Origin of the sequence: Nocardia sp. NPDC057353 (assembly GCF_042667085.1) — a bacterium.
GTDB lineage: Bacteria > Actinomycetota > Actinomycetes > Mycobacteriales > Mycobacteriaceae > Nocardia.
The window spans coordinates 11,648-69,318 of sequence record NZ_JBHVAK010000035.1 but is presented as its reverse complement, the minus strand read 5'-3'; the positions used below and the strand labels follow the sequence as shown (position 1 = coordinate 69,318).

Below are 57,671 nucleotides of genomic sequence, written 5' to 3'. Positions count from 1 at the left end.
ACTTGTCGGAAATCACAATCCGGGCCCGGCGGACCGCTGTGATTCGGCACAAGCAGCGGCAATGCCGATCAGCGCTCCGTCCCGAATGGTTTGGGTGACCGCGGGTTCGGGAAACTCGGAAATACAGACCGGCTACCCGGTGCGCTGTCTCCGCCACAGGGCTACTGTGCCGTCCGTGGAAATTCTGATCGTGGTCGCGGTCGTCGCTGTCGTTCTGTTCATGGTCATCGGTGTCGTGCACATCGCCAGCCGACCCCCCTTGGATCGCAGTCGCTGGGAGAATGCCGAACCCAGGGCGCAGCGCATCGACACCGGCCCCCGGTAACCCTTCGCTCCGACCCGGCGTCCGATGCGTTCGCGCATCGGACGCGGATCACGCCTGCTTTCCCCGAGCGGGCGTCAGCACCACCACCGCGAGCGGCCGTGAGGTCCGCTTCTGATAGTCGGTGTACCGCCCCTGATTCACCGTGTCCACAATCGTCCACCTGCGCAGGTAATCCGGATCCCCCGGATACGTCGGCTTCGCCGTCACCCGCAGCCGCTCCCGCCCCACCTGGATCTCGCACTCCGGCCGCGCCTTCAGATTCGCCAGCCACCCCGGCGCCCGCGGCGAACCGCCATTCGACGCCGTCACCAGGAAATTGTCCCCGTCCCGCCCGTACGTCAACGCCGCAACCCGCGGCTCCCCGGTCTTCCGCCCCACGGTCCGCAGCAGCAGCACTGGATTTCCGAACAGCACCCGGTGCCCCAGCCGCCCGTCACTGCGCTCGTACACCCACTGGTGCGCCTGCAACAGCTTCACGAACACACTCGCCATCGCGGCCTCCGGAACCTCGTGGTACGTCCCTCGTCACCCTAGTGTGGGGGCCGAAACTGGTGTGGAGATCAGGTGAGCCGGTAGCATCCGGTGGCACTCGTGATCACGAGGTCTGGGGGCGGTAGCTCAGTCGGTTAGAGCCGTGGACTCATAATCCATTGGTCGCGGGTTCGAGCCCCGCCCGCCCCACAAATAGCTCTCACCTGCAAAGATAGCGGCGGCAGTCCAGAACAGCGCTTCTACACCACTGTATTGTGCGAGTGGAATTTCCTTGGTCATGGGGCCCGACCTGGATGACATCCGCGAGCTCGGCCAAGTACCACGGCGACGGCGATCCCCGCACCTCTGGCCCGGGTTCGGGGTGTCGACGCACCGGGAGCACTTGCGCAGCCCGGCAGCCCGCTGACCAGCCGGGTGGTCGTCGGATGCCGTCGATCAGTAGTGGTCATTCGCCACCGCCGCCACAATCACTGGTGGAACCGCCGCCGCTGTCTCCGCTCACGGAGTCCCCTCCCCCGCAGCGAGCACGATCGTCGCGCGTCGTCGGGCCTCCGCCCCCACCATCGCCTGCGAGCCACTGCTCGTCGGTGCCGCCGCGGGGCCTGGCGTGGGTCGCGTCCGCGGCCCGCCCCAGTCCCGCGACGCCGAACCACACCCCGGCCGCGAGGGCCAGAAAAGCCAGAAGGATGTTCGAATAGAAGGCCAGATAAATGCCGACCACCGACAGAACGATAGCGATCACTAGCATCGCGGATCCCCCGATCCGACTGGGTCCACAGCCCCGGTCGACTGTGCCGCACTTATTCTATCGGGCCGGAAATGCCGCGCCGCCACAGAACGATCTGATCCGATCCAGCTGCGGCTCAGCGAGATTCGACCTCCATCCGCGACCATTCGCCGGCCCCGCCGGTGCGGACGGCACCGCTGCATCGGCGACGCGTGTGCCGGCGCGGCCCGGCGGGCGTGGTTGTCCCGCTGCCGCTCGCTGTCTTAGGCGTCTCGTACTCGGCCGGGGTCAGGTAGTGCAGGCGGGCGTTGTTGTACCAGCCGGCTGCTCCAGGTCGAGACGTAGGTGAAATCCGCCACCCAGACCCGGTCCGGCGCCGGGGCGGTGCAGTCGCGGTTGCGCATGTCGGTGGCGCGGACACCCACATCGCCGCGATCAACCACTGGCTCCGGGACCAGTGACATCTGACCGAGACAGCGGGCTCACCTCCGACCTCGGAAATTGGAAGCTACGGTCGGCATCGACCCGTGTGTTGCCTGTTCAGTTTCGAGAGCCGTTCACCACGAGCCTACGTGAACGACGCTGTCCGGAGCGGTGGTGAGGTCAGCCTCGAATTGCTTCGGTCGAAGCTCTTCATCGGCCGGGAGGTAATTTCGGTAATGCGCAAGCCGGCCGCCGCTCGCGACATACCCTCCGTCATCCGAGCGAGCAAGCTCGATCCCGGAGACGACAACCAGGTCGATCGGCTGACCCGTTTCGTTTCCGCGCGCATGCTCGACCTCTTTCACTGTAAGAAAAATGGACGACCCAGCACCGGTCGTCCCTTTCACCTCCACCCGCTTCTCCGCCCCGTCGCGGGTGAACTTCAGGTCATACGGCTTCCCGACGCGCACAGCGTCGGTCCAACCCTCGACCCTTTCCAGGTAATCGATCGCCATGTCTTCAGCATGCAACTCCACGGCTTTCCGCTTACGCGGGTCACTGGTGAATCCCTGACCTCCACTGGCGCGCTGAGGAACAGACGGAATCGCGTCCTGACCCAGCGGGACCGAGGGAAGTTCGGTCGCGTCCCACCCTGCGTACTCCAGGAGTCGGAGCAAGTCGTCGTCGGCCAGCTCGAGGTAACGAGGCTTGGCGTGCGCGATGCTGACTGCTTGGAGCAGGTCCTCTGGCAGCTCCGCTGCCGCGATCTGCGCCACCTCGGCGAAGGAGGAAATCGCGAAGCGGTGGGTGTATCGGACTTCGCCGGACTCCAGCTCGTCCGGCCACAGCGGCAGAAGCCCCTCGGTGACGACGCCGGAGTCGCGGCGCGCGATGTGCAGGGTGAGCGACGCGCGGTCCCGCCACAGGTCGGCGTGGGCGCGGGGGCCGTGCGGCAGCCCGTTCACCTCGGAGCAGATCACGAGCCATTCGAAGGGTGCCTCCACGACCGGCCCGTGCCGCTCCGGGATGCCCCAGATCTGTTTGCGGAGTCCCCATTCGACGTTCGCCGTCGCCTTCTTCGGCACGAAGGTGACCACAACCCTGACAGTCATGCGGTGCACCCTATTTCAGAGTTCGAGCGGTGTACGAGGTCGGTGAGGTACGCGTTCGTCGCCGGGTCGGTGGCGTGGATGACGACGCCGCGCATCGGACGCGTCAGGAGGACCTTGTAGACGTTGCGGATGAGGGTGTCGATGGTGTGGTCGGCGAGGGGGGTCTTGCGGGAACTCCGCATGCTCGGGTCGAGGTTGTGGCCGCGTCGGGGGCGGAGGCGGTGGCCGTCGTAGGCGATGTCGGGACCGAGGATGACTCCGGCCCAGTCGTATTCGAACCCCTGGGCCGTGTACACGCAGCCGATCTGGCCGAATCCGCGCTGGTCGGTGGCCCAGACGGACGAGGGGGGTGTATCGCCCTTGAAGTTGTCGGCCTTCTTGTTCCAGGGGCGGTGCCAGCTGCCGATGCGGACATCGGGGACGAGGGTGCCGTCGGGGTTGGCGGGGCTCCACGGCCAGCAAAAGCCCGCGGTCATCCTGGCGGTCGCGCCTGCCTCGTTCTCGGCGCGCAGGAACTCCTCCATTTCGAGCGGATTCGCGGCGACGCGCACGTCGAAGTCGGTGCCCGTCCAGGGGGTAGGGCCGCCGACCCGGATGCCGAGCAGGCGCCGGACCCACTCGTCGTATTCGGCGCTGCCGCCGCAGCGGAACTGGCCGTCGAGGGTGATCTGGTGGACGAGGTAGCCGGCGCGGGCGGCGTGGTCGCGGATGTAGTCGACGCGTCCGACCTCGTCGGGGCGCACCACCTGGTCCTCGTCGAGCAGGAAGACCGGGACGCGGGCGGCGGCCATGAGCTCGTCGATCTGGGGGCCCTTCGTGCGATGTTCCGCACTGACCCAGCGGTTGTTCGAGGTCTGCCGGATGCGGTGCGCCTCGTCGCAGATGAGCACGTCGAGGTGGTTCTCCTCGACCCTGGCGAAGTCGCGGTAGTAGGTGAACAGCTTCTTCAGCTGGGGCGAGCGCCTGCCGGGGAAGCGGCGCATCGACTCGGTGACGGCGACCGAGCCGGTGGCGTAGTGGACCCGCTTGTCGCGGCGCTGCAGCGCGCTCAGCAGCGCGACCGCGATCTTGGTCTTGCCGCTGCCAGGGCCGCCGGTCACGAGCACGATGCTCTTGCGCGGATCGCGCGCGGCCGCCTCGACCCGGTGGAGCACGGTCTCGTAGGCGACCTGCTGGTTGTCGAGCAGCACGTAGTCGGTCGGGGCGCGGAGTTCGTCGTGGACGAAGTCGAGGAACGGTCTGCGGTCCAGGTTCGGGCTGTTCAGCAACCGGTCGGCGGCCGCGGCGCCGGACTTCGGCGCGAAGCGTTCCAGCAGGTACTGCACCAGGTCGGCGGAGCGGTCGCCGGTGAACATCCGGCCCAGGTCGGTGATCGGCGCGGAGAGCAGCGGCGCGACCGAGTCGCGGGTGGCGTTGTGCAGGTAGGCGACGCCGTGCACGGCTCCTGGCCGGTGGTGCAGGATCTCCACGAACTGCTGCAGGTACAGGCAGTAGCCGCGGACCTGCTCGACGGGGTGCAGGTGCTCGCCGGGCATGAACCGGGTGCGCACTATCCGCTCGCCGGTGCCGACGAGTTCGGCCTCGCTCCACTGCTTGAGTTCGACGGCCACATAGCTGTCGCCGCCCTGCGGGTCCACTCCGGCGAGGAGCACGTCGATCTTCTTGTTCGAGGACTTCGGAAGGGGATACTCGACCAGCATCTCGACCATGCCGAGCCCCGCGCCGACCAGCAGCCGGGCCAGGTGGGTGCCGCTCACCGTCCATGAGCGCGCCCGCGCTCCCTTCCCTTTCTCGTGCGTGGCCGCGGCGATCGCCGCGGCCAGCGCGTCCTGCGACTCGAAATCCAGCACTTCCTGCGCCGTCGCGCGAAATACCGGCAGCACCAGCATCTCCCCCTGCTCATCTTCGAAAACAACTGTGCCGACACGGTATCGGGAGCGACCGACATGGTCGGGACGGGCGAACGCGGTCAGCCGGAGGTACGCCGATCCCACAGCAGCGCGGCGAAGGTGAGCAGCCAGGCGCCGACCGCGACCGCTAGCAAACCGGCGCCGAGGGTTCGGAGGACGGTCGTGTCGATGGTGGTCCCGGCGGTCCAGCAGGCGACGGCGGTCATGCCGAGGGGGAAGACGGTCGCCCAGCGGCGGATGTCGTAGCCGGGGCGCGGGCGGGCGACCTCGGCGACCATCAGCACCACGTAACCGGCCAGCGCGAGGGCGAGCAGGGCCAGCACCGCAGGGCGCAGCCAGGAGAGGTGGACCAGCAGCTTGGCGCAGGCCAGGGCGGAGATGGAGAGCGCGCCGGTGGCGACCCACTGATCCCCGCGGCCCTCGAACACCTGGCCGAGGTCGAAATGCAGGAACGCCGCGACGTAGAGCACCAGCCCGCCGAGGAAGAACAGGAGAGCGGGCCAGACCAGCCGGCCGCCGAGGGTGGCGCCGAGGACGGCGATGCCCTGGGTGGCCACGCAGACCAGGAAGGCGGCGCCGGGCATGCGCGGGCCCCAGTGCCTGATCACGGTGGTCAGTAGCACCGGCCAGACCAGCACGGCCACCGCGATCAGCGCATACGCCACCCACGGCACCCCGCCGAGCGCGATCCGGGTGCCGAGCACGGTGGTGGCGGCGACGGCGGTCAGGGCGGGCGGGGTGTCGGCTTCGGTGCGCCAGCGATCGCGCTCCCATACGAACCGCAGCACGAAATCGACGGCGAGCACCGCCCAGATGAGCGCGCCGATGGCGAACCAGATCCAGGAGAGCACGGCGAACCCGGTCAGATGCAGCCCGGTGGAGACGATCTCGGTCGCCATGACGAACGACCCCGCCGCCGGCGGCAGCTCCCGCCACCATCGCTCACCCACCCGGCCATCACACCGGCAACTCGAGCGAAGGTCAAGCAAGCGAGTAGCTAACCGTGTTTTGATGGGGTGGCACAGGCTCCACCGGCACGAGGTGAGGGACCGATGAGCGAACCCGACGCACTGCTGCTGCGCACCGGCAAATTCTTCTCGCGTGCGCGGGTCTCGCCCGATCTGCACGACATCAGCCACACCGGCGGGCGCGACGGCGACACCTTCTACCGGGACCGCTGGAGCTACGACAAGGTCGTGCACACCACGCACGGGGTGAACTGCACGGGGTCCTGTCGCTGGAAGGTCTACGTCAAGGACGGGATCATCACCTGGGAGACCCAGGCCACCGACTACCCGTCGGTCGGGCCGGACCGGCCGGAGTACGAGCCGCGCGGGTGCCCGCGCGGGGCCGCCTTCTCCTGGTACACCTACTCGCCGACCCGGGTGCGGTACCCGTACGTGCGCGGCGTCCTGCTGGAGCAGTACCGGGAGGCGCGGCGCAGACTCGGCGACCCGGTGTTGGCCTGGGCCGAGATCCAACATGACGCTGACGGCCGAAGGCGGTATCAGCAAGCGCGCGGCAAAGGTGGGCTGGTGCGCGCGAGCTGGGACGAGGCGGTGGAGATCATCGCCGCCGCGCACGTGCACACCATCGCCGCGTACGGGCCGGACCGGGTGGCGGGGTTCTCGCCGATCCCGGCCATGTCCATGGTCTCGCACGCGGCGGGGGCCAGGTTCATGGCGCTGATCGGGGCGCCGATGCTCTCGTTCTACGACTGGTACGCGGATCTGCCGGTGGCCTCGCCGCAGGTCTTCGGGGACCAGACCGACGTGCCGGAGTCCGGTGACTGGTGGGACGCCGCCTACCTGATCATGTGGGGCTCGAACGTCCCGGTCACCAGGACGCCGGACGCGCACTGGATGGCGGAGGCGCGGTACCGGGGCCAGAAGGTCGTGGTGGTGGCCCCGGACTACGCCGACAATGCCAAGTTCGCGGACGAGTGGCTGCACCCGCACCCCGGCACCGACGGCGCGCTGGCGCTGGCCATGGGGCACGTGATCCTGCGCGAGTACTTCGTGGACCGGCAGACCCCGTTCTTCACCGACTACGTGCGCCGCTTCACCGACCTGCCCTTCCTGGTGACGCTCACCGAGCGGGGCGGCCGCTACCTGCCGGGCAAGTTCCTGCGCGCGGCCGACCTCGGCGACGACACCGAGGGCGCGGAGTGGAAGACGGTCGTCCTGGACGCCCGCTCCGGCGCGCCCGCGGTGCCCGGCGGCTCGCTCGGCTTCCGCTGGACCGAGTCGGGGAAGGGGCACTGGAACCTGGATCTGGACGGTGTTGAGCCGGTGCTCTCGCTGTCCGACGGCGGCGAGCCGGTGCCGATCGCGCTGCCGCGCTTCGACATCGAGGGCGAGATCCTGACCCGCGGTGTGCCCGCGCGCAGGCTCGGCGAGGACGGCCCGCTGGTCACGACGGTGTTCGACCTGGTGCTGGCGCAGTACGGGGTCGGCAGGCCGGGGCTGCCGGGTGACTGGCCGGAGTCCTACGACGACGCCGCGCAGCCGGGCACCCCGGCCTGGCAGCAGACGCACACCTCGGTGCCCGCCGCCGCCTGCGCGCGGCTGGCCCGCGAGTTCGCCGACACCGCGGAGCAGTCGCACGGGCGGTGCATGATCCTGATGGGCGCGGGCACCAATCACTGGTTCCACTCGGAAACGATTTACCGGACGTTCCTCGCGCTGCTGCAGCTCACCGGCTGCCAGGGGCGCAACGGCGGCGGGTGGGCGCACTACGTCGGGCAGGAGAAGGTGCGGCCGTTCACCGGCTGGTCGACGCTGGCGGGCGCGATCGACTGGGCGCGCCCGGCCAGGCAGATGATCGGCACCGGCTGGTTCTTCCTGCACACCGACCAGTGGCGCTACGACACCTTCCGCGCCGACGCGCTGGCCTCCCCGCTCGGCGACGGCCGCTTCGCGGACATGGCGGCGGTGGATTGCCTGGCGCAGTCGGTGCGCTCCGGCTGGATGCCGAGCTACCCGACCTTCGACCGCAACCCGCTCGACCTCGGCGAGGGCGAGGACCCGGTCGGCCGGGCGGTCGAGCAACTGCGCTCCGGCGAACTGAAATTCGCCTGCGAGGACCCGGACGCGCCGCGCAACTGGCCGCGGGTGCTCACGCTCTGGCGCTCCAATCTGCTCGGCTCCTCGGCCAAGGGCGCGGAGTACTTCACCAGGCACCTGCTCGGCACGCACTCCACACTCACCGCGGCCGAGGCGGCGCCGGACACCCGGCCGCGTGATGTCACCTGGCACGAAAACCCGCCGGAGGGGAAGCTGGACCTGCTGGTCTCGCTGGACTTTCGGATGACCTCGTCCACCCTGCTCTCCGACATCACGCTGCCCGCCGCCACCTGGTACGAGAAGCACGACCTCTCCTCCACCGACATGCACCCCTTCGTGCACTCGTTCAGCCCGGCCATCGACCCGCCCTGGCAGGCGCGCACCGACTTCGACGCCTTCCGCGCCATCGCGGAGCGCTTCTCCGAACTCGCCGAAAAGCACCTCGGGGTCCGGCGCGACCTGGTCGCCACCGCGCTGCAGCACGACACACCCGGTGAGATCGCGCAGCCCGGCGGCGTCGCGCTGGACTGGCGACAAAACGAGTGCCCGCCGATCCCGGGCAAGACCATGCCGACGCTCACCGTGGTCGAGCGCGACTACACCGCGGTCGGCGCGAAGTTCACCGCGCTCGGCCCGCTGGCCGAACAGCTGGGGCTGCCGGTGAAGGGGCTGGCGCTGCGCCCCGATGTCGAGGTGGCCGCGCTGAAGGCCGGTGGCGTGGTGCGGGACGGCCCCGCGGCGGGCAGGCCGCGGCTGGACACCGCGGTGCGCTGGGCCGACACCATCCTCGCGCTCTCCGGCACCACCAACGGCAGGCTCGCCACGCAGGGCTTCCGCACCCTGGAGGGGCGCACCGGGCAGCCGATGGCGCAGCTCGCCGCCGAGCACGAGGGGACGCGGGTCACCTACGCCGACACCCAGCACGCACCGGTGCCGGTGCTGACCTCGCCGGAGTGGTCGGGCAGCGAGACCGGCGGCCGCCGCTACACCGCCTTCACGCAGAACACCGAGCAGCTGCGGCCCTGGCACACGCTCACCGGCAGGCAGCAGTTCTTCCTCGACCACGACTGGATGCACGAGTTCGGCGAGGCGCTGCCGGTCTACCGGCCGCCGCTCGACCTGCACCGGCTCTTCGGCGAGCCGGAGCTCGGCCCGGACGGCACCGCCCAGGTGACGGTCCGCTACCTGACCCCGCACAACAAGTGGTCCATCCACAGCGAGTACCAGGACAACCTGCTCATGCTCTCGCTCTCCAGGGGCGGGCAGGTCATCTGGGTGTCGCCGCAGGACGCGGCGGCGATCGGGGTGCGGGACAACGACTGGATCGAGGCGGTGAACCGCAACGGGGTGGTGGTCGCCCGCGCGGTGGTCTCGCACCGGATGCCCGCGGGCACCGTCTACATGCACCACGCCCAGGAGCGCACGGTGAACGTGCCGCGCGTCGAGCGGTCCGGGAAGCGCGGCGGCATCCACAACTCGCTCACCAGGGTGCTGCTCAAACCCACCCACCTGATCGGCGGCTACGCCCAGCTGTGCTGGGGCTTCAACTATCTCGGCCCGACCGGCAACCAGCGCGACGAGGTCACCGTGCTCCGCCGCCGATCCCAGGAGGTGCGGTACTGATGCGCGTCATGGCCCAGCTCGCGATGGTGATGAACCTGGACAAGTGCATCGGGTGCCACACCTGCTCGGTGACCTGCAAGCAGACCTGGACCAACCGGGCGGGCGTCGAGTACGTCTGGTTCAACAATGTGGAGACCAGGCCCGGCCTCGGCTACCCGCGCGGCTACGAGGACCAGGAGCGGTGGCGGGGCGGCTGGACCCTCGACCGCCGCGGCAGGCTCGCGCTGAAGGGCGGCGGCAGGCTGCGCACGCTGCTGAACATCTTCTCGAATCCGGTACTCCCGCTGGTCCAGGACTACTACGAGCCGTGGACCTACGACTACCGCACCCTGCACGAGGCCCCGCTCGGCGACGACTACCCGGTGGCGCGGCCGCGCTCGCTGCTCTCCGGCAGGCACATGGCGATCGAGTGGAGCGCCAACTGGGACGACAACCTCGGCGGCATGACGCAGTTCGGCGCCGAGGACCCGATGGTCCGCAAGGTCCGCGAGCAGGCCGCGGAGAAGGTGCGCTTCGAGTTCGAGCAGAGCTTCATGTTCTACCTGCCGCGGATCTGCGAGCACTGCCTGAACCCGGCGTGCGTCGCCGCCTGCCCGTCCGGCGCCATGTACAAGCGCGCGGAGGACGGCATCGTGCTGGTGGACCAGGACAGCTGCCGCGGCTGGCGCAAGTGCGTCACCGGCTGCCCGTACAAGAAGGTGTACTTCAACCACCGCACCGGCAAGGCGGAGAAGTGCACGTTCTGCTACCCGCGGGTGGAGGTCGGGCTGTCGACGGTGTGTTCGGAGACCTGCGTCGGGCGGCTGCGCTACATCGGCGTGCTGCTCTACGACGCGGACAAGGTGGTCGCGGCGGCCTCGGTGCGCGACGAGCAGGCGCTGTACGAGGCGCAACTGGATCTCTTCCTGGACCCGGAGGACCCGCTGGTGCGCCGCGAGGCCGAGCGCGCGGGTATCGCGCCGGACTGGATCGAGGCGGCCCGCCGCTCCCCGGTGCGCAGGCTGATCTGCGACTACCGGGTGGCGCTCCCGCTGCACCCGGAGTTCAGGACCATGCCGATGGTCTGGTACATCCCGCCGCTCTCGCCGGTGGTCGATGCGCTCACCGCCACCGGGTTCGACGGCGAGGACGCGCACAACCTGTTCGGCGCCATCGACAGCCTGCGCATCCCGCTCGAGTACCTGGCCGAGCTCTTCACCGCCGGTGACCCGAAACCGGTGCGGGACAGCCTCGCCCGGCTCGCCGCCATGCGCTCCTACCTGCGCGACATCAACCTCGACGAGATGCCGGACGAGGGGATCGCGACCGCGGTCGGGATGTCCGGCGCCGACCTGTACGAGCTGCACCAGCTGCTCGCCGTCGCCAAATACGAGGAGCGGTACGTGATCCCGACCGCCGCCGCGGGCGATGCCGTGGCGCTGGAGGAGTCGATGCTGCCGGACGGGTGCAGCCTGGACTACGAGGACGGGCCGGGGATGGCGGAGCCGGGCCCGTTCGGCGACGAATCCGGGCGGACCTTCGTACCGCTGGCGACGGTGGAGAGCTTCCACGTGCTGCGCGCACGGCAGACCGGGGAGGAGGCGCAGGGATGAAGACCAGGCCCGCCTTCTACCAGGCCGCCGCGCACTGCCTCGACTACCCGGACCCGCTGCTCTACGAACGGCTTCCGCTGCTCGACGCGTGCGCGCCCGCGCTGCGGCCGTTTCTCGGGCACGTGGCCTCGGTACCGCTCGGCGCGCTCGCCGAGGAGTACGTGCGGGTCTTCGACTTCCACAACCGGCACTGCCTGCACCTCACCTGGTGGACCGAGGGGGACACCCGGCGGCGCGGGGAATCGCTGCTGCGGTTGCGGCAGCGGTATCGGTCCGCCGGGCTCGACCCGGCAGGCGCCGAGCTGCCCGACTACCTGCCGCTGGTGCTGGAGTACGTCGCCGCGACCGGCGACCGCGCCGTGCTGCTCGAGCACCGGCCCGCGCTGGAGCTGCTGCGCTTCGCGCTGGCCGAGGCCGGGACGGCGTACTCGGACGTGCTGACGGCGCTGTGCGCGGCGCTGCCGGGGCCGTCACCGCGGGACCGGGCGGCGGCGAGGGCGCTGGCGGCGGCCGGGCCGCGCGGCGAGGACGTCGGGCTGACGCCGTACGGGCAGCTGCCGCTGACTCCGGTGGGGCGGCCGTGAGCACCTTCCTCTGGGCGGGGCTGCCCTACATCACCATCGTCTCGCTGGTCGCGGGGCTGGTCTGGCGCTACCGCTACGACCGGTTCGGCTGGACCACCCGCTCCTCGCAGCCCTACGAATCGACGCTGCTGAACATCGCCTCGCCGATGTTCCACTACGGCATCCTGTTCGTCTTCGTCGGGCACGTCATGGGGCTGCTGATCCCGGAGAGCTGGACCGACGCCGTCGGCTTCACCGAGCACGCCTACCACCTGCTCTCGCTCTTCGGCGGCACCGCGGCCGGGGTGCTGACGGTCGCGGGCATCGCCGTGCTGATCTACCGCCGCCGCACCCGCGACCCGGTGCTGCGCGCCACCACCCGCAACGACAAGGCCATGTACCTGTTCCTGGTCGCCGCCATCGTGCTCGGCATGTGGGCCAAGCTCAGCGAGTCCAGGATCTCGTCCGGCTACGACTACCGGCAGACCATCGCGCCGTGGTCGCGCGGGATCCTCACGCTGCGGCCGGATCCCGCGCTCATGGAGGGGGTGCCGCTGACGTACCAGGTGCACGCGGTGGCCGGGATGGCGCTCATCGCGCTGGTTCCGTTCACTCGGCTGGTGCACATGTTCAGCGCGCCGGTCGGCTACCTGTTCCGGCCGTACGTCGTCTACCGCTCGCGCGATCCGAAGGTGCTGGGGGAGCGGCGGCCGCGGCGCGGCTGGGAGCCGATCGACCGGGCGTGAGAACCGCCCGGTCGATCGGGTTCGGGGTCACCGGCTCGGCACGGAATACGCGCCGGGTCGGCCCGCGTCCGCGGTGGGCCGGAGGTAGCGGTGGCGCAGCTGATCGAGGTACCGCTCGGGGGAGCCGAACGGGTGGTCCTGCGCTCCCTCGCGAGTGAGGGTGAGGGTGCGGTCGGCGGCGATGCGCAGGGTCGTCGTCGCCCGGCGTGGCACCGGCGAGTGCGTGCCGGGCAGCTCGAGCACCGGCGCGGCGGCGCCGAACGCGGCGCGGGCCGCGGCGGCGTCGGCGACCGGCGGCTGCCCGGTCCGGTTGGCGCTGCTGACATAGCGGATGCCGAGGTCGGGGAGCCGGTCGTGCAGCGGTGCCCAGCGCGCGCCGAAGAGCAGCGCGTGGCCCCGGTGCACGGCCGGGGCGAGCCAGCGCGGGTACCGGTCCGCGTCGACCGGGACCAGCAGCGTCACCAGCTCGTCGACGAGCAGCCGGTGGGCGAGCTCGGCCGCGGCGTGGTCGAGCGGGAGCGCGGCTGCCAGCTCGGACCACTGGGCGTCGGTGGTGATCCACACCGCGACCGGCTGCCCGGCGGGGCGGCCCTTCGCGGTGTTGACCGCGGCCGGGACGGTGCCGGTGACGACGTGGGTGAGCGGCGGCGGGTTCGGCACGATGACGGCCGCGCCCGCCCGCAGCGCGGCGATCGCGGCGGCGGTCACCGGGCCGAGGCCCGGCAGGTGGCGAGGAAGTCGCCGAGCTCGGCGTCTTGGATCACAGCGGTGTTCCGGTCGTACGCCTCGGCCTTGACCCAGCTGGGTTAACTCTCGGGCGTCAGGCCTGGAACTCGCCGGACTCCGGCCAGTCGCCGTTCGGCCTGCCCTGCGTCTCCGCCCAGGCGACGACGTGGTTGCAGGCCTCGTGCGTCTCCTCGCCGTCGGTGAAGAAGTAGAACTCCCGCTTGTCGATGGTCACCAGGTGCGTGCTCGGCGGCTCCGACGGCGGCACCCGCAGCGAGGCCACCTCGACCCGGTACTGCACCTGCTCGTCGGTGTTCGCGACGCGCTCCGCGCGGATGTCCCAGGTGGGCGGGTAGATCTGGGCGCCGCGGGGCGGCCGTCCCGCGCGCATGTCCTCGTCGTACTGCTCGCCGATGGTCAGCGGGTGCAGGCTGGCGTGCGCCGTGACCGCGCCGTTCTGCCTGCTCACCACGTAGTTGCCCTGGCCGAAGCCCATCCCGGCCTCCTGCTCCTCCCGGGTCAGCTCCTCGCGGCAGACCCAGCCGTACTCGCAGGGGTGGACGGCGAACGGCCGGTCGGTGTCGAAGAGCTCCGCGAGGTAGCGGCGCACATTCTGCTCGTCGGCGAGCTGCGCCGGGCTCGGGGTCGGGTAGGTCATGCCGGGTCTCCTTCGCTCGGCCGGGGTGTCACGGGCTGAGGGCGCACCCGGCTCTGTCCCACCGGGAACGATAGCCAACCGCCACGGCCGCTGAGCCACACCGGAAGGCTCAGATTCTCTCGCTCGGGTGAACCGGGGGTGTACGGGCAAGCGGCGCGGCGAAGAAGCGGCGGATGTCACAGTTCGGGGTGCCCGGCTCTGTTAACGGCAGTTGTAGCGTGCGTTAACTGCGTCCAATCATATTGTGTACCTAAGGATTTGGCTGGTGACGACCGGTGTGGTCCTGGGTGCCGGGTCCTAAGCTTTGGAGCGGCCGGCGGCGCGAAGCGTGCCCGGCCTGCGGGTCGGCGGAGCGTCAGGAGGTCAGCGGTGGCTCTGCCTTCGCGGGTCCGCGGCGGGCGGCGATGAACCTCTACCTCCCACCCGAGATGCACTGGATCGGCTGGGTCGCGGGTGCGCCGTGGCCGGACGGCCTGGAGGACAACGCCTTCGCCGTCCATGACATCTGGCGGGCCAAGTCCGAGGACACCAAGGCACTGATGTCCCTGGTGGAGACGGTCAAGCAGGCGACGCTGGCGGCCTACCCCGCGGGCACCGGCGTCGAGGAGATCACCGCGGCCTTCGACCAGCTGCTGAAGGGGGACAGCTCCTTCGAGAAACTGGCCGAGAGCATGGCGGCCGTCGCGGACATGGCGTTCGAGATGGGCAGCGAGATCAAAGGCCAGAAGATCACGATCATCGTGACGCTGTGCTGGCTGCTGATCGAGATCGCGATGGCGTGGTTCTCCTTCCCGCCCACCGCGCCCGTGGTCGAGGCCGGGCTGATCGCGACCACGCGGGCCTTCATGGCCGGGGTCGACCAGGCGATCGTCCGCGCCGTCGCCAACTTCCTGTCCAAGCTGCACTACCCGGCCACGAAGATGTACCTCTTCAACGGCGTGCGGGTGCTGCCGACGGCGAAGGGGGCCGCCCAGGGCCTCACCTCGGCGTTCAAGGGCGCCCTCGAGGAGCTGGCCTTCAACAGCCTGGTGCAGGTCAGCATGATCCTGGACGGCTCGTCGAAGGGGTACGACTTCATGGAGGCCGGGCTCTCCATGCTCGGCGGCGCCGTCGGCGAGCCCATCGGCGACGGGGTCATGAAGCTCGCCGACAAGTACCTCGACAAGTGGCTCGCCAACTCACCCGGCGCGGCGGCGCTGATGAACAACGCGTGGGGTGCGGGGGCTCGGGGCGGGTTCGTCGGCGCGCTGGGCGACGGCATCGGCGGCATCGGCGGCAGCATCGTGGCGACGCTCGCCGCCGGACAGAGCATTTCGGACGCGCTGACCCCCGAGTCGATCGTGGGCGGCTTCATCCAGGGCGGTTCCGTCGGTGCCGTCGGCGGGGTCAGCGGCTTCATGGCGGCGCCGCCGTCGTTCGGCGATCCCGCCGCCGGGGCCGGGGACGAGAAGGGGGACAAGGACGAGGTCGACGGCAAGGACGACTGGTCCGCGCCGCCGCCCTACGAGCCGGCCCCGCCGTACGACACCAACAGTCCGCCGAAATACGAGGACATCGTCAAGCCTGCGCCGGTGGCTGAGTCCGGGGGCAGCGGGCAGCCGGTGCCATCGCCCGCTGTCGATGACGACGCGCAGTCGGTGTCCTCGGTGGACAGCCGCGCCTCGCAGAACGAGAACGGGGGCCGGTTCGGGAACAGCAACCCCGGGCTCTCCGCTACTCCGCTCACCACCGCGTTCACCGACGGCGGTCGCAATCAGCCGGTCATCGACGGCTCGGGTTCCTTCGACGGCCGCGGGCAGGCCAACCCGAGCAGCGTCGCGAACGTGCAGAACCCCGGCATCGCGCAGGGGCGGCCGAGCGAGGTGAGTGCGTCGGCGCCGACCCAGCATCGGGCCGGAATCCCGTCGGCGCACGCCGTCCCGCTGCTGTCCGCGCTGGAGACCGGGGGGCGCGGCGGGGAGTTCGCGGGAGCCGCGTCTCCGCACGGCGGGGTCGAGAGTCCGGTGTCGCGGATGGAGACACCGCTGCAGCAGGGCGTCGACGAGCCCGGTCGGGGCGATGGGCAGTTCGGTGGGCGGAGCACCGAGTCGGTGCTCGGCCGGGACGTGAATGTGGAGTCCGGGCCGCGCCCGGTCGAGCAGCCGGTCGGCGACCAGCGGCAGTTCACCGCGGAGCAGCGGCCGGAGCCGCCCGTGGTCGAGGTGCGGACGGAGCACGGCGACGAAAGCGTGCCGCGGGAGCCGGGCGATCTCCGGGCCGAGCACCCGGTGGTGGAGGCGCCCGTCGAGCACGGTGGCGACCGGCAGCAGCCGCAGCCCGGGCTGCACGAGGCCGATCTCGAGTCCTCGTCGGTCGAGCGGCCCGTCGACGGTGAGTTCACCGGTGAGCAGGAGCGGCCCCTCGGCCAGGAGACACCGGGTGTGGAGCCGCAGGCCCACCCGATCGTCGAGGGCGAGCTCACCGAGGGCGATCCGCTGGTGACCGAGGGTGATCCGCTGGTGACCGAGGGTGATCCGCTGGTGACCCAGAGCGATCCGCTGGTGACCGAGTTCGATCCGTTGGTTACCGAGCAGCAGAGCGACGGCTTTGCACCGATCCTCGAGCGATCGAGACCGATCGAGCAACCGGTCGCGAACCTGGACGGCGACGACGCGCTCCGCACGGACGGTGTGCTACCGCCGCAGGCGGATCGCGTGCTTCCCCCGCCCGCCGCGAGCACCCGAACCGGTCTGGAGAACGGCGCCGCGCTGAACACCGGCCCCGCGCCCGGCTCGGAGCGTACGGGCAGCGAGAGCCGGGTCGGGCCGGAACGGTCCGCGGAGACCGGCAACTCGCGCCCCCAGCTGCGCCCGCTGCAGACCGCGGTGCCGCTCACCGGGACCGGCGACGGCACCGGGCTGCCGCGCACCAGGGACCTCGCCTCGCCGCTGCACGACGGCGTCGAACCCGAGCCGGAGCCGGATGCGTCGGAGCCGGACTCGCCTGCCGCGGACGTCACCGAGCTGGCTCCGGTGCCTGCGGTACTGCCCATGCAGGCGGGACCGGTCGAAGTTCGCCGCACGGGCAACGGCACGCGCGGGCAGACCGTGCCCGCGGTCCATCTCGACGGAGCCGCCGCGCGGCTCTCCGGCCCGATCGAAGCGGCCCCGGCGCTGCTGTCGCAACCCGACGAGGTGGCGGCGGGCCCGGCCCCGGAACAGATCCCGAGCCCGGCGCCCGCGGCGAGCACCCAGCGACCGGAGATCACCGCGGGCGGAACCCGACCGAACCTGGACGATTTCCCCGGCCGGTACGGCTCGGTCGCCGACGCGGACCGGCGGGCGCTGCTCGCGGCCTACGGCGGCAGCCGGGAGCACCGGCCGTTCCTGGATCCGCGCACCGAGGTCGACGGACACCCCGCGGTGGGCACCCTCGTCAACGGCGCCGGGCTCACGGTGCCGGGGCGGACCAGGAACTGCCAGGACACCACCGAGCGCGCGGTCGGGAACTTCTACGGCGCGGCCGATGTCGCCCGCCCGGTGATCGGGCCGTCCGCGAAGCTCTGGAGCAGGCGGAATCTGGCGCGCTTCGCGCGGGTGTTCGGCTCGAAGCACGTCGCGCTGCCCGCGCGGACGCCGGGGCCGCACGGTGCGGCGCTCTACGACACGGCGCGACAGGTCATCAGCGCGGCGGGCCCGCGCTCGGCGGGCGCCCTGATCAGCCACCGCGACGACGGCACGCACGCCATCGCGGTGGTGCACCCGACGGAGACCGCCGATCCGGGCGAGCCCCCGCGCCCCGTCTTCTGGGACGCGCAGAGCGGGGAGATGGGGGTCGAGGCGCTGTCCGACGCCCCCCACATCAACCACATGTACCTCGTCCCCACCACGCCGGAGATCTTCGAGGCGGCGCGCACGCACGGCCTGGCGCAGGAGGCGGCGATGCGCGCGCCGGACGGCACCGGCTTCGCCCGGTTCCAGGATCCCGGTACCTACTCCGCGTCGCCCGACGGTACGCCCTACGGGCACTACGTCCTCTTCGCCGGAACGACGCCGGACGAACAGTTCGACTCCTACGACATCGGCACGGCTTCGGTGGCGGCCTTCCTCGGGCACCCGCAGTTCGCGGTGCCGCACCGGGCCGAGCTGTCCGGCGGCATCGCCACCGACCCGGCGTTCGAGCGGTTGCGGGGTCAGGGCAATGTCGAGGACCTCTTCGGGCAGTCGCTGCAGCGCGTCTCGCTCCTGCACAGCGATGTCGCCACGGAGCTGGCCGGGATCGGGCAGTTCATGCCGCACCTCGGCACGGGTGGCGTCGCCTTCCTCGAGGTCACGATGGCCAACGGTGACGTCGAGCCGGTGCTCGCGATCAACCCGGAGCCCGGCCCCGACGGAGTGGTGCGCCCGAAGTGGTGGATGCCGAAGCGGGCGGGCGCGTCGACCTCGTCGGAGCTGCCCGCGTTCCCGGCGGATTCGGTGCGCTCGATCTCCTTCGTCGCCGCGACCGGCGACCAGTTGCTCGCCCGGTTCGATGCCCCCGACCCGCGGGTCGGGTACCCGCTGCCGGAGACCGACGGCGGCGGCTACCGGCAGTTCGCCGACGCCGCCGCGGCGCGGCGCTACGGCGAGACCCTGCGGCGCCCGCTCCCGCCGCGGCAGGAACAGGTGGCGGAGCTGTTCGTGGAGCAGCCGGGGCTGTTCGACGACATCGTCACGACCGACGACGACGATCTCGAGGTCGATCTGGCCCGGTTGCGCGGCGATGCCGCGAGCCGGGACCTGGTCACCCCCCTCGCCGACGCGATCGGCGCCGAGCCGACGCCGGACGGGCTCAGGGAGCTGGTCGACGAGCTGGACGAGGCGCTGGCCGAGCCGCTGCCGGATCCGGTGCGGGTGCTCGTCGGCATCGAGGACCCGGGCGCGCTGATCGCCGCGGACGGGCAGCCCCTCGGTGATCGGTATCCGCAGCTGCTCGTCGGCAGCGAGCAGCAGTACCCGGGGTACGCGTCGGGTTCGCTGGACCTGGGGTCGAAACCGCCGGGCCCGGTGCCGGTCGAGCTGGCGCTGCCGCCGGGCAGCACGGGGCTGCTGGTCGGTGCAGGCGACGATCAGCGGGTGGCGCTCCCGGTGGATCTGGGGTATCGCATCACCGGTATCCGGATGGTCGACCCGGACAGCTCGCCGACCGGGCACTCCTTCGTGATCGAGGCGGAGGCGGAGGTCTTCCCCGGCCCGGCGGAGTCCACCACGATCACGAACACCGCGGCGCTCGGCCCCCCCGCCGCGCTCTCCGTCGACGACTGGGCGGCCGGGTCCGACGGTCCTCGGTGGGAGTCGCCGGACGATGTGTTCGCGGCACCGGATCCGCCCGCGCCGGAGCACGCCCCCGCCGACCCGGAGCTCGCCGGGCCAGCCGACCCCTCGGCCGACGCGGAGATCCGGCCGCTGCCGCCACCGGCGGTCGAGCCGACCTTCGACCACTTCGAAGGCAGGTACGGCAGCGTCGACGTCAGGGACGTGGATCGCCAGCTGGCGGCGTACGGGCCGGACGGTTACCGCCTGCATCTCGATCCGCGCACCAGGATCGCCGGACACCCCGCGGTCGGCTCGACGATCAACGGGCCCGGAACGTTCTCCGTCGGACGGCAGTTCAACTGCGAGCTGTGCGTGGAGGCGAGCTTCACCTCGTTCTACCGGCAACCCACCGTCGCCGCGCCGGTGCTCAACCCGGGCGGGCACGCCCCGGGCCGGAGCGGCGGGGAGCGGCTGGCGCGGCAGCTCGGAGCACAGGAGCAGTTGCCGCCGAATCCGCGGGCGCCGATAGCGGAGCAGTTCGCGGCCGTCCGAGCCGCGGTGCAGGCCACGGGCCCCGGTGCCGCGGCGTCGATCTTCGTCGGGTACCCGGCGCGCGACGAGCGCGGCAGGCCGCAGCTCCACCCGGACGGACGGCCGCGGCTGGTCGACAGCCACGTCTTCACGCTGGTCTATCCGGAATACCGCGATGACCAGGTGGACGAGGGCCCGGTCTGGTGGGACGCGCAGGACGGGTGGCAGAGCACCGAGCTGCCGCCGCACGTCCTCGAGGCCGGTGGGGTGATGTTCATCCTGACTACTCACGAGCTCTACGTAGCGGCATCCGAGCACGCCGGGCGGCAGGAGGCCGCACTGCGCGGCCGGGACGGCTCCGGGTTCGCGCGGTTCGAGCATCCCGGCACGTACACGGCCGTGTCCGGCGGCCCGGCCTACGGGAGCTTCGTGCTGTTCGGCGGCCCACCCGGGCCCGACCGGATATTCCGGCCCATCGACGTCGGAATCGCCTCGGTGGCGGCCTTCCTCGGCCATCCCCAGTTCGCGGTGCCGCGCTGGGGACACCTCGGCTTCGGTACGGCGGGCTCGCCCGTCGGCAACGGTAACCCGCAGCGGATCACGGCCCTTTTCGGGCGGCCGCTGGAGCGGTTGTCCCTGCAGGATCGCACCATTCAGCAGCACCTGGATACCGTGCAGGCGGGCATGGCGCACCCCGCCACCGAGGCGGGCACGGTGACCTGGCTCGATCTGCGCCGCGGCTCGACCACCGAGCCGCTGCTGGTGCTCAGACCGGCGCGCGAGCCCGGTGCGGCAACCGATCCGCCGCCGGTCTGGTGGCGGCCGATGACCGGTGAGATCACCTCGGCGCCACCGGTGCTCGGGACCGGCGAATTCGACGGGATTTCGATGGTATCGGGGTCGGGCCGGGAGCTGGCCGACCGGATGGCCGCCATCGATGTCCAGTCCGATGTGGCGCGGCAGTTCTTCGCCGAGCAGCGGCGCGAGATCCTGGCGGAGAACGCGCCAATTCCGGTCTCGACCCTCGAGCCCCAGCCGGCGTTCGAGCACGCCGTCGATGCCGAGCACACCGGCGACGAGAACGTGCAGCCCACCGAGTCGGTGCCCGAGGTCGCCTCGGCGGCGGACGCGCGGGCCGATGCGGAGCTCGGGTTCCAGTACCGGAACCTGTCGCCGCAGCAGCGGGCGGCGGTCGACCGGTTCATCGCGAATCCCGAGCTGCTGAACGTGCTCGCGCAGACCCCCGATACCGCGCTGGACAGCGCGATCGACGAGACGCGCGGCGCCGACTCCGCATTGGAGACGCTCACCGATCTCAACGGCGGGGTGCTGCCGAGCACGCGGGCGGAGGTCGCCGCCCTGCGCGGGCTCCCCGGGCTGACACCGGAGCGGCGCGACCTGGTGGACCGGGTGCTCGCGCAGGACGACGTGGCGAACCACATCGACGAGCTGCGGGCGGATCGCCAGGAGTACCGGACGCTCATGCGGTACCTGGGCGGAGATCCGACGCGGGCCGCGTTCCGCAGCGATGCCGGACAGCTCGACAGTGCGGTCGCGCAGCCACTGCCGGTGCCGCTCGTCGCCGTGCACGGGGTGCTCGGCCCGGGCGAGCTCTTCACCGCGGACGGCCGGGAGTGGGACGGGGTCGACCCTGGGGAGCTGCTGGGCAGCGTGCAGGGCCGGGACGGCTTCTTCACCGCGGCCCTGGCGGGCGTGAACGCGCCGGTGCAGCTCGAGATCACCGTGCCCGCAGGCACTCCGGGGCTGTGGGTCGGCAGTGCGCAGACCGGGGCGGAGCACGGTGAGCTGGTGCTGCCGCGCGGGACGCAGTACCGGGTGACCGGGTTCCGCCAGGTGGAGCCGGACCCGAACAGCGGGGAGTTCCGGCCTGCCCTCGTGCTCGAGGCCGAGGTGATTCCCCCGGTGCAGGAGCTGCCCGCGGCCGAGAACGTCGCGCCCGCCGCCGGGAATCACTCGGCGCCGGGGCCTGCCACCCAGGTCGCCGTGGCGAATTCGGAATCGGGAGTCGCGGCGGCGCAGTCGCAGGATGCCGCCCCGGCCGCGCCCGCGCAGCAGGCCGGGGCAGCGCCGTCCACCGGAACGCAGCGCGCCCCCGGCCACGCGGTGCCGCTGACGCCGGAGCAGCGGCGGTTCGTCCGCCCGCCCGCGGCCGACAAGACGCCGGGCATGCACGGCAGCAAGGACGCGAAAGCGCTGCGCAGGCTCCGGGACAACCTGCGCATCCCCGGCACGGACGACGAATACGCGGCGTTCCTGCACCCGGGCACGATCCTGCCCGATGGTTCGCGGCTCATCGACCACATCAACGCCCCCGGGATGTTCGTTCTCGGCCGGAACTACAACTGCGCGCAGACCACCATGGCCTCGCTCGCCGTTTACATGGGCGTCATCGATGTCGCGGCGCCCCGGTACCGAGCGGGCCGCATGGACAAGGTCGCGGAGAACTCGGAGTTGGCGGCGGAGCGGTGGCTGAACTCGCTCGGCGTCCCCGCCTCGGAGACGGCGACCGGTGACCGGCGCTCCGCCGCGGAGCAGTTCGAGGCGATCGACGCCAAGATGGCGGAGCTCGGCGAAGGAGCCTTCGCGTACGTCGCGATCCGCGTCCAGGATGTCGACGACGACGGGAATCTCCTGACCAACGACGACGGGACGCCGAAGCTGGCGGTGGAGGGCCACGCCTTCTCGGTCGTCGTGCCGCCGAAGGGGGACGACGAGCCCGCCGACGCTCCGCCGAAGCCCGTCTGGTTCGATGCGCAGCCGGGCCTGATCTGGGGCGATGTCTCCGAGATTCCCACGGAACGGATCCTGGAGGTTGCCTTCATCCCCGCGACGGCGGCCAGGGTCGCGGCGGCGGCCGAGCGCCTGGCCGCGCTGGAGGAGGCGCTGACGCCTGCCGATGCGCCGGGCTCGTCGGCGGGGGGACGGCCCGACTTCCTCGTGGGGCAGCACCCCGGGAAACCGGCGCGGTCGGGAGTGCCCGCCTTCGCGTCCCTGGTGACGGTGCCGGGAGCGCGGCCGGTGGACGGGGCGCGGGCATTCCTGCTGAGCGCCGCCGGACTTCCGGAGATCGCGGTGCCGTGGTGGCCGGAGGCCAATCTCGGCGGGGCGCGGCTGGAGCAGGCGGCCAAGTACCCGCCCCCGCTCTACGACGCGCTGATCGCCCTGTTCCCCGCCTCCGGTCGGCGCAGCCTCCAGGACGACGGGACGACGCCGGTCCTGGACAAGCTGCACGACGTGCACCGCGAGGTGGGAAGCGCGGCGTTCGGACCAGGCTCGGCGGCCATCGTCCGGATCGCGGACGGCGGCGCGGGAACGCTGTGGGTGGTCAGCCAGGCGAAGGTCCCCGACGGCACCGAGCCGACGTGGTGGAACCCCGAGACCGGGGAGCTGCTCGAGGGCGGCCCCCCCGCCCTGCCCGGCACGCACGCCGTCACCTACGCGGTCGCGAGTCTGGAGGACATCAGGACGGCGGCGCTCGCGGTCGACTCGAACGCGCGGCCGATGGCACCGAAGGCGCCGCAGGACTGGGGTGGCAGCAACCTGGCCGACATGCTGAAGCTGCTGTCGTCCGCCCCGGCCAAGCCGGCGACCGCGGCGCCCGCTGCCCCTGCCCCCGCCCCCGCCCCCGCCCCGGCCCCGGCCCCTGTCTCCGCTCCCACCCCGCGCCCCGACCGCTCCGTGCCGCTGACACCCGACAAGCTGGCGGCGATCCACCGGCCGTCGTCCGACGGCACCAGGGGCATTCACGGCAGCATCGCCGCGAAGTCGCTGTCGGCGATGCGGAAGGCGTTGCTGCGGCCGGGGTCGGACCCGGCGAAGCCGGAGTACGTGGCGTTCCGGGACCCGATGACCTACCCGTCGCCGGACGACCCGTACGTGCAGCACGTGAACGCGCCGGGGCTGGGTGCGCGCGGCCGGAGCGTGAACTGCGCGCAGACCACGTTGTCGCTGCTGTCGGCGTTCATCGGAGTGCCCGACGTCGCCGGGCCGCGTTACCGGCCCACGAGCGACGACCCCGGGATGAGTCCCTACGCGATCGCGGAGCGCTTCCTGAACTCGCTGGCGATCGACGCCGCGCCGGACGGCAACGGGGGCAACCGTTCGCCCGCCGAGCAGTTCCAGGCGATCCACGACATGATCGACGACCAGGGGGAGGGCGCCTTCGCCTGGGTGGCGATCGACTACGGGGCCACCGACGAGGACGGCAACCCCCGCCTGAACGACGACGGGACCCTGTTCATCGCGCACTCCCACGCGCTGGCTCTCGTCTACCCGGCGGTCTCGCCGGAGGAGCTGGCGCGGGGCGTCCTGCCTGCCCCGAAGTGGATCGACGCCCAGTCCGGCCAGGAGTGGACCGGCCCATCGCCCGACTTCACCGACGATGCCGTTCGGGTGCACTACATCTCCTCGAACGCCGAGCGGGTGGCGGCAGGGGCGATGCAGCGCCGGGAGCTGGAAGCGGCACTGGCGGCGCGCGGCGCCGATGGCAGGCGGGCGAAGGGCTTCGTGCGGGGGCAGCATCCCGGCCGTCCGGTGGCGCCGGGGTTGCCCGCGTTCGGGAAGCTGGTGGCGGCGCCGGGCGCGCGGCAGCCGGACGCGGCGCGGGCGTTCATCATGAGCCACCTCGGGCAGCCGCGGATCGCGGGGGGCTGGTGGCCGGAGGCCAATATCGGCGGGGTCGCGGCGGAGAACGCCACCAGGTTCCCGGCTGACGGGTTCCAGCAGCTGCGTTCCTGGTTCCCCGGCAGGCTGACCTCGATCGGCAACGCGGTCCAGCCCGCCGAGCGGCAGTTCCGGACGGTGCACGACCGGATGGCCGCCACCACCGAGTTCGGCCGCGACCCGGTGGCGCTGGTGCGCGTCGGCTCCGGCCGGGACGAGCGGCTGTTCGTCGTCACCAGGCCGAACGGGAGCGAAGGCCCGGTGTGGTGGGATGCGTCGACCGGTGAGAGCACCGACGGCCCGCCTGCCTTCCCCACGCCGGGGCGGGTCGACTACGTCATCGGGAACGGCGACGGATTGCTGGCGGCGGTGCTGCGCACCAACCCGGAGGGGTTCCCGGACGCGCCGCGGCCGCCGTTCCGGCCCGGCTCCCTGCGGAGCTGGGCCGCGCTCGGCGCGAAGCTCGTGCCGTCGCGGTGGCGGGGGAGCCGATCGGCCGGTCCTGCCGGTCCCGCGGGTCCGGCGAGGGCAGGTGCCGACCCGTCGGCGCAGGCCGGGCCTGCCGTCGACGCGGCGGCTCCGGTTCCGGTGGCCGCCGCCGGGGAGCAGGGGGAGCCGAGTTCGGTCGATGCGGTGCGTCCGGCGGCGGGCGATCATGCCGTGCCGCTGACGGCGGAGGAGCTGGCGGCGATCCATCCGCCGTCGTCGGACGGTATCCCCGGGGTGCACGGCAGTGTCGACGGCCGGGCGCTGCTGGCGATGCGGACGGCGCTGCTGAAGCCGGGATCGGACCCGGCGCAGCCGGAGTACGTCGCGTTCCAGGACCCGATGACCTACCCGTCGCCGGACGACCCGTACGTGCAGCACGTCAACGCGCCGGGGCAGAGCGCTTGGGGCCGGGCGGTGAACTGCGCGCAGACCACGCTGTCGCTGCTCGCCGCGTTCTGCGGGCTCCCCGACGTGGCAGGGCCACGGTATCGGACGGCGCTCGCGGACCGGGGGATGGGGACAACGGCGATAGCGGAGCGGTTCCTGAATTCCCTGCAGATCGAGGCGAAGCCGAAGCCGGAGGGGGGCAGCCGGTCGGTTCCCGAGCAGTTCCAGGCGGTATACGACCAGGTCGCCGCGGCCGGGGAGGGCGCGTTCGCCTGGGTGTCGATCGAATACGGGAAACCGGACGGCGCCGGGGGGCTCGTGCTCGGTGACGACGGCAAGACGCCGGTCGCCGATCGTGCGCACGCGGTCGCCCTGGTCTGTCCGACGCTGACGCCCGAGCAGCGGCTGCTGGGGAAGAAGCCGACGCCGAAGTGGATCGATGCCCAGTCCGGGGAGGGCGGGGTCGAGCCGCCGCCCTCGCTGCTCGCGGATGCGTTGCGGGTGCGGTACATCCCGTCGACCGCCGAGCGGGTCGCGGCGGGGGCGAAGCAGCGCGCGGCGCTGGAGGCGGCGCTGGCGGTGCACGACGAGCAGGGGCGCCCGACCGGCGCCTTCGCCAGGGGGCGGCATCCCGGCCGGGCGCCGGGGCCGGGGCTGCTCGGCTTCGGGGCGCTGGTGGCCGCGCCGGGTGCCAGGGAGACGGACTCGGCGCGGGCCTTCATCATGAGCCATCTCGGGCGGCCGCGGACCGCGGCGGGGTGGTGGCCGGGCGGCAATATCGGCGGGTTCAGGGCGGAGGACGATGCCAGGGCGCCGCAGGGCTCGTTCGAGGAGCTGTCCTCGTGGTTCCCCGGCAGGCTGAGTTCGCTCGGCGACGGTAGTCAACCGATCGAGGGGCTGCTGCGGGAGGTGCACGACGAGCTGGCCGCCACCCCGTCGGCCAATCCGGACCCGGTGGCGCTGGTGCGGGTCTTCGTCGGCCCGGACGAGCGGCTTTTCGTGGTGACCAGGCCGGTCGGGAGCAAGGGCCCGGTGTGGTGGAGCGCGGAGACCGGCGAGGTCACCGAGGAACCGCCCGCGATCGCGCGGTACGGAATGATCGACTACGTCATCGGCAACGGTGACGCGTTGCTGGCCGCAGCGACGACGGTCGATCCGAACGGCTTCCCGATCGGTCCGCCGATTCCCTTCTCCTTCGACCGGGTGCAGACCTGGCTGGCCAGTACCGCGGGCTACCTGTCGTCCCAGTGGGCGCGGAGTTGGCCCGCCCGGTGGATCGGCACCACCGCCGATGCCACGGTGCAGGCCGGTGTCGATTCCCCGGCGCCGGTCGGGGCTGGTGTCGACGCACCAGCGCGGGTACCGGTCGCCGCCGGGGAACAGGCGGGGCCGAGTCCGACGGGGTCGGTGCAGCCCGCGGGGGCCGATTACTCGGTGCCGCTGACGGCCGACGAAGTGGCGGCCATCTATCCGCCGTCGTCGGACTACCTCCCCGGGATTCACGGCAGCATCGGCCGGCGGTCGCTCTCGGCGTTGCGGAAGATGCTGCTGAGACCGGGTTCGGATCCGGCGAAGCCGGAGTACCTCGCGTTCCAGGATCCGATGAACTACCCGTCGCCGAACGATCCGTACGTGCAGCACGTGAATGCGCCGGGGCAGGACGCACCCGGCCGCAACGTGAACTGCGCGCAGACCTCGCTGTCGACGCTGTCGACCTTCGCCGGGGTGCCGGATGTGGCCGGTCCGCGCTACCGCGCGAACCGGAGCGACCCGGGCATGCAGATTCCGCGGGTAGCGGAGCGGCTGCTGAATTCGCTGCTCATCGAGGCCGCGCCGAATCCGGACGGAGGTGAGCTGCCGGTCGCCGAGCAGTTCAAGGCGTTGTACGACAAGGTCGCCGCGCTCGGGGAGGGCGCATTCGCGTGGGTGAGCATCAACTACCACGAACCGGACGGCGACGGCGGTGTCGTCCGCGATCCGTCGGTGATCGATCGCGCACACGCCATCGCCCTGGTCTGCCCGGTCCTGACGCCGCAGCAGCGGGCCATGGGGGTGAAACCGACACCGAAGTGGGTGGATGCCCAGTCGGGGCGGGGCGGGCTCGAGGTGCCGCCCGATGTGCTGGAGAACGCGGTCGGGCTGCGGTACGTCGTGTCGAACGCCAAGCGGATGGCGGCGGGTGCGCAGCAGCGCAGGGCGCTGGAGGCGGCGCTGGCGGTGCGGGATTCGCGCGGCAGGCCGACCGGGCGCTTCCTGCGCGGACAGCACCCCGACCGCAGCGCGGGCCCCGGGCTGCCCGGGTTCGGGAAGCTGGTGGCGGCGCCGGGGGCGCGGAAAGCCGACGCGGCGCGGGGCTACATCATGAGCCATCTCGGGCAGCCGATGATCGCGCCGGGGTGGTGGCCGGAGGCCAATGCCGGTGGCATCCGGGCGGAGAACGGCGCCAGGGACACGGTCGCCGGGTTCGAGAAGCTGCGCTCCTGGTTCCCGGGCCGGATGCAGGCGCTCGGCGACGGAACCGGTCCGCTCGCCGGGCTGCTCGACACCGTGCAGGCCGCGGTGACCGCGGCCACGCCGTCGAATCCGGACCCGGTGGCGCTGGTGCGCGTGTACGAGGGCCTCGAGGAGCGGCTGTTCGTCGTGACGAAGCCGGTCGGCGACACGGGGCCGGTGTGGTGGAACACGGAGACCGGGGAGAGCACCGACGGCCCGCCCGCCATCGAGGGGGCCGGAATGCTCGACTACGTCGTCGGCAACGGCGACGACATGCTGGCGGCGGCGCTGGCGGTCGATCCGCACGGCTTCATCGCCGCCGCCCCCGTCGCCCCCTTCTCCTTCAGCTCGGCGAAGACCTGGTTCAAGCAGGGGGCGGGGCTGCTGTCGTGGGGTGGGTCGGCCATGCCTGGCAGGGCCGGTGCCGATCCCGCGGCGCGGATCGGCAAGGGCGGCGGCGGCGCCCGTGCCGGGCAGCGGCCGGACCCCGCGACCGCGGATCGGGGCGCCGTCGCGCCCGCCTCGGCCGAGGTGGCGATGGTCCCGCTGCCCTCGGACGACCGCACCGAGGGCGTGGACGGCCGCCGGGATCAGCGCGTGCTGGACAAGCTGCGGGCCCGGATGCGGACGCAGGACGGGCGGTTCGCGGCGTTCCGGCATCCGGGGACCTTCCCGTCGCGGGCCGAGCCGTACGTGAAGGACATCAACAGCCCGGGGCCGCGCGCGCGGGATCGGTCGGCGAACAACCCGCAGAGCACGCTGTCGTTCCTCTCGACCTTCTTCGGGGTGCCCGATGTGGCGGGGCCGCGGTACCGGGGCATCCAGGGGGACCGCGGCCGGAGTTTCCACCGGGTCGCGGAGCGATTCCTGGGTGCACACATGGTGCCCGCGACGTTCGACGCGGACGGTGTCCGGCGTTCGGGCAGCGCGCAGTTCCGGGCCGTGTACGACAAGGTCGCGGCGCTCGGCCCCGGCGCGGGGGCCTACCTGAGCGTGGCGATGGCCGCCACGGACCGCGCGGGCGAGATCCGCACGCGGTCCGGCGGGACGCCGATCATCGCCGGCTTCAACACGCTCGCGTTGGTCTACCCGGTACCCGCCGAGCAGACCGCGGGCAGCCCGCCGGAGCCCGATCGGGGCCCGGTGCTGGTGGATGCGACCAATGGGCAGGTGTGGGAGGCGGACGCCATCCCGAGCCTGCTGGACCGCGTGGTCGAGGTGAGCTACGTCGCCACGACGGCGGAGCGCATGGTCGAGGCGGCGCGCCGGCGGCGGGCGGTGGAGGGCGCGCTGCGCGCACCGCTGGGCGCGCGGCAGCCGGAGTTCGTGGCCGGGCAGCACCCGGGGCTGCCGGTCGAGCCGGGCAGGCCCGCGTTCGGACCGCTGCTGGCGTCACCGTCGGCCCGGCCGCGCGACGTGGTGCGCTCGTTCGTGCTGTGCGGCGCGGGGATTCCCGAGGTCGCGGCGCTGCGCTGGCAGGCGGCGGAGACCGGGGTGGTGCCGCCCGCCGCGGGGCCGCTGGAGCCTGCCCTCGACTACGAGCCGCTGGCCGCGCTGTTCGCCGGGGGCGAGTACCGGTCGCTGGACGAGCGGTCGCAGCCGGTCGCCGACAAGCTGCGGGCGGTGCAGGACCGGGTGGTGGAGTGGTCGGGCCTGCTGCCGGACGACGTGATGATCGCGGTCGCCGAGGTGGACGACGGAATCGGCGATCCGCGCAGGCTGGTCGTGCTGCAACCGAAGTCGCCCGCGGGCCAGGGGCCGGTGTGGTGGGATCCGGTGCGCGGCAGCCAGGTCGATCCGGCGCAGTTCCAGGGCGGCGGCACCGTGCGCTACCACCTGGACAGCGCAACCCGCATTCGGGATGCGACCCAGTCACTGAAGGGCGAGATCCCCGGGGGGCACCGGCCACCGGGACGGCTCGGCCGGGTGCGCGATCGGATCGCGCGCGCGGCGAACCTGCGGCCCTCGGCATGGGGCGGCGCCGCGATGCCGCGACCGGCCCCGGCGGCGCGGCCCCCGGCGGCGGTCGGCGCCGCCGGTATGACCGGGGTCGGCGTCGGCATGCCGTCCCCGGCGGGGGGCCGCCGCCGCAGCGGCAGCCCGGCCGCCCCGGCTCGCGCCTGGCTCGCGCCCGCCGCGAACCCGGTGCCGCCGCCACCGCTCCGCCGCGGTGCCGATCCGCGGCAGCAGCGGCGGATCGAGCGGGCGCTCGGCGCCGGTGACGGCGCGTTCCTGGTCGCCGCCGACCCGAGCAGGGGGCCGGGCGCGGAAGCGCTGCGCGAAGTCCTCGTCCCGCGCACGGACAGCCCGGATCGCCACGACGACAAGGACGAGCGCGCGCTCGCCTTCCTCGCGGGCTTCCACGGGTACCCGGCCGCGCCCGCCTACCGGGCGGCGGGCGATCGCGGGCGGACCGCGCTGGAGCGGATGAGCGGCTGGCTCGGGCCGCTGCGCAGCCACAGCGGGAACCGCAGGTTCATCTCGACTCGGATGTGGGAGGCGCACCTCGCCGTCGCCCACGGGGGTGAGGGCGCGGCGGCCGTGGTCGCACTCCGGTACCCGAGCAGCGCCGGGACCGTCACCATCGACGGCGTCGAGATCGACCGGGGCACGACGACCTTCGCGGTCGTCATGCCGATCGGCGGCAGCGGGCCGGAGTGGATCGACATGTCCACCGGCCGGTCGTACGACAGCCCGCCGGTCGACAAGATCTCGCGGGGGGATTCGCTCGTCACCATCGTGAGCGAGCACGGGCGCACCCTGCTCGCGGCCGCGGACAGCGAATCCGCGGCGCCGCCGCCCGCCGGGGTCCGGCCCGCGCAGCTGCCGGATCCGGCGGACACCCGGCCCGCGGGGCACTACCTGCCGCCCTCGCGCGCCGCCCAGCAGAGGCTGACCGAGGCGATGACGGTCTGGGGAGCACCGGTGATCGGGGCGGACCCGCGGTCGAACCCGGCCGACCCGGCGGGGATCGCCTGGGGCGAACTGATCGCCGGGCCGTCGCGGCTCCGCGCGGACGACCTGGACAGCGCGCTCTCCGGCCTGTCGACCTTCTGGGGGCTGCCGCGGGTGGCGACGGCGTCCGTGCCCGGCGGACCCGCCGACGCCGAACGGACCGGCCGGAACGAGCCGGATGCGTTCCTGCGCGCGGAGAAGTGGCTCGGCTGCGGCCTGATGGACGCCTCGCTCGGCGGCGACACCAGGGCCGAGCAGCTGGACACCATCACCGACGGCGTGCACCGCCTGGGACCGGGCGCGGCCGCGCTCGTGGTCGTGCCGGGGCGGAGCCGGTCGCGGGGGCGCAGGCCGGATCCGGGGAGGACGGTTCTCGTGCTCTACCCGGAGCAGCAGCCGGGGCAGCCGGCGCCGACCGGCCCGGTGTGGTTCGACCCGAGCACCGGGGAGACCTCGAATTTCCCCTTCCCCGAGCTCCTCGCCGGCTCGGCGCCGCTCCGGTTCATCCCGGGGACCAGGGACCAGGTGCTCGCGGCGGCGACACCGGGGGCGGAGCCGCCGCCGGTCCCCGGACCGGACGTCATCCGGCGGTACGGGCCGGGCGGGTACCGGCACTCGATCGACCTCGCCGACCAGCGCGCGCTGGACGCGGCGCTCACCGGGCCGGACGGCGCGCCGGTGGTGTACGCCGACCCGAGCGCCTACCCGTCGCGCGCCTTCCCGTACGGGCGGCGGGTGAACGGCCCCGGCTACGCCTCGTTCGGCCGGAACAACAACTGCGCCGAGACCACGGCCTGCGGTATTTCCGCGTTCTTCGGCAACGCCGACGTGGCGCTCGCCCGCTGGGAGCCGCACGGCGGCGACACCCAGGGCGAGGAGCGGCTGCGGCGGTACTTCGGCGGTGCCTGGCGCGGCTTCGCCGACGGCGCCGAGGGCAAGGAGCAGATGGAGCGGATCCAGCGGGACCTGCGGCGCCGCGGACCCCGCTGGGCGGCGGCGGTGGTGACCAAGGGCTACCACGAGGACGACGACGGCAGCAGGCTGCTGGTGGACGGCGCGCCGATCGCCCAGAACGCGCACGTACGCCAGATCGTGTTCCCGGAGGGCGCACGGAGACCGGTGTGGTGGGACGCGCAGGCCGAGCACACCGCCGACCACGTGTCGAGCATCGTGCTCGACGTCACCGACGACGCGTTCTACCTCCCCGTCACGGCGGCGCAGATGGCGCACGTCGCCACGTTCTTCCCGGACATGACGATGCCCGCGGACAACGCCACGGTGCTGCAGCTGCGCGGCCGTGGGGCGCCGGGGCGGCTCGCGGCGCAGGTGGGCGGCGCAGGCGCGCACGCGCAGCTGCGCGGCACCGGCGCCACCACGTCGGCACGAGCGTCGAGCACCGGCGTTACCACGTCGGTGCAGGCGTCGAGCACCGCCGACACCACGTCGGTGCAGCCGTCGAGCACTGGCGCCACCGCGCAGCCGGGGACCCGCACCGCATCGAACGAGCACACCGGTGGGCAGGCGCGGGCCGAGCGGGCCGGGCCGCTCCCGGCCGAGCCGCGGCTATCGCCGCTGCACAACCCGGTCCCGGCACCGCCCGCGCTCACCGCGGCGGACCCGGACCGGCAGGCGTGGATGACGCAGCTGCTCGCCACCGGCGACGGCGTCCTGGTCGGCGGTGATCCGCGCACGAATCAGGCGGCGGGCGGCGCCTTCGTCCTGACGGCGGGCCGCGACCCGGAAGCCGCCGAGGCAGGTGTCGACCCCGACGACGCGATGCTCGCGCACCTCTCCAGCTTCTACGGGTACGTGCAGGCCGCAGCGGTGCGCCCGCCCGGGGACCAGCGGCCCGGCGGCTTGGCGCAGGTGATGCGGTGGCTCGGCCCGCCGCAGACCGTCGGCGGCGACCGGGCCCGGCTCGCGGCACACCTGCGCGCCGTGCACGAGCAGGTCCGGCAGCTCGGCGCGGGCGGCGCGGCGGCGGTCAGCCTGCGCGGCGATCGCGCCGACGCGCCGGGCTCGGTGCGCCACCCCGGCGCGCCGGTGTCGCTGTCGGTCATCTACCCGCTCGGGGCGAAGGGCCCGCTGTGGTGCGATCCGATGACCCGGCTCATCTACGACCGCCCGCCGCTCGAGCTGCTGAGCGACACCACCGCCTCGGTCGTCTCGATGCAGGCCGACTTCGGCCCCGCGCTGCTCGCCGCGCTCACCGGGCAGGTGGACGAGGTGGTCGGGCCGCTGCAGCCGGAATCGCCGTCCGCCGCCGGTATCCCGTCCGATTCGACGCAGCGGACCGCTCCCCGCCACCCGGCCCGGCTCACGCCCGCCGAGCTCGCCGAGATCCCGCGGCCGTCGAACCTCGACCGGCACGGGCAGTTCGGCAGCGTCGATCAGCGGGCGCTCGACGCGCTGCGGCAGGCGTTGACCCGCCCGGACGGCACCGTGGCGGCCTTCTTCGACCCCGGGACGCATGCGCCCGCCGGGCAGCCGGTCATCGACTACATCAACGCCCCGGGTGAACACGTCGTCGGCCGGAACTACAACTGCGCGCCGACCACCATGGCGCTGCTCTCATCGTTCATGGGGTTGCCCGATGTGGCGGGCCCGGCACTTCCGTGGCGAGCGCTCGACGCGTCACTGCGGCCGCTGGACCACGAATCGTGGCTGTTCTCCCGCACCCTGTCGCCGAAGAAGTCGAGCAGGCTCAGCGGTCAGATGCTCGAGCTCGAGCGGAAGATCAAGAATCTCGGCGAAGGCACCTTCGCGTTCGTCACACTAAGCCTGTTCGGAGCGGCGCACGCGGTGGCGCTGCTCTACCCGGAGGGCGCGGAGAAGCCACGGTGGTACGACGCGCAGGCGCGGACGTCGGGGCGCACCGCCGAGAACCAGATCCGCAGCGAGTGGGCCGAGATTTCGGGCTATGTTCCCTCGTCGGCCGCGCGGGTCCTCGAGGGCGCCAGGCGATCGGCGGCGCTGCGGGCCGCCGTGCTGGACCCGTCGGGTTCGGGCTACGTCCGCAATCCGCATCCGGGGCGACCGGTCGCGGCGGGGCGGCCTGCCTTCGGCGCCCTGGTGGCGGCCGAGGGCGCCGGTGCGGTGAACGCGGCGCAGATGTTCGCGGCGACCGTCGCGGGTCTCCCGCGGATCGCAGTGCCGATCTGGAAGGAGGCGGCCCTCCAGAGCGGGAAGGAGGCCGTGTTCTCCCTGGCGGAGAAGCCGTGGGTGGTCAAGTCGTCGGCGTCCTTCCCGCTCCGGACGGCAGGCAAACTGGCCTCGATCCACGCCGAGGTCGCGGCGCGGTCCGCGGACGAACCGATCTTCATCGTCGATGTGGGCACGATGAACCTGAATAAACCGGGCCGAGTCTGGGTGGTCACCGCCCCGCCGACGATGGAGCCCGGTACGCGGCAGCCCCAGCCCGGTCCGCCGGTGTGGACCGACCCGTTGACCGGTGAGACCCGCGAAACTCCGCCCGAGATTCCCGGCCTGAAGCCCTTCACCATGGTGCGGGTGCAGCGCACCACCATCGACGAGCTGCGGAAGTACCTCACCGATGTGCGGCCCTACCCCATCGCCACCCCGAACTTCGCGCCGGTTGCCGCGAGCGCGGTCGCCGGTCGGCAAGGCACGGAGTCCGGTGATTCCGGTGTCGGCGCGGCGAACACCGGGGCACGGCCGACGCACCGGGACGGCGAACCCGCCGCGCGGATCACGCCGCAGCCGAACCTCGCCCCTGCGCCGCCAGAGCCGGGCGCCGAGCACGGGCCGCGGCCTGCCGCGTCGACGGACTCGCTCAGCGCGGACGGCACCGTCGAGCCCGCGCAGGCACCGCCGCCCCCGGGGCCGGTGCGGCTCACTCCGGAACAGCTGGCGATCATTCGGCGACCGTCGCAGGACGGCGTGCCCGGGGTGCACGGCAGCGCCGACCTGCGGTCGCAGGAGCGGCTGCGGGACGCGCTGCGCCGCGAGGACGGCAGCTACGCGGCCTTCGTCGACCCGGAGACCGTCGGCCCGGACGGTCGCCGGGTCGTCGACCACATCAACGCCGCGGGTGACCGCGCGCCGGGGCGGAGCTGGAACTGCGCCCAGTGCGCGCTCTCCTACCTGTCGTCGTTCTTCGGCCTGGTGGACACGGCCGGGACCACATCGCGGCTGCTGCCCGCCGACCCTGGGTTGGCCTCGATCCGGGTCGCCGAGCGATTCCTCGACGCCCAGGCGATCGACTCCGGCCACCGGCCGGGGCGGGCGCGGGCCTGGTTCGACCTGGCGCACGGGCAGGTCGCCGCGCTCGGCGAGGGTGCAGGCGCCTGGGTGCGCATCACCTACGCCGACGACAACGGGAACGCCGCGGGCATGCACGCCGTCGCCCTGGTTCACCCGGAGGGGGCGGCGGGGCCGAGGTGGGTCGATCCCCAGAGCGGCATGGTCTCCGACACGCTGCCCGAGTACCTGGCGAAGGGCGCGGTCCGGGTCGAGTTCGTCGCCTCGACCGCGCAGCGGATGTTCGAGGGGGCGCAGCGCCGACGGGCGGTGGAGGCGGGCAGGCGGTCGTGGCAGGGCTTCGGGCGTGCGCCGCGGTCGGCGGCGGGGATCCCGCTCGCCCGGCTGGTCGCGGGGCCGACGGCGCGGCCGGTGGAGGGGGCGATCGCGCTGGCGCTCACCGCGGTCGGCACCCCGCGCACCGCGCCACCGTTCCGGCCCGACACCAACCCGCTCGGCCGCGGCGCGGAGATCAGGTCGCGGCTGCACACCGTCACCACCGCGGAGCTGGCCGGTCTCTTCCCGTCCGCGCCGCGGCTGCTGGACGACCGCGGGCAGCCGTTCACCGCGAAGCTGCGCGCGGTGCACGACGCGGTCGCGTCGCCGCCCTACGGCCCTGGCTCGGTGGCTGTGGTGACGGTCCCCGGTGACCCGAGCGTCGCGTGGACAGTCCACCAGCCGGAGACCGAGGGGGCGGAGCCGGAGTGGACCGACGCGGTCACCGGCGAGACCTCGACCCGGCCGCCCGAGCGGCTCTCGACGGCGGCGGTCGAGTATGTGATCGCCACCGGCGGCGAGCTCCGCGCGGCGGCGTCGAGGCTGGTCGAGGACGAATCGATCCCGCGCAGCGACGCGACGGGGGCGCCGCTCGACCCGGCCGCGCAGCCGGGCCCGCCTGGCATGCCGACGATCGCCGGGGCGCAGCCGCCGCTGACCCCGGAGCAGCTCCGCGACATCCGGCGGCCGACGCGCGCCGCGGTCCCCTGGGTGCACGGCAGCCCGGACCAGGTGGCGCTGGACGCGCTGCGCGCCGCGACGCGGCTGCCGGACGGCAGCTACGCGGCGTACTGGGACCCGACCTCGACCCTGAACGGCGACCGGCCGCTGATCGAGTACATGAACGCGCCGGGCATCAACACCCTCGGCCGTGCCACGAACTGCGCGCAGGCCGTGATGGCCTTCCTGTCGTCGTGGCTCGGGTTGCCCGACGTCGCAGGGCCGCGGCTCGGCAGGGACCCGTTCGACAGCGCACGGTGGCACCTGGAGCTCGAGCAGTGGCTGAACTCGACGACGATCGATGCCGGTGTGACGAAGGATGGCACCCCGCAGTCGGTCGCCGAGCAGGTCGAGTACGTGGAGCGGGCGGTGGCCGACCTGAAGCCGGGCGGATTCGCCTATGTGTCGGTCGGCTGGCGCGGCGGCGGCGCGCACGCGCTCGCGCTCGTCTACCCCTACGGGGCGACCGAGCCGGTCTGGTGTGACGCCCAGACCGGGAAAACAGGTGCCGCGGTACGGCAGGACCTGCTCGACCGCGCGCGCAGTGTGATGCTCGTTCCCTCGACCGGCGAGCGGGTGCACGCGGCGGCGGTGCGCAGCCGGGCGGTCGAGGACGCGCTGCGGGATCCGTCCGGAACGGGCTACCTGCGCGGGCAGCATCCCGGTCAGCCCGCGCGGCCGGGGGCCGCGCCGTTCGGCGAGCTGATCACGGTGCCGGAGGCGGAGCCCGCCGAGGCGGTGGCCGCCTTCCTGACATCGGCGGCCGGGCTGCCCCGGATCGCGGTCGGGCCATGGACCGCGGCCACCCCGGATGCGGCCCCGCCGTGGGTCAGCACGCCGAGCGCCGCCGACCTGACCCTGGTACCGCTCAAACTCCCGCCCGCGTCGTCCATGCGGGCGGGGGCCGTGCTCGAGCTGGTCAACGAGCGCAGGATCGCCGGGGGACCCGGTTCGGTCGCCGTGGTCGAGATCGGCGCGCAGCCGAGCGCGATGTGGGTGGCGATCTTCCCCGAGTCGGCGGGGAGCACCGGACCGGTGTGGTGGAACGCCGCGACCGGCACGGTCAGCGACACCCCGCCGGTCGTCGCCGACGACGCCGAGATCTCCTGCACGGAAACGACGCTGGACGCGGTGGCCGCCGCGGTCTTCCGAACGGACCCCCTCCCCGCCCGTGAGCTGAGCCACGCTGTGCCGGTGCCGCCGGTCCCGCCGGCCACCCTGTCGCCCGCCGAGTTGGCGGCGATCGAGCCGCCATCGGCGCAGGCGCTGCCGGGGACGCTCGGCTCGGTCGATCCGCGGGCACTCGAGCGGGTGCGCGCGGCAACGCGGCTGCCCGACGGGCGCATCGCAGCGTTCGAGGATCCGGAGAGCAACCCGCGCGGCGGGGAATCGCTCCTCGACGCGCTCGAGGCAGCCGCGGCGCAGAACGGGCCGGTGAGCGACGAGCAGTTCGCGCTGTCGCTGCTGGCGAACGTCATCGGGCTGACGGACGTGCCCCCGCCGGACACCGGGGTGGTCCCGGAATCCGCGGCGTGGTCGCCGATCAAGGTGGCCGAGCGCTGGCTCGGCTCGGCCGCGGTGGCGGCGGACCCCAGCGTCGAGCGCGAACTCGGCCTTGGCCCGACGCCGAAGCACGTGCTGGAGCAGCTGCTGGTGGCGTACACCGCGGTCGCCGCGCTCGGCCCCGGTGCGATCGCCTACGTGCAGGTGTCCGCCGAGCCGGACGGCCAGGACGCCACCGGAACACCGGGGGTCGCCGGTACCTCCCCGGTCAGCACGCTCGCCCTGGTATTCCCGGCCGGCGTGGATCGGCCGGTGTGGGTCCATCGGCGGGGAGGAACGATGGGGCCGCCACCGCTGCACGTGCTCACCGCGGTGGCCCCGGATCGGGCGCGGGTCGAGTTCGTCGCCTCGACCGCGCAGCGGGTCGCCGCTGCCGCGCGCAGGCAGCAGGCGGCGCGGTCGGGGTCGCCGCTGGTCGAACCGAATGTCTCGGCGGCCGATTCGGCGCTGGCCCGGATCGCCGAGCTCGCCGGGGTCGCCATGCCCGCGGCCCCGTCGTTCGACGCCGTGCCCGGCGCTGTCCTCGCCAGCGCGATGTCGCTGTTCGAGTCGAGTCTGCGCCCCCTGTTCGCGCTGTTCCCCGCGGCGAGCCGCACCCGGCTGGCCGACCGCGCGCAGCCGATGGCGGAGAAGCTGGCGGCCGCGCGCGACGCGGTGCTGCGCCGCGGCCCCGGTTCGACCGCGGTCGTCGCGGTGGTCTCGCCTGCGAAGATGGTGTCGCACGCCTTCGTGCTCTCCTACCCGGTGTCCGGTGCGCAGGAGCCGACCTGGCAGCACCTGCCCTCCGGCGCGACCTTCGCGACGATCCCGCAGTTCACCAGCGCCGACGAGGTCGATTTCGCGGTCGCGTCCACGGCGGAGGTGGCCGCCGCGCTGTCGGCGACGACGCGGGCACCCGCCCGGCCGAATGCCGCGCCGCCGCCCGCGACGCAGGTGCCGGGCGAGCCGGAGGCCGCGCCCGCGACACCGGCGGTGCGGCCAACGCCCGACCCGGCCGCGCACGGCGCGGCGCGGCGCCGGTCCCGGTTCTTCCGAAAGCTGTTCCGTCTCTTCCATCCGGCGGTGGCCAGGCCGACCGGCCGGGCGGGGCTGCCGGAGTTCGCCGCAGAGCGGGCGGCGGGGCACACCGACCCCCGCGCGGACGGACCCCGCGGGTTCGACGTCCCCGTGGTGGGCGTGCCGTCGGCCCAGGGCACCGACACCGCGATCCCCGGCCGCGATCAGCCGATCGGCGCCACCCGGCCGACCGGCGCCGCCTTCCCCGGCCGCTACGGCTACGTCGACGAGGGGGACCAGCGGCGGCTCGAAGCGGCGTACGGCGGCGCCGACGCGGTCGAGCCCTACCTGGACCCGGGCACCGCGATCGACGGGCAGCCCGCGATCGGCTCCCTGGTCAACGGCGCCGGGACGGCGCAGCGGGGGCGCGCCGCGAACTGCGAGAGCTGCGTCGAGGCGGGGCTGCTGAACTTCCACGGGCAGGCCGTCGTCGCGGCGCCCGCGATCGGCCCGAAGGCCGCGAGCCCGGGACGTCGGGACGCGGCGCGCATCGAGCGCATGCTCGGCACCCGCCGGATCACCCTGCCCGAACTCGGGCCAGGCAGCTCGCCGGAGGCGCACTTCCGGACGGTCCGCGAGGTGCTCGCCGCCGCGGGCCGCCGCTCCTCGGCCGCGGTCTCGGTGCGCTGGCACGAGCGGGACCGGGACAACCGGAAGGTGTACACCGGCGACGGCGCGCCGGCCTTCACGGGCGGGCACTCGCTGACCATGGTCTTCCCGGCGAAGGCGGACGAGCCGGTGTGGTGGGATCCGCAGACCGGGCAGCGGGGTGCCCTCCCGCCGCACTACGCGACCGAGGCGGGCGAGGTCTCCTTCGTGCCCGCCACCCCCGCGCACGTGGCGGCCGCCGGCGAGCACGGTCTGGCGCTGGAGGATTCGGTGCGGGCACCGGACGGCTCCTTCCTGCCCTTCCGGCACCCCGGCCGGTACTCGTCGGTGCCCGGCGGTGCGCCCTACGGCGACTTCGTGATCTTCGACGCGGAGGCCCCCGGTGTCGTCTTCGCCCCGCACGACATCGGCCTGGCCGCGGCGGCCACCTTCCTCGGGCACCCGCAGTTCGCGGTGCCGCACCGGAGCCTGCCGGTCGCCGGGACGGAGTTCGACGAACAGGCCGCGCACCGGGCGGGGCGCCGGGACGTCGGGCAGTTCTTCGGGCAGCCCATGACGCAGCTCGCGCCCGACGGCCGCGACCTGTCCGCGCGGCTGGCCGAGCTGAGCGGGTTCATGCCCGCGCTCGGCACCGGAGGGGTCACCTTCCTCGAGGTCACGATGCAGGACGGCCGGATCGAGCCGGTGCTCCTGGTCAACCCGGTGCGGGAGGCGGGGGAGGAGCCGGAGTCCGGCGCCACGGAGCCCCCGGTCTGGTGGATGCCGACGCGCAACACCACCTCGGGCACGCCGCCCACCTTCGCGGCGGACTCCGTGCGGTCCATCTCCTTCGTGTCGGCGACCGCCGAGCAACTGCGCGCCCGGCTGGAGGCTCCGGAACGCACCCCGGTGGACAGCCCGCAGCTCGCGCCCGCCACCGACGCCAACGGCTTCCGGCGCTTCGACAACGACGACGACGCCGAGCGCTACGGCGATCTGACGCTCGGCGGACAGTACCCGGCGCTGCCGCCGGAGCAGCGCCGCGCGGTGGACCGGTACCTCGGCGACCCCGGCGTCCTGACGCCGATTCTCTCGGCAGGCGAGGCCGCGACACCGAGCCCGGCGCAGCAGCAGGCACTCACCGCCTACCTGGGCGCGGAGCCGACCCCGGACACACTCCGCCGCGAACTCGCCGAGCTGGACGCCGCCGTGCGGCGGCCGCTGCCCGACCCGGTGCGGGTCACGCACGCGCTCGCCGACGCGAGCACCCTGCTCGCCGCCGACGGCCTGCCGCTCGGCGACCGCCGCCCGCAGTGGCTGGTCGGCACCGAGCAGACCGTGGCAGGCCACCTGACGGCCACGCTCGGAAAGGCACCGGGGAAGCCGTCGCCGGTCCGGCTCGAACTGGCACTGCCACCGGGCAGCACGGGCCTCGCTGTCGGCGGCTCGGTCAACGGCTCCGGTCACCGCGAACTGCTGCTGCCGCGCGACCTCCGCTACCGGATCACCGGCGTCCGCGTGCTCGACCCGGATCCGGAGCTCGGCCCGAACGCGCCCGAGTTCGCGATCGAGGCCGAGGTGCTGGTCCCCGGCCGCGCCGGGGAACCGCCCTATCCGGCCGTCGTCGAGCCGCTGGACACGGTGTCGCCGTCGTATGACGGTGCCCCGGTCGATTCGACGCCGCCGACCGGCCCCTCGGGCCCGGTCCGGCTGACCCCCGCCGAGCTCGCCGAGATCCCGCGGCCGTCGACCCGGGACCAGCACGGGGTCTTCGGCAGCATCGACAAGACGGTGCTCGACTCGCTGGTGCGGGCGCTCACGCTGCCCGACGGCAGTACCGCGGCCTTCTTCGACCCCGCGACGTACGCGCCGGACGGGAAGCCGATCCTCGACTACATCAACGACCCCGGCAACCACCTCGTCGGCCGGAACTACAACTGCGCGCTGACCAGCATGGCGCTACTGGCGACGGTCATGGGGCTGCCCGATGTCGCGGGGCCTGCCACACCGCTGGTACCGCGGGACCTTTCACTGCGGCCGATGGATTTCGAGGGCTGGCTGTTCTCCCGCACGCTTTCCCCGACGACGATGGCGGGGGGCAAGCGGACCCCGCTGCACGTCCAGAAGGCCGAGCTCGAGCGGAAGATCCAGGATCTCGGCCCCGGTCATTTCGCGCTCGTCAAACTCCGGGGCTTCGGAAATTCCCACGCGATGGTGCTGCTCTACCCGCCGGGCGCGAAGCGGCCCAAGTGGTACGACGCGCAGACGAAGAAGTCGGGGCGCGCGGCCGAGAAGCAGCTCCTGGAGAATTTCCTGGAGATCACCGGCTACGTGCCGTCCTCGGCCCAGCGGGTGCTGCAGGGCGCCAGGCAATTGCGCGCGCTGCAGGAGGCCGCGCGGGACTCCCCGGGGTCGGGCTACGTCCGCAATGCGCATCCGGGGCAGCCGGTCGCACCGGGCCGCCCGGCGTTCGGCGGCCTGGTGGCGCACCCGGACGCCGGTGCGCTCGACGCGGCCCAGGCGCTGGCGGCGACGCTCGCGGGGATTCCCCGGATCGCGGTGCCGATCTGGGCGGAAGCCGCCGTGCAGAGCCCGGATCTCGCCGGTGACTCCCTGATGCCGAAGCGGTGGGTGGCCGAGCCGTCGACCTCGTTCCCCTTCCGGATCTCCCGCAAGTTGGCCAGGGTGCACGACGAGGTCGGGGCGCGGTCCGCGGACGAGCCGGTCACCATCGTCTCGGTCGGCTCGCAGGACCCGCGCCACCGCGGCCGGGTCTGGGTGGTCACCACACCGCAGCCGACGAACCCCGGCGCGCAGCAGGCACGGAACCCGGTGGTGTGGACCGACCCGATCACCGGCGAGACCCGCGACACCCCGCCGGAGATCTCCGGCCTGATGCCGTTCACCGCGGTGCGCACCTTCCGCACCACCGTTCCCGAGCTGCGGAAGTACCTCACCGCGGTGCGCTCCATCCCCATGGGTCCCCCGGAACCGGCGCCCAAGCCCAAGCCCGAGGCGGCCCAGGCTCCCGCGCCCGCGGTGAGCGCGCCGAATGCCGCCGCCGATCCGAACGCGGTCGGGGCCTTCACCGAGCCCCGCGCGCCGCGGCCGACCGGCCGCATGGCCGCGGCGGCGGCGCGGGTCCGGCGCGCCTTCGGGGGCCGGGCCGCCCCTGGGCCGGTGCCAAAGCCAGAGACGCTGCCGGCGAGCCGGGCAGGCGTACCGGAGGCCGAGCCGGAGACGCCACCCCAGAGCCGGGCGGGCACACAGGAGGCCCACCGGGGGACCGTCGCGGTGCCCGACCCCGCCGCAGCGCCGAGTTCGAACTCCGCGGCACCGGGAACCGATCCGGCTCCGGAGCCGAGCTACGACCCGGCACAGGGCCCGGTGGTGCACCCGCCCCTGACCCCGGAGCAGCTGCGTGATCTCCGGCGACCGTCGCTGAGCGGGATCCCCGGGGTGCACGGCAGCAGCGATCTCCGGATTCTGGAGATGCTGCGCGCCGCGTTGCGGCAGGACGACGGCACGTACGCGGCGTACTGGGAGCCGACCGCGACACTGCGCGGAACCCGGCCGCTGTTCGCCTACATGAACGCTCCGGGAAACAAGGTCCCCGGCCGGGCCACCAACTGCCCGCAGACCACGGCCACCTTCCTGTCGTCGTGGATCGGGCTGCCCGATACCGCGGGGGAGCGCTACGGCCTGCATCCGCTCGACCCGGCGCGGTGGGAGCTCGGCACCGACCAGTGGCTGGGCTCGCTGGAACTCCATGCCGACCAGACGAGCGCGGGCGCACCCCGGTCCATCGCCGAGCAGGTCGAATACGTGGAGCGGGTGGTGCAGAACCTGGGGCCCGGCGGGTTCGCCCGGGTGCGCGTCGGTTGGTCGGCGGGCGGCGGGCACGAGCTCGCGCTCGTGTTCCCGCACGGTGCGCAGGCGCCGGTCTGGGTCGACACGCAGAATTGGCGATGGGGTCCCGCTCAGCGCAGGCACCTGATCGATCGAGCCGCGGAGCTGAGCTTCACTCCGTCCACGGCGCTCCGGGTGCATCAGGCCGCGGTGCGCATGCGCGCGCTGGAGCGGGCGCTGCAGAACCCGGCGGGGCCGGGGTATGTGCGCGGGCAGCACCCGGGGCAGCCGGCCGCACCCGGCGCGGTGCCGTTCGGCGGGCTGGTCACGCAGCCGGGAGTGACGTCCGGCGAAGCGGTGGTCGCCTTCCTGGCCTCGGCGGTGGCGCTGCCAAGGATCGCGGTCGGTACCTGGACCGCCGCCGCCCCGGATGCCATCCCCGGGCAGGTCGTCAGCCCGATCCATGACGTTCTGATGCCGCTCGAGCTGCCGCCCTTCGGGTCGATGACGGCGGCGGCGAAACTGGCGCTGATCCATGATCGCCGGATCGCGGCGGGCCCCGGTTCGGTCGCCGTGGTCGGACTGGGGACGCAGCCGGTCACGCAGTGGGTGGCGATGTTCCCCGAATCGACGGGCAGCACCGGTCCGGTGTGGTGGAACGCGTCGACCGGGGAGGTCCGCGACACCCCGCCGACCGTCGCCGACGATGTCGAGGTCGACGCCGGCGAGACGACGCTCGACGAGGTGCAGGCTGCTCTGCTCGCCACGAAGCCGGCCCCCCTCCCGCGGTTGGCCGCGGTAGCACCGCCGCTGCCCGCGACGGCACCGGTGGCACTGTCCGCCGCCGAGCTGGCACTGCTCCGGCCACCGTCGGAGCTCGCCGCACCGGGAACGCTCGGCCCGCGCGATCAGCGTGCGCTGCGGCGGGTGCGGGCGGCGATGCACCGGAGCGACGGCAGTTTCGCCGCGTTCGAACATCCCGGGGTGAACCCGCGGGGCGGGGAGCCGATGATCGAGGTGCTCGCGGCACCGGACGGTGCGCTGGACGACGGGCAGCGCACGCTGTCGCGGCTGGCGACGTTCATCGGGCTCCCCGACGTGCCGCCGCCGAGCACCGGGCTGGCTCCGGTCTCCGACGGGTGGTCGCCGCTCCAGCTGGCCGAGCGCTGGCTCGGCTCCCCCGCGATGGACGCGGAGACCGTCGCGCTGACCGCGCTCCGGCACGCGTACGGCAGGCGCGCCGACCCGCCCGCGGACGCGGCGAAGCAGCTCGACGCGGTCCAGGCCGCGGTCGAGAAGCTGGGCCCCGGTGGGATCGCCTTCGTCCAGGTGACCCTCGCGCCCGCTGACCCCGCTACTACCGCGCCCGCCGGGGCACGGAAGCCGTTCGCCACGATCGCCGTGGTGTTCCCGGCCGGAGCGGACCGGCCGGTGTGGTGGGGCAGCGAGGGGGTGACGACGACGCCACCGGCGGAGCTGGTGGCGCGGGCCGAGTGGGTGGAGTTCGTCCCCTCCACCGCACAGCGGGTGGCCGCCGCCGCGCGCAGGCAGCGGGCCCTGCCGCCCCCGGATGCGCTGCCGGACGGACCGCTGCTGGCCGGGGTGGCAGGCAAACCGGTCGCTGCGGCGGTGGCCATCGTCGCCGGTCTCGCGGGGCTGCCCAGGACCACGGCTCCCGGCTGGGCGGGCGCCGGGTTGGACACCTTCGACCACGCCGTCCCGTGGCTCGACGCGCAGCGCACGACGCTGCTGGAGCTGTTCCCCGCGGCGAACCGGCATCGGCTACCCGATCCGTCGCAGCCGCTGGCGCAGAAGCTGGCGGCGGTGCACGACGAGGTGGTACGCCGCGGACCGGGTTCGATCGGGGCCGTTGTCCTGACGGAGAAGCTCCGGATGGCCCAGGTGTTCGTGCTCGCGAACCTGGCCGGGACGGGACCGACCTGGTGGCATGCCGTCTCCGGTGCCACCTCCGCGACCATCCCGGCCCCGCCGGGCAACTACGCCGTCGAGTACGCCGTCGCGACGACGGCGGAGGTGCGTGCCGCGCTGCTGGCGACCGAGCCGATCCCCGGCCACGTGCCCGCACCCGTCGCGCCGCAACCGGTCACCCCGGAACCCGATCAGCAGCCGATACCGCCCGCGACCACGCGATCCCGGTTCTTCCGGCGGGTGTTCTGTCTCATGCGGCCGGGTGCGGACGAAGGGGATGTTTCGGGCCTCTCCTGGACAACGGGCGGGCCGGACGCCGAGCCGCGGTCCGACGATCCGGTGCGCGACGACGAGAAGAAGAGCGACGGCGGTGCCGACGACAGGAAGCCCGGCGCGCCGGACCCGAGCCCGGCGTCGCGGTCCGGGACGCCGCCGCGCAATCCGCGCCTGCTCCGCCCCGGACGTGCCCGCCCGCAACGCGTCTGGCCCGAGGAGTGGGAGCCGATCCCGGAGTTCCACGCCCCCGCCGCCGAGGTCGACTGGTTGCCCGGCGATGCCGAGGAACCACCGGAAACCGCTGAGCCGCAACCGCAGCCGGTCGACGTCCCCTTCACCCTCGGCCTCGGCGAGGACGTCCGATGACACGTCGGCCGGACACGCGCCGTTGGCGAAGCTGCCACCGCCCGTTCAAGCGGCTCCGCTCCAATGGAGTGGAGAGTCCAGCGAGGAGGGCAGCGATGACGCGGCAGGTGGAGAACAACGCGGCCGCGCATCTATGAGCCTGGAGCTACCCCCTGAGCTGCACTGGGTCGGCTGGATCGCCGGCGCGGAGTGGCCGGAGGGCATGGAAGACGACATGTGGCTCGTCTCCGACATCTGGAAAGCGGCCAGCGAGAAGACCGCCGCCATCATCCCCCGCCTCATCGAGGCGAAGGCGGCGGCGGCCGCCGCCTACCCGCAGGGCGCGGCGGGCGAGGAGATGGCCGCCCGCTATGACCCGCTCATCACCGGGGATCAGTCGCTCGACATCCTCGCGCAGTCGTTGCAGGCGCTCTCGGACGCCGCCTTCGACATGGGCACCGAGGTCCAGGCGACCAAGATCACGATCATCGTCACGCTGTGCTGGCTGCTCATGGAGATCATCTGGGCCTGGCTGTTCCCGCCCACCGCCGAGGCGAACATCGTGGCCGCGACGCTGACCACCCGCTCCTTCCTCAAGGTCGCCATGGACAGTGTCCAGTCGACGATCATGAACATCGTCGGGCACCTCTCCAAGACCCTCCCGATGAAGGGCGGGCACTTCTGGTCCTCCTTGGCGAAATTGAACTTCCTCCCGCCGACGGCCAAGGGCTGGGGCGTGTACGCGGCCCGCGCGGGCGAGGCCATCATGATCGGCGGCGGCATCGATGCCGCCGTCCAGGTCGGGCAGATCGCCGACGGCAAGCGCCGGGATTTCAACGAGAAGCAGTTCGGCTTCTCGCTGCTCGGCGGTGTCGCGGGCGCGCTGCCCGCGCGCGAGCTCGGCCGCTACCTGGGGCACTTCGCCGACAAGATGGGCGACAAGATCATCGCCAAGTACGGGGTGGATCTGAACAACGCCTGGTACCGCGGTGCCCGCGGCGCGATGATCGGCGCCGTCGCCGACGGCTTCGGCGCCGTCTTCGGCAATCTCGCGGTGGCGTCGCTGAATGCCGCGATGGGCGGGAACTTCTCGGATTCGTTCACCTCCGGGCCCGGCTGGGTCGGCGGTTTCGCGCAGGGTGCCCTGGTCGGTGGTGCCCGCGGTGCCTTCGTGTTCACCGGCCACATCCCGAATCCGGATGGCACGACCCCGGAGGGCGGCACCCCGCTGACCGGGTTCGACAAGGCGCGCTCCAAGATGTGGTGGTTCGACAAGTCCTGGGGCACCGGGTTCGTCTCGAAGCCGCCGGACCGGCCGAATCGGGTCGACGGTTCCCACGGCCACGGCAAAACCGAGGGGCACAAGGGCGACGGTGCCAAGAGCGATACCGACGGCCGTCCCGTTCGGCCGCGGCCGACCGGCGTCGACGGGTCCGTGCTGCCGGTGGCGGACGGCGCGATGATGTCCGGTGCGCTCCCCCCGCAGGTACCGGTGAGCGGTATCACGGCGGGCGGCCTGACCACGACCACCGGCACGGTCGACCCCGGCCTGTCCGGCGGGAGCGGCAACACCGGGGCCGTCGCGGCACCGGTCGGGCAGCAGGGCGGCCCGTCGAACCTCGGCGGGGGATCGGAGGGAACCCAGTGGTCCAACCAGGGTGCGCAGTCCAACGGCGGGGGCAGGCAGGACGTCAATGCCTTCTACACCGAGGGCGGCGCGCCCACCCACGGCCAGGACGGCGGGTGGCAACCCGGTAACCGGTCCGACGACGGTTCGCTGTACTCCTTCGACGAGCACGGCAATATCGCCATGCACGGCAATCTGGCCGAAGGGGGCCCCGGTTTCGTCCGAGACACCGACACCATGAGCGTCGACTCGCTGGTGATGAGCCAGTCGGATCCGCCGCCCGGTTTCGTGAATCGTGGTGTGGACGAGTTGAGCGTGGATTCGCTGGTGATGAGCCAGTCGGAAGCGGCTCCGGGTTTGGTGAGTCGGGGTGTGGACGAGTTGAGCGTGGATTCGCTGGTGATGAGCCAGTCGGAAGCGGCTCCGGGTTTGGTGAGTCGGGGTGTGGACGAGCTGAGTGTGGATTCACTGCTCATGAACCAGTCGGAATCCATTCCCGGTGGCAATGGCCGGAATTCCGACCAGTTCAGTGTGGATTCGCTGCTCATGTCGCCGTCGGACGCGGGATCGGAACTGGGCGGCCACAACACCGGCGATACCGGCCGGAACATCGCCGGCACCGGGGAATTCGTGATCAGCCCCCCCACCTCGCCGATCGGCAGCGACCTCGGGAGCTCCGTCTCGTCGCTCAGCTCCGACGGCGGGAACGGGCAGCAGGGCCATGTGCCCTCGTCGGAGAGCGGGCAGTTCCGTGCGCAGGACAACCACGTGGTCCCACTCACCGGCGCGGTGCCGACTCCGTTCACGCAGCTGCCCGCGCCCGGCGGCGATATGGCGGCCCAGCACACGCAGCAGACGCAGACGCACGGCGAGTCCCCGTCGAACCGGGAACGGCGAATGCAACTGCCGAGGCTGGTGATCACGGCACCCTCCGACGGCAGCGGCGAGGTGCAGCAGGGCCGGACCGGTGCGCCGCCGCTGACCGCGCCGGTCCCGCTGGTCGTCGACGGCACCGGCCCGGTGCGGGCAGGCGCGGACAATGTCAGCGCGTGGCTGGCAGCCCTGCCGCCGAATATCGCGACCCTCTCCCCGAACGTGTCCGTCGGGGGTTCCTCCGGCGGACTCCGGCCGCCGCCCGTCATCGTTCCGCCGCCCCCGATGCAGACCGGGACGCAGGATGATTCGTCCGTCGTGCAGCCGGGGGGCGATACCCTCGCCGTCCCCGGCGGCAGCGACGGCGGGGCGAGCGGCGACAGTGGCCGCAGCGGGCACTCGGTCGTCGGCGGCACCGTCACCGTCGGCGGCGGCGGCACCCAGGCCGTGCTCGCCGCACAGCACAGTGAGGACAAGAAGTTCTTCGGCGGTCACGGCCATGATGTGCGCGGCAAGCCGCGCCCCCAGCGGTGGGTGGCCTGGCCGTTCATGCCGGAGCCGTACACCCCGCCGGAAGCGCCCGACGAGTCGTGGATCCCCTCCGAGCCTGCGGATCCCACCGACGAGGTGGACCCGAAGCCGCCGGAGGATCCGGCCGACGAGGTGGACCCGAAGCCGCCGGAGGATCCCGCCGACGAAGTGGACCCCCAGCCGCCGGCGGATCCCGGCGACCCGAACGGGGGCAGCGACCCGACCGATCCGGGATACCAGGACGGTTCCTACACCCCGGACGAGTACCCGGGCCAGGACGGCTCCTACAACCCGGACGAGTACCCCGGCGAGGACGGCTCCTACCACCCGGACGAACCGGCGAACCAGCAGGACCCCGCCGCCGATCCGGCACCCCAGGTGGACGTCCCCTTCCAACTGGGCGGCCCGTAGCGATGGTCGTGACCCGGCGCCCCCGGGACTCCCGAACTATGCTGTGCGTCAGCAACGCTGACCGCCCGGAGCTGAAATGCGCGTCCCCGGCGCGGCTTACCCCGCCGTGAACCGCCGCAGGCACCACCGAGACGGAGGATTGTGATGTCCGACGTGACCGCGGCCTGGAACAGCGTCCACCGGAGTGCGTCCACGGGCATGCTGAAGTTCGACCCGCAGGCCGCGATCAACGCCGCGCGCGCCTGCGCCGACCTCATCGAGCGGCTGCTCGGCATGCGGCAGGCCATCTCCGAGGCCGGGCTCGACGACATGGTGACGATCACCAGCGTCGACGGCAACTCCTACCTGCTGCCCTCCGGTGCCCAGTTGACCAGGGCGTTCGAAGCGAAGGCCAGGGATCTGGCGGAGGCCGTGGCCGGGCACGTCGAGGTGGTCACCGACATGGGCGAGACCTTCGTCTGGGCCGGGAAGACCTACATCGGCACCGATGACGTCACCGGCACCCTGCTCACGCTGAACAACCTGACGATGCCGACCACCGGGGTGCCCTTCCCGCTCGACCTCGACGCGGGCGGCCTCGGTGATCCGGCCACGTGGCCGGGGAAGCTGGACGGCGTGCTGACCGACGCCGGGCTCGCAGGCACCGGGGACGACTACTACACCGTCGAGGCCTTCGGTTTCGACGAGTGGCCGGAATCCGGCCCCGAGTACACCAGGGATGTCACCACCGCGTCGACGGTGCGCCCCGAGAACGCGGCCCAGCTCGGCTTCGGGCACTTCTTCGAACTCGGCCAGAATCTGGCGGAGGACACGAAGCGGGTGGTGCTGGCGGCGCTCGGCTGGCGTGCGCTCACCAAGGGGCTCTACGACGCGTGGGGCGATTTCCGGAGTGCCATGGGCACCGTCAACACGCGCTGGGAGGGGGTCGGCGCACAGGGCGCCAAGGACGCGCTGCGCCGCTGGTCGACCACGTTCGAGCCGATGATCTACGCGGCGCAGGGCATGGGGCTGGTCATGGAGTACACGGCCGACTGGCTGGGCCGGACCTACGTCTCGATGCCGCAGCAGGACATCGCCGCCCAGCTGACCGCCGCGAACGCGCAGTCCGTGCTCGACCACTACCGCGAGGAGTGGCACAAGCACTATGCCAACGGCATCGTCGCCAGCGCGGCGGCGCTCCCGGTGATCGAGGGCCCGGACGCCGCGGGGTCGGCGATCCCCCGGCGCACCCAGGAGGCGGGCGGTGGCGACGAGTCCGGGCTGCCGAACCCGGGATCCGACGACGACCCGGTGTTCCCCGGCGGGCAGGAGACAGGCGGAGCGGGCGACCTGCCGCAATTCGGGTCCGAGCAGGAGGCATTCGACCGCGGGTTCGCGGACGGCCGAGCCGGCGAGTACGGCGCGGGTCAGTTCGGCGGCTCGAACCCGCTCACGGCGGGCGGCCAGGAGTACGGCGCCGCCGAACGGCCCGGTACGGGCGGCGGCTACGGCACCGAGGCGGCCCCCGGCGACGGCGGATGGCAGGCCGCCGCCGCCCAGGCCGCGGGCTTCGGCTCCGAAACGTCTGCGGGCGAGACGATTCCGGCCGCGCGCACGCCGACGGAGGGCGGCGCGGCGCCGAGCACGCCCCAGCTCCCGGCCGCCCCCGCGTTCACCCCGGGGGCGGGGCTGCCCGCGGCCTCGATGCCCGCGGGCAGCACCGCCGGATCGGCACAGTCGACCCGGTCGCCCGTGGCACCGGCCGAGCCGCCGACGATGGCCGACGCGCTGGCCGAGCTGACCGGCGTCGCCCCGGAGGAGCTGCCGGAAGCACTGCGGAACACCCCCGTCCGGTCGGCGCCCGGCGCCACCGGTGCGCCGTCGATGGCCGACGCGCTGGCACAGCTCACCGGGGTCCCGGCGGAGCAGATGCCGCGGCAGCTGCGGGACATGCCGCTCGCGGGCACCGCGCGCTCTGCCTCGGGAGTCGGTTCGCCCGGCTCGTCGCTCATCCAGACCCTCGGTGACCTCGCGGCGGCGTGCGCGCAGGGAATCGAGGCGCTCCTGCAGCTCGTCGGGATCGGGCCGGGGACGCTGGACGAGTCCGTGGCCGCCGCGTTCTCCCCGGAACAGCTCGAGCGGCAACTGGGCGACCTGGTGAATCCGCGCGAGCTCGCGGGCGCGCTCGGCGGCGGGGGCGGTGGCGGTGGCGGTGGCGGGCTGCCCGCCCCGCTCGGCGCCGCCGGGCCCGCCACGCCGCTGACCCCCTACCACGAGGCGCGGGTCGATGCCTTCCCGCGCGCTTCGGTGGCCGCCCCCGCCGCCATGCCCGCGGCCTACCACGGCGCGGCCGAGAGCGGTCAGCCCGGCGGCAGCGGCATGCCGATGGGGGGGATGGGCGCGGGCGGGATGGGCGGCGGCTCCGGCGGCAGCCAGAACGAACACAAGCCGGGCCAGTACCTGAACTCGAAGGAGCACTTGGAGGAGGTGTTCGACGATTCACCGAACCGGGTGAAGCCGGTGATCGATCGCTGATCCGCCGAGCGCACCGGATGCGCATCGAGACACATCCAATTATCCTGTGCGCCACCGAAAGTTAATCGTCCTGCGATGTAATACGCAGGAGGCGGACGGTGTCGCGCCGTGGTACGAAGTTATCGACCATTCCGAGGTAGCCTGCTGCGACGGCGCAGGCGCCGCGCCGGAAGGAGAGCTAGATCATGGCCGGCAACATCGAAGTCGATCCGGACGCACTCGCCACCGCGGCGAACCTGACGGAGAACCTCGCCGACGAGGTCCAAGCCGTGTTCACCTCGCTGCAGAGCGAGCTCGAGGTGCACGAATCCGCAGGCACGAACCAACCGTGGGGCAACGACAAGCTGGGCAAGAAGTTCTCCACCGGGGAGAACAACGACGGCTACCAGTCCGCGCGGGACAACCTGCTGGCCGGGCTCGAGGGAATGGCGAACACGCTCAGGGAATTCGCCACCGGGCAGCGGGACGCGGTCACCGCGCTGACCCAGGCCGATCAGAGCGGTCTCTGAGCGCCGCACGAGAACCGGAGGTAGACCATGTCGAATCGCCGTCTCCAGGAAGACATGGCGGTCATGCTCAACGGCCTCGGTGAGCAGATGAAGGGCATCGCCGAGGTCCAGAAGAAGCGGTCGCTCCTGACCGCGACGAAGACCGCGTGCGACAAGCGCATCGAGGTCACCGTGAACGCCGACGGCCTGCTCATCGAGGTCAAGTTCGCTGACGACATCCTCGACATCGAGATGGACGAGATCGCCCTCAACATCACGGCGGCCGTCCAGGCGGCCGCCGCCGACGTCGCCGAGCAGGCGGCGGAACTCATGAACCCCCTGATGGAGCACCGCAGGTCGCTCCCGCCGCTCTCCGAGATCATCGAGGGCGCACCGGATCTCGGCGGGCTCATCCCCGCCGCCCCGCCGACGCCGAAGGTTCCGCCGAGCTCCCCGGAGTGGCCGGAGAACCGGGCGGACGATCGCGACGACCAGGCCACCCAGTCCATCGTCGCCGACCGGGATCTGTAGCGGGCCCGCCCCGCCCGATCCCGAGCCTGCCGACCACCGAGACGGAGAGTCACCTTCATGCCCGACCTGGACGAGAACTGGGACGCCGTGCACAGCAGTGCGCAGCAGGGATTGCTCGAGTTCGATCCGCAGCAGGCGATCGACGCCGCGAACGCCTGCCGGGACGCGGTCGAAGTGCTGCTGGGGATGGCGAAGGCGATCACCGACGCGGGGCTGGACAGCGTCAAGTGGATCACGGCCTACGATTCGGCGGGCAGATCGGGCGAGGTGATCCTGGCGTCGGGGGGCCAGCTGTCGAACGCGTACTCGACCAAGGCCATGGAGATGAAGGCGTCGCTGGAAGGGCACGCGCACATCCTGAGCCGCCTGGGCGACACCTTCATCGCAGCCGGAAAGACCTACCTGAACAACGAAGAGACCACCGTCGAGCACCTGATGGGCACGTTGAACGGCATGAGCATGCCGACGGGGCCGGGGGATTACGTCTTCACGTTCACGGATGTCTCGGACGACGGCAGCTTCGATCTTCCCGGCCAGTGGACGGACGCCGGGCTGGCAGGCCCCGGCGACGACTACTACAGCTCCGAGGCCAACCTCCCCCCCGACGCACTCAACCCCGGGCTCATCCTCACGAACGATGTGGACATCGCCGCCACCATCCACCCCGAGAACGCGGATTCCCTCGATTTCTGGCAGTTCTACGCACTCGGACAGAACCTGCCCGGTGATTCGACCCACATCATGGGCATCGCGCAGTCGTGGCGGCAGCTGCACGACCACTTCGGCGCGACCATGAAGACCTTCTTCGAAACGGTCGACGCGGCGCTGTTCGGCTGGAAGGGCGAGGGTGCCAGGGAGGCGAACCTGGCAGTCCTGCGGTGGATAGTGTTCGCGCTGTTCATCAAGCCCGCGATGGAGCGCCTGTACGAGAACATGGACTACTCGGCCGAGTGGCTGTACCGCACCGCCCACTCCATGCCGACCAGGGACGTCGCGTCCCAGCTCACGGCGCAGAACACGTATACAGTGCTGACCCACTACCGCCGCGAGTGGACCAAGCACTACTACGACGGGATCCAGAACAGCAAGGCCGGGTTGCCGATCGACACGGCGCCGTACCATCAGCCGCCCCCGGTGCAGCCCGGAAACCAGGACGATCCGGGCAATAACCAGGACAACCCTGGCAACAATCAGGACAACCCGGGCAACAATCAGGGCAACCCTGGTAACAACCAGGGCAACCCGGGTGACAACCAGGGCAATCCGGGCAACAACCAGGGCAACCCAGGCAACAACGGCGATATGCCCGAGTACCAGACCGAGCAGGAGGCATACGACGCCGGCTACCAGGCCGGGCTGGAGTCGGCGCAGGGCGACGGTCAGGGCCAGGGCGACGGCCAGGGGCAGGACAACGGCCAGCCCCTGGAGGAGGAGCAGATCCCGGCCGTCCAGGGCAACTACGAGGAGCCCGGCGTCGGGCAGGTAGGCGAGCAGGGCCAGGGCGGCGACGAGAGCACCCAGGGTTCCCCGGTGATTCCCGGCGGCGCCACGATGCCCGCGGCCGAGGAGCAGTCCGCCGGGAAGCCGATTCCGGCGGGTGCGCCCTCGACGGCGCCCGAGGAGGCGACGACGAACCCGGCGTTGGCCGCGGGGCTGCCGAAGACGGAGCCGGGCAAGCCGCGGGTGCCGAAGCCGAAGACGCCCTCGGTCGCCGACGTGCTCGCCGAGCTGACCGGCATCTCGCCGGAGGATCTGCCCGAGGAGCTGCAGAACACCCCGATCACGACGCCGGAGGGGGCGACCGAGCCGTCGCTGGCGGACGCGCTGTCGCAGATCACCGGCACCCCCGTCGACCAGATGCCGCAGGAGCTGAAGGACATGCCGCTCTCCGAGTTGCTCGCCGGTGACAAGCCGCTGAGCGGCACGCTGGCCGAGGAGGTCGGCGGGCTCTCCGAGGAGCAGCTGCAGGAGATGGCGGCGCTCGGCGTCCCCCCGGAGGTGATCTCGCAGCTCACCGGGGGAACCGAGGGCGCCGCGGGTGACCAACCGAGCCTGCCCGAGTTCCTGACCCAGATCGCGGAGGCGCTGACCAGCGGTATCGAGGCGTGGCTGGAGATCGGCGCGGCGCCGAGCCTGGAGCCGTCGACCGGGCTGGCGGGCGGGGCCTTCTCGCCGGAGCAGCTGCGGGCCCACCTGGAGGGGCTGGCGAGCTCCACCGGTTCGGTGAATCCGGCGGGCGCGGGCATCGCGGGCGGTGGCGGGCTGCCCGCATTCGCGGCGGCCGAGTCGGGCCAGCCGCTGCCCGCCTACCACGAGCGCGGCGGCGGGTTCCCGCGGGCTTCGCTGCCCGAGCCGTCGCTGATGCCGATGTCGCACACCGGTACGACCGGTGGTTCGACCGGGGGCATGCCGGGCGGCGGCATGCCCGGCATGCCGATGATGGCGGGCTCCGGCATGGGCTCCGGCACCGGCAGCGGCGGCTCCGAGAGCGAGCACCGCCCGTCGGAGTTCCTGGAGTCCGAGGACCACCTCGACGAGCTCTTCGGCGGTTCGCTCGGCCGGGTCCGGCCGGTGATCGAGCAGTGAGCCGCCAGTGGTCCTTCACCGACCTGGAGTTCGTGCTGCTCTGCGATCGGGCGGACCGGGGCAGCATCCCCGAGCCGTTCACCTACACCAGCCGCATCGCCCTCGCCGAGGATTACGCGGTCGAGCGGCGCCGGGTCTGGGCCGAGCTGGAGTCTCGCGACGACCCCGATCTGCGGGTGATCTCGGATGCGCTGGACCGCCCCGACGTCAGCATCGCGGTCAGGGCCTGGGACGAAGCGGACTACAGCGACCAGACGAAGCACATTCGGGCGCACGTGCTGCGCTGGCGTTCGCTCGGGCTGGTGATCACCCAGCGGCCCGGTGAGTCGGTCTGGCACAGCGCCGGATTCGACGTCGCCGAGTGCGACCCGCACGCGATCGCCGACGTCGCGCTGGCGCAGCTGCCGACCGCGAAGGCCGGTCGCTCGACCGACCTGCTGCTGCCGGGGCCGGACCCGCAGGTCGACGCCGACGACTACTCGGCGGGGCCCGCGGTGGGGGACGAACTGGAGGTCGACGACGCCCAGCGCGGGGCGCGCTTCCTCGCGGCCCCGGCCGCGCTCGCCGGTGACGTGACCGTCTACCAGGGCCGGTCGAAGTTCGGCCCGCGCGGCCGGATCGGGATGACGCTGGAGTGGCGCGACCTGCCCGACGACGGCCGCTATGCGATCCGGTCCACCGGCTCGGCGCGAACCGCCTCCGGTATGGGCACCAAGGGAATGGCCGAGTGGGCGAACGAGCAGGTCACGGAGATTCTGCTGCGCCTCGACCGGCACATGGAGAACGAAGAATGACGGCACCGCTTCGACCCGCCGTCGCCGGAAAGGCAGTTGATTCGCAATGACCGTGCCGGAAGCACCGCCCGGAGCCGAGGATCTGGCCGACGCCGATCCGGTCGAGCTCTGGCAGGGCCTGTACCAGATGGCCAACGACAACTTCTTGCAGTTCGACCCCCAGGACGCGGTGACCGCTGCCAACGCCGTCATCGACCTGCTCGACGACCTGCGTGGCATCAAGAATGCGATCTCCACCCTCAAGCTCGATGCCATGGATCCGATCGCCAAGACGCCGGACAACAGGCAGCTCCTGACCTCGGGGCACGAGCTGGCGATGGTGTACAGCACCAAGGCGAAACACCTGGCGGGCATCCTCGACGATCACATCGAGGTCGCCACGCTGCTCGGGGACACCTTCGTCATGGCGGGCAAGAAGTACACGGGCACCGATTCCGCCACCGCCTCGTCGATCTCGACGCTGTCGAGTATGACGATGCCGACCGGCGCCACGGAGTACCGGGGTAGCTACTCGGGCTACGGAACCCCGAGCGAGAACCTGGTCTCGCCGAGTATGAACGGCAAGGTGTTCCACTGGGGGTCGCCGAAGGAACTCGATGCGTACGCTCCGACGGCACACCTCAAAGACTTCAAGTCGAAGGACACCTCGGTCGAGGTGCAGATCGAGACCAAGTCCAGCTTGAGCTTCAAGACGATGTACGAGCTCGGCCAATACCTCGATCCGGAAGTAACGAACGACCACGCGCGGCACTGGCACACCATGGCCACGGATATCACCAACCACCTCAACAAGATGCTCGGCATCATCAAGCCGCTGAACAGGTCGTGGGTCGGGGCGGGCGGTGAGATGGCCCAGCAGGCGGTCGACGGTATGTCCGACCGCGTCAAACCACTGACGGATGCCATGGTGCAGGTCAGCCGCACACTGGAGTACACGGCGAACTGGCTGCTCTACTGCAAGATGTCGATGCCGACCCGTCCGGAGCCGGCGAATACGTGCTGCCCGGATCCCGAGACGAATTACTACCGCGACCAGTGGCAGAAGCATTACGGCGACGGAATGAAGACCACCGTCGAGTCGATGCCGTTCCTGCCCGGCGCTCCCGACATGTACGGGAACGAGATCGACCAGCCGCCGCCTCCCGGCTCGGAAGAAGGGGCGGGAGATCCCAACGACCCGGGCAATCAGGGGCCCGGCTACAACTACCCGCCCGGCTTCAATCCCAACGACCCTTACGGCAACAATTCGAATTTTCCGTACGGGTACAACTCCAACGACCCCTACGGCAACTCGAACTACCCGTACGGGAACAATCCCCTCGACCCCTACGGCAATATGTTCCCGGGTCAGCCGGGCCAGAACGGTGCGTACGGGGACACCATTCCGCGAACGCCCGCGCACAGCGCGAAGCTCCCGACGTCGCAGTCGCCGCAGACGCCCGCGACGCCGCGGATTCCGTCGATGGACGAGATCAAGGATGCCTTCGGCGGTTCGGGCGCCCCCAGTTCGGGCGGTGGCATGCCCGCGGCGAGCAAGCCCGCGGGCAGCAGCGGCGGTTCCGGTTCGCAGGGGTCCGGTTCGGGGGCGCCCGCGACGCCGCGGATTCCGTCGATGGACGAGATCAAGGATGCCTTCGGCGGTTCGGGCGCCCCCAGTTCGGGCGGTGGCATGCCCGCGGCG

19 protein-coding genes, 1 tRNA gene and 1 pseudogene are annotated in these 57,671 nt (G+C 72.5%); 14 read left to right on the top strand and 7 right to left on the bottom strand.

What is annotated here, in order from left to right; all coding sequences use genetic code 11:
• Nucleotides 1-175: 175 nt before the first annotated feature.
• The gene (locus ACFUUZ_RS19350; protein WP_378698005.1) at nt 176-325 is read left to right on the top strand and encodes a hypothetical protein; all 150 of its coding nucleotides are present in this window, start codon (nt 176-178) and stop codon (nt 323-325) included.
• Nucleotides 326-373: 48 nt separating this feature from the next.
• Here the strand turns inward: ACFUUZ_RS19350 and ACFUUZ_RS19345 are convergent, their stop codons facing one another.
• Nucleotides 374-817 carry a nitroreductase family deazaflavin-dependent oxidoreductase gene (locus ACFUUZ_RS19345; RefSeq protein ID WP_378698003.1) on the bottom strand — a complete coding sequence of 148 codons (444 nt, stop codon included), beginning with the start codon at nt 815-817 and terminating at the stop codon, nt 374-376.
• Between the two features lie 115 nt (nt 818-932).
• Here ACFUUZ_RS19345 and ACFUUZ_RS19340 point away from each other — a divergent pair.
• Nucleotides 933-1,006 (top strand) — tRNA-Ile (locus ACFUUZ_RS19340).
• Between the two features lie 256 nt (nt 1,007-1,262).
• Here the strand turns inward: ACFUUZ_RS19340 and ACFUUZ_RS19335 are convergent.
• From ACFUUZ_RS19335 to ACFUUZ_RS19320, 4 genes are all read right to left on the bottom strand, one after another.
• Nucleotides 1,263-1,565: a hypothetical protein gene (locus ACFUUZ_RS19335; RefSeq protein ID WP_378698001.1), complete on the bottom strand. Its 303-nt coding sequence runs from the start codon at nt 1,563-1,565 to the stop codon at nt 1,263-1,265.
• Nucleotides 1,566-2,101: 536 nt separating this feature from the next.
• The gene (locus ACFUUZ_RS19330; protein WP_378697999.1) at nt 2,102-3,079 is read right to left on the bottom strand and encodes a protein NO VEIN domain-containing protein; all 978 of its coding nucleotides are present in this window, start codon (nt 3,077-3,079) and stop codon (nt 2,102-2,104) included.
• Nucleotides 3,076-4,968, bottom strand: a complete 1,893-nt coding sequence (locus ACFUUZ_RS19325; protein ID WP_378697997.1) for a DNA/RNA helicase domain-containing protein — start codon at nt 4,966-4,968, stop codon at nt 3,076-3,078. The genes ACFUUZ_RS19330 and ACFUUZ_RS19325 overlap by 4 nt, the downstream gene beginning before the upstream one ends.
• A gap of 80 nt (nt 4,969-5,048) precedes the next feature.
• The gene (locus ACFUUZ_RS19320; protein WP_378697995.1) at nt 5,049-5,939 is read right to left on the bottom strand and encodes a tellurite resistance/C4-dicarboxylate transporter family protein; all 891 of its coding nucleotides are present in this window, start codon (nt 5,937-5,939) and stop codon (nt 5,049-5,051) included.
• Nucleotides 5,940-6,041: 102 nt separating this feature from the next.
• On the opposite strand from ACFUUZ_RS19320, the gene ACFUUZ_RS19315 reads away from it, so the two are divergent.
• The 4 genes from ACFUUZ_RS19315 to narI are packed head-to-tail and all read left to right on the top strand — an operon-like array spanning nt 6,042 to nt 12,578.
• Complete coding sequence (locus ACFUUZ_RS19315; protein WP_378697993.1) at nt 6,042-9,677, top strand: nitrate reductase subunit alpha; 3,636 nt, start codon at nt 6,042-6,044, stop codon at nt 9,675-9,677.
• Nucleotides 9,677-11,269 carry a nitrate reductase subunit beta gene (gene narH / locus ACFUUZ_RS19310; protein ID WP_378697991.1) on the top strand — a complete coding sequence of 531 codons (1,593 nt, stop codon included), beginning with the start codon at nt 9,677-9,679 and terminating at the stop codon, nt 11,267-11,269. The genes ACFUUZ_RS19315 and narH overlap by 1 nt, the downstream gene beginning before the upstream one ends.
• Nucleotides 11,266-11,853: a nitrate reductase molybdenum cofactor assembly chaperone gene (gene narJ / locus ACFUUZ_RS19305; RefSeq protein ID WP_378697989.1), complete on the top strand. Its 588-nt coding sequence runs from the start codon at nt 11,266-11,268 to the stop codon at nt 11,851-11,853. The genes narH and narJ overlap by 4 nt, the downstream gene beginning before the upstream one ends.
• Nucleotides 11,850-12,578: a respiratory nitrate reductase subunit gamma gene (gene narI / locus ACFUUZ_RS19300; RefSeq protein ID WP_378697986.1), complete on the top strand. Its 729-nt coding sequence runs from the start codon at nt 11,850-11,852 to the stop codon at nt 12,576-12,578. The genes narJ and narI overlap by 4 nt, the downstream gene beginning before the upstream one ends.
• A 27-nt stretch (nt 12,579-12,605) precedes the next feature.
• Here narI and ACFUUZ_RS19295 read toward each other — a convergent pair whose 3' ends face one another.
• The gene (locus tag ACFUUZ_RS19295; RefSeq protein WP_378697984.1) at nt 12,606-13,286 is read right to left on the bottom strand and encodes a Sua5/YciO/YrdC/YwlC family protein; all 681 of its coding nucleotides are present in this window, start codon (nt 13,284-13,286) and stop codon (nt 12,606-12,608) included.
• Between the two features lie 112 nt (nt 13,287-13,398).
• Complete coding sequence (locus ACFUUZ_RS19290; protein ID WP_378697982.1) at nt 13,399-13,962, bottom strand: hypothetical protein; 564 nt, start codon at nt 13,960-13,962, stop codon at nt 13,399-13,401.
• Between the two features lie 404 nt (nt 13,963-14,366).
• On the opposite strand from ACFUUZ_RS19290, the gene ACFUUZ_RS19285 reads away from it, so the two are divergent.
• The 8 genes and pseudogenes from ACFUUZ_RS19285 to ACFUUZ_RS19250 form a co-directional block, all read left to right on the top strand.
• Nucleotides 14,367-45,656, top strand: a complete 31,290-nt coding sequence (locus ACFUUZ_RS19285) for a toxin glutamine deamidase domain-containing protein (RefSeq protein WP_378697980.1) — start codon at nt 14,367-14,369, stop codon at nt 45,654-45,656.
• 133 nt (nt 45,657-45,789) lie between these two features.
• On the top strand, nt 45,790-49,077 hold the full coding sequence (locus ACFUUZ_RS19280; RefSeq protein WP_378697978.1) for a hypothetical protein: 3,288 nt from the start codon (nt 45,790-45,792) through the stop codon (nt 49,075-49,077).
• Nucleotides 49,078-49,221: 144 nt separating this feature from the next.
• Nucleotides 49,222-51,591 carry a hypothetical protein gene (locus ACFUUZ_RS19275; RefSeq protein WP_378697976.1) on the top strand — a complete coding sequence of 790 codons (2,370 nt, stop codon included), beginning with the start codon at nt 49,222-49,224 and terminating at the stop codon, nt 51,589-51,591.
• A 185-nt stretch (nt 51,592-51,776) separates the two neighbouring features.
• Nucleotides 51,777-52,100 carry a hypothetical protein gene (locus ACFUUZ_RS19270; RefSeq protein ID WP_378697974.1) on the top strand — a complete coding sequence of 108 codons (324 nt, stop codon included), beginning with the start codon at nt 51,777-51,779 and terminating at the stop codon, nt 52,098-52,100.
• Between the two features lie 27 nt (nt 52,101-52,127).
• The gene (locus tag ACFUUZ_RS19265) at nt 52,128-52,610 is read left to right on the top strand and encodes a YbaB/EbfC family nucleoid-associated protein (protein ID WP_378697972.1); all 483 of its coding nucleotides are present in this window, start codon (nt 52,128-52,130) and stop codon (nt 52,608-52,610) included.
• Nucleotides 52,611-52,667: 57 nt separating this feature from the next.
• Nucleotides 52,668-55,196 (top strand): hypothetical protein, encoded by a 2,529-nt coding sequence (locus ACFUUZ_RS19260; RefSeq protein WP_378697970.1) that lies wholly within the window; start codon nt 52,668-52,670, stop codon nt 55,194-55,196.
• The gene (locus ACFUUZ_RS19255; protein ID WP_378697968.1) at nt 55,193-55,990 is read left to right on the top strand and encodes an ESX secretion-associated protein EspG; all 798 of its coding nucleotides are present in this window, start codon (nt 55,193-55,195) and stop codon (nt 55,988-55,990) included. Before ACFUUZ_RS19260 ends, ACFUUZ_RS19255 begins: the two co-directional genes overlap by 4 nt.
• A gap of 46 nt (nt 55,991-56,036) precedes the next feature.
• Nucleotides 56,037-57,671, top strand: a pseudogene (locus ACFUUZ_RS19250) (hypothetical protein); the annotation flags it as partial.

Bases quoted from the DNA above. Each gene is read 5' to 3' on its own strand.
- ACFUUZ_RS19345 (WP_378698003.1), bottom strand. From the start codon at position 817: ATGGCGAGTGTGTTCGTGAAGCTGTTGCAGGCGCACCAGTGGGTGTAC.
- ACFUUZ_RS19335 (WP_378698001.1), bottom strand. From the start codon at position 1,565: ATGCTAGTGATCGCTATCGTTCTGTCGGTGGTCGGCATTTATCTGGCC.
- ACFUUZ_RS19330 (WP_378697999.1), bottom strand. From the start codon at position 3,079: ATGACTGTCAGGGTTGTGGTCACCTTCGTGCCGAAGAAGGCGACGGCG.
- ACFUUZ_RS19325 (WP_378697997.1), bottom strand. From the start codon at position 4,968: ATGCTGGTGCTGCCGGTATTTCGCGCGACGGCGCAGGAAGTGCTGGAT.
- ACFUUZ_RS19315 (WP_378697993.1), top strand. From the start codon at position 6,042: ATGAGCGAACCCGACGCACTGCTGCTGCGCACCGGCAAATTCTTCTCG.
- narH (WP_378697991.1), top strand. From the start codon at position 9,677: ATGCGCGTCATGGCCCAGCTCGCGATGGTGATGAACCTGGACAAGTGC.
- narJ (WP_378697989.1), top strand. From the start codon at position 11,266: ATGAAGACCAGGCCCGCCTTCTACCAGGCCGCCGCGCACTGCCTCGAC.
- ACFUUZ_RS19290 (WP_378697982.1), bottom strand. From the start codon at position 13,962: ATGACCTACCCGACCCCGAGCCCGGCGCAGCTCGCCGACGAGCAGAAT.
- ACFUUZ_RS19285 (WP_378697980.1), top strand. From the start codon at position 14,367: ATGAACCTCTACCTCCCACCCGAGATGCACTGGATCGGCTGGGTCGCG.
- ACFUUZ_RS19280 (WP_378697978.1), top strand. From the start codon at position 45,790: ATGAGCCTGGAGCTACCCCCTGAGCTGCACTGGGTCGGCTGGATCGCC.
- ACFUUZ_RS19275 (WP_378697976.1), top strand. From the start codon at position 49,222: ATGTCCGACGTGACCGCGGCCTGGAACAGCGTCCACCGGAGTGCGTCC.
- ACFUUZ_RS19270 (WP_378697974.1), top strand. From the start codon at position 51,777: ATGGCCGGCAACATCGAAGTCGATCCGGACGCACTCGCCACCGCGGCG.
- ACFUUZ_RS19265 (WP_378697972.1), top strand. From the start codon at position 52,128: ATGTCGAATCGCCGTCTCCAGGAAGACATGGCGGTCATGCTCAACGGC.
- ACFUUZ_RS19260 (WP_378697970.1), top strand. From the start codon at position 52,668: ATGCCCGACCTGGACGAGAACTGGGACGCCGTGCACAGCAGTGCGCAG.